This window comes from Candidatus Woesearchaeota archaeon, from assembly GCA_021735165.1.
Taxonomy (GTDB): domain Archaea; phylum Nanobdellota; class Nanobdellia; order Woesearchaeales; family 21-14-0-10-32-9; genus JAIPET01.
Genome location: JAIPHP010000003.1, coordinates 1 through 57,671 on the forward strand (window position 1 = coordinate 1; position 57,671 = coordinate 57,671).

Annotated in this window: 62 protein-coding genes and 1 tRNA gene (1 of these 63 running past the window's edge); 41 read left to right on the forward strand and 22 right to left on the reverse strand. The window is 31.3% G+C overall.

What is annotated here, in order from left to right; translation table 11 throughout:
- The first annotated feature begins 339 nt into the window (after window positions 1–339).
- Window positions 340–792 carry an NUDIX hydrolase gene (locus tag K9L97_01040; protein ID MCF7871594.1) on the forward strand — a complete coding sequence of 151 codons (453 nt, stop codon included), beginning with the start codon at window positions 340–342 and terminating at the stop codon, window positions 790–792.
- Here the strand turns inward: K9L97_01040 and K9L97_01045 are convergent.
- The 3 genes from K9L97_01045 to K9L97_01055 are packed head-to-tail and all read right to left on the reverse strand — an operon-like array spanning window position 789 to window position 2,448.
- Complete coding sequence (locus tag K9L97_01045; protein ID MCF7871595.1) at window positions 789–965, reverse strand: hypothetical protein; 177 nt, start codon at window positions 963–965, stop codon at window positions 789–791. The two genes, K9L97_01040 and K9L97_01045, sit on opposite strands and share 4 nt — an antisense overlap.
- Window positions 962–1,972 carry a hypothetical protein gene (locus K9L97_01050; protein MCF7871596.1) on the reverse strand — a complete coding sequence of 337 codons (1,011 nt, stop codon included), beginning with the start codon at window positions 1,970–1,972 and terminating at the stop codon, window positions 962–964. The genes K9L97_01045 and K9L97_01050 overlap by 4 nt, the downstream gene beginning before the upstream one ends.
- 11 nt (window positions 1,973–1,983) lie before the next feature.
- Entirely contained in the window at window positions 1,984–2,448 is a 465-nt protein-coding gene (locus K9L97_01055; protein ID MCF7871597.1) for a hypothetical protein, read from the reverse strand.
- A gap of 144 nt (window positions 2,449–2,592) precedes the next feature.
- Between K9L97_01055 and K9L97_01060 the strand changes: the two genes are divergently transcribed.
- From K9L97_01060 to K9L97_01115, 12 genes are all read left to right on the forward strand, one after another.
- Window positions 2,593–3,144 (forward strand): NUDIX domain-containing protein, encoded by a 552-nt coding sequence (locus tag K9L97_01060; protein ID MCF7871598.1) that lies wholly within the window; start codon window positions 2,593–2,595, stop codon window positions 3,142–3,144.
- 57 nt (window positions 3,145–3,201) lie between these two features.
- A complete protein-coding gene (locus K9L97_01065) occupies window positions 3,202–4,494 on the forward strand; it encodes an MBL fold metallo-hydrolase (protein MCF7871599.1) in 1,293 nt (430 codons plus the stop codon).
- 80 nt (window positions 4,495–4,574) lie between these two features.
- Window positions 4,575–5,354 (forward strand): hypothetical protein, encoded by a 780-nt coding sequence (locus tag K9L97_01070; GenBank protein MCF7871600.1) that lies wholly within the window; start codon window positions 4,575–4,577, stop codon window positions 5,352–5,354.
- A gap of 2 nt (window positions 5,355–5,356) precedes the next feature.
- Window positions 5,357–5,569 carry a hypothetical protein gene (locus tag K9L97_01075; GenBank protein MCF7871601.1) on the forward strand — a complete coding sequence of 71 codons (213 nt, stop codon included), beginning with the start codon at window positions 5,357–5,359 and terminating at the stop codon, window positions 5,567–5,569.
- A 1-nt stretch (window position 5,570) separates the two neighbouring features.
- Complete coding sequence (locus tag K9L97_01080; protein MCF7871602.1) at window positions 5,571–5,915, forward strand: hypothetical protein; 345 nt, start codon at window positions 5,571–5,573, stop codon at window positions 5,913–5,915.
- Window positions 5,916–5,966: 51 nt separating this feature from the next.
- Window positions 5,967–6,515 carry a hypothetical protein gene (locus K9L97_01085; protein MCF7871603.1) on the forward strand — a complete coding sequence of 183 codons (549 nt, stop codon included), beginning with the start codon at window positions 5,967–5,969 and terminating at the stop codon, window positions 6,513–6,515.
- 44 nt (window positions 6,516–6,559) lie between these two features.
- Entirely contained in the window at window positions 6,560–7,432 is an 873-nt protein-coding gene (locus K9L97_01090) for a mechanosensitive ion channel family protein (GenBank protein MCF7871604.1), read from the forward strand.
- A 28-nt stretch (window positions 7,433–7,460) separates the two neighbouring features.
- A complete protein-coding gene (locus K9L97_01095) occupies window positions 7,461–8,099 on the forward strand; it encodes a hypothetical protein (protein ID MCF7871605.1) in 639 nt (212 codons plus the stop codon).
- Between the two features lie 51 nt (window positions 8,100–8,150).
- Window positions 8,151–8,381: transfer RNA gene (locus K9L97_01100), tRNA-Leu, on the forward strand.
- Between the two features lie 301 nt (window positions 8,382–8,682).
- Entirely contained in the window at window positions 8,683–9,138 is a 456-nt protein-coding gene (locus tag K9L97_01105) for a hypothetical protein (protein ID MCF7871606.1), read from the forward strand.
- An 81-nt stretch (window positions 9,139–9,219) separates the two neighbouring features.
- The gene (locus K9L97_01110; GenBank protein ID MCF7871607.1) at window positions 9,220–10,926 is read left to right on the forward strand and encodes a cation:proton antiporter; all 1,707 of its coding nucleotides are present in this window, start codon (window positions 9,220–9,222) and stop codon (window positions 10,924–10,926) included.
- 66 nt (window positions 10,927–10,992) lie between these two features.
- Complete coding sequence (locus K9L97_01115; protein ID MCF7871608.1) at window positions 10,993–12,303, forward strand: MBL fold metallo-hydrolase; 1,311 nt, start codon at window positions 10,993–10,995, stop codon at window positions 12,301–12,303.
- Here K9L97_01115 and K9L97_01120 read toward each other — a convergent pair.
- Window positions 12,296–14,845, reverse strand: coding sequence for a hypothetical protein (locus K9L97_01120; GenBank protein MCF7871609.1), 2,550 nt, complete (start codon window positions 14,843–14,845; stop codon window positions 12,296–12,298). The two genes, K9L97_01115 and K9L97_01120, sit on opposite strands and share 8 nt — an antisense overlap.
- A 55-nt stretch (window positions 14,846–14,900) precedes the next feature.
- Here K9L97_01120 and K9L97_01125 point away from each other — a divergent pair, with 55 nt between their 5' ends.
- The 20 genes from K9L97_01125 (at window position 14,901) to K9L97_01220 (ending at window position 38,330) form a co-directional block, all read left to right on the forward strand.
- Window positions 14,901–17,597 carry a hypothetical protein gene (locus tag K9L97_01125; protein ID MCF7871610.1) on the forward strand — a complete coding sequence of 899 codons (2,697 nt, stop codon included), beginning with the start codon at window positions 14,901–14,903 and terminating at the stop codon, window positions 17,595–17,597.
- Between the two features lie 132 nt (window positions 17,598–17,729).
- Window positions 17,730–18,473, forward strand: a complete 744-nt coding sequence (gene pcn / locus K9L97_01130; GenBank protein MCF7871611.1) for a proliferating cell nuclear antigen (pcna) — start codon at window positions 17,730–17,732, stop codon at window positions 18,471–18,473.
- 424 nt (window positions 18,474–18,897) lie between these two features.
- On the forward strand, window positions 18,898–19,332 hold the full coding sequence (locus tag K9L97_01135) for a hypothetical protein (GenBank protein ID MCF7871612.1): 435 nt from the start codon (window positions 18,898–18,900) through the stop codon (window positions 19,330–19,332).
- Window positions 19,333–19,428: 96 nt separating this feature from the next.
- Window positions 19,429–21,492: a hypothetical protein gene (locus K9L97_01140; protein ID MCF7871613.1), complete on the forward strand. Its 2,064-nt coding sequence runs from the start codon at window positions 19,429–19,431 to the stop codon at window positions 21,490–21,492.
- Window positions 21,464–21,781, forward strand: a complete 318-nt coding sequence (locus tag K9L97_01145; protein MCF7871614.1) for a hypothetical protein — start codon at window positions 21,464–21,466, stop codon at window positions 21,779–21,781. The genes K9L97_01140 and K9L97_01145 overlap by 29 nt, the downstream gene beginning before the upstream one ends.
- Window positions 21,781–22,185, forward strand: a complete 405-nt coding sequence (locus tag K9L97_01150) for a hypothetical protein (protein ID MCF7871615.1) — start codon at window positions 21,781–21,783, stop codon at window positions 22,183–22,185. Before K9L97_01145 ends, K9L97_01150 begins: the two co-directional genes overlap by 1 nt.
- Window positions 22,169–22,549 carry a hypothetical protein gene (locus K9L97_01155; GenBank protein ID MCF7871616.1) on the forward strand — a complete coding sequence of 127 codons (381 nt, stop codon included), beginning with the start codon at window positions 22,169–22,171 and terminating at the stop codon, window positions 22,547–22,549. The genes K9L97_01150 and K9L97_01155 overlap by 17 nt, the downstream gene beginning before the upstream one ends.
- A 39-nt stretch (window positions 22,550–22,588) precedes the next feature.
- Window positions 22,589–22,882: a winged helix-turn-helix domain-containing protein gene (locus tag K9L97_01160; GenBank protein ID MCF7871617.1), complete on the forward strand. Its 294-nt coding sequence runs from the start codon at window positions 22,589–22,591 to the stop codon at window positions 22,880–22,882.
- A gap of 243 nt (window positions 22,883–23,125) precedes the next feature.
- On the forward strand, window positions 23,126–23,725 hold the full coding sequence (locus K9L97_01165; GenBank protein ID MCF7871618.1) for a CRISPR locus-related DNA-binding protein: 600 nt from the start codon (window positions 23,126–23,128) through the stop codon (window positions 23,723–23,725).
- 1 nt (window position 23,726) lies between these two features.
- Window positions 23,727–24,575, forward strand: coding sequence for a phage antirepressor protein (locus K9L97_01170; GenBank protein ID MCF7871619.1), 849 nt, complete (start codon window positions 23,727–23,729; stop codon window positions 24,573–24,575).
- Window positions 24,572–25,741 carry a PD-(D/E)XK nuclease family protein gene (locus tag K9L97_01175; protein MCF7871620.1) on the forward strand — a complete coding sequence of 390 codons (1,170 nt, stop codon included), beginning with the start codon at window positions 24,572–24,574 and terminating at the stop codon, window positions 25,739–25,741. Before K9L97_01170 ends, K9L97_01175 begins: the two co-directional genes overlap by 4 nt.
- Before the next feature lie 2 nt (window positions 25,742–25,743).
- On the forward strand, window positions 25,744–26,766 hold the full coding sequence (locus tag K9L97_01180) for a virulence RhuM family protein (protein MCF7871621.1): 1,023 nt from the start codon (window positions 25,744–25,746) through the stop codon (window positions 26,764–26,766).
- A 42-nt stretch (window positions 26,767–26,808) separates the two neighbouring features.
- A complete protein-coding gene (locus K9L97_01185; protein ID MCF7871622.1) occupies window positions 26,809–28,518 on the forward strand; it encodes a type I restriction-modification system subunit M in 1,710 nt (569 codons plus the stop codon).
- Window positions 28,515–29,780 carry a restriction endonuclease subunit S gene (locus K9L97_01190; protein ID MCF7871623.1) on the forward strand — a complete coding sequence of 422 codons (1,266 nt, stop codon included), beginning with the start codon at window positions 28,515–28,517 and terminating at the stop codon, window positions 29,778–29,780. Before K9L97_01185 ends, K9L97_01190 begins: the two co-directional genes overlap by 4 nt.
- Window positions 29,773–29,943 (forward strand): hypothetical protein, encoded by a 171-nt coding sequence (locus K9L97_01195; protein ID MCF7871624.1) that lies wholly within the window; start codon window positions 29,773–29,775, stop codon window positions 29,941–29,943. The genes K9L97_01190 and K9L97_01195 overlap by 8 nt, the downstream gene beginning before the upstream one ends.
- Window positions 29,940–30,263 (forward strand): hypothetical protein, encoded by a 324-nt coding sequence (locus K9L97_01200; GenBank protein ID MCF7871625.1) that lies wholly within the window; start codon window positions 29,940–29,942, stop codon window positions 30,261–30,263. Before K9L97_01195 ends, K9L97_01200 begins: the two co-directional genes overlap by 4 nt.
- Window positions 30,260–32,599, forward strand: coding sequence for a hypothetical protein (locus K9L97_01205; GenBank protein MCF7871626.1), 2,340 nt, complete (start codon window positions 30,260–30,262; stop codon window positions 32,597–32,599). Before K9L97_01200 ends, K9L97_01205 begins: the two co-directional genes overlap by 4 nt.
- Window positions 32,600–32,618: 19 nt before the next feature.
- A complete protein-coding gene (locus K9L97_01210) occupies window positions 32,619–35,684 on the forward strand; it encodes a DEAD/DEAH box helicase family protein (GenBank protein ID MCF7871627.1) in 3,066 nt (1,021 codons plus the stop codon).
- Window position 35,685: 1 nt separating this feature from the next.
- On the forward strand, window positions 35,686–36,066 hold the full coding sequence (locus tag K9L97_01215; protein MCF7871628.1) for an ASCH domain-containing protein: 381 nt from the start codon (window positions 35,686–35,688) through the stop codon (window positions 36,064–36,066).
- On the forward strand, window positions 36,066–38,330 hold the full coding sequence (locus K9L97_01220; GenBank protein ID MCF7871629.1) for a 7-cyano-7-deazaguanine synthase: 2,265 nt from the start codon (window positions 36,066–36,068) through the stop codon (window positions 38,328–38,330). Before K9L97_01215 ends, K9L97_01220 begins: the two co-directional genes overlap by 1 nt.
- On the opposite strand, the gene radC is transcribed toward K9L97_01220, so the two are convergent.
- From radC to K9L97_01245, 5 genes are read right to left on the reverse strand one after another with little or no spacing between them, the layout of a single operon-like run.
- The gene (gene radC / locus K9L97_01225) at window positions 38,320–38,988 is read right to left on the reverse strand and encodes a DNA repair protein RadC (GenBank protein ID MCF7871630.1); all 669 of its coding nucleotides are present in this window, start codon (window positions 38,986–38,988) and stop codon (window positions 38,320–38,322) included. The genes K9L97_01220 and radC overlap by 11 nt on opposite strands.
- Window positions 38,989–39,046: 58 nt before the next feature.
- A complete protein-coding gene (locus tag K9L97_01230; GenBank protein ID MCF7871631.1) occupies window positions 39,047–39,232 on the reverse strand; it encodes a hypothetical protein in 186 nt (61 codons plus the stop codon).
- Window positions 39,229–40,038 (reverse strand): hypothetical protein, encoded by an 810-nt coding sequence (locus K9L97_01235; GenBank protein ID MCF7871632.1) that lies wholly within the window; start codon window positions 40,036–40,038, stop codon window positions 39,229–39,231. The genes K9L97_01230 and K9L97_01235 overlap by 4 nt, the downstream gene beginning before the upstream one ends.
- Window positions 40,016–40,375 (reverse strand): hypothetical protein, encoded by a 360-nt coding sequence (locus K9L97_01240; GenBank protein ID MCF7871633.1) that lies wholly within the window; start codon window positions 40,373–40,375, stop codon window positions 40,016–40,018. The genes K9L97_01235 and K9L97_01240 overlap by 23 nt, the downstream gene beginning before the upstream one ends.
- Complete coding sequence (locus K9L97_01245) at window positions 40,347–41,435, reverse strand: hypothetical protein (GenBank protein MCF7871634.1); 1,089 nt, start codon at window positions 41,433–41,435, stop codon at window positions 40,347–40,349. The genes K9L97_01240 and K9L97_01245 overlap by 29 nt, the downstream gene beginning before the upstream one ends.
- Before the next feature lie 770 nt (window positions 41,436–42,205).
- Here K9L97_01245 and K9L97_01250 point away from each other — a divergent pair.
- The 3 genes from K9L97_01250 to K9L97_01260 are packed head-to-tail and all read left to right on the forward strand — an operon-like array spanning window position 42,206 to window position 44,693.
- Complete coding sequence (locus tag K9L97_01250; protein MCF7871635.1) at window positions 42,206–43,138, forward strand: ABC transporter ATP-binding protein; 933 nt, start codon at window positions 42,206–42,208, stop codon at window positions 43,136–43,138.
- Entirely contained in the window at window positions 43,128–43,904 is a 777-nt protein-coding gene (locus K9L97_01255) for an ABC transporter permease (protein MCF7871636.1), read from the forward strand. The genes K9L97_01250 and K9L97_01255 overlap by 11 nt, the downstream gene beginning before the upstream one ends.
- Before the next feature lie 42 nt (window positions 43,905–43,946).
- The gene (locus K9L97_01260) at window positions 43,947–44,693 is read left to right on the forward strand and encodes an rRNA pseudouridine synthase (GenBank protein ID MCF7871637.1); all 747 of its coding nucleotides are present in this window, start codon (window positions 43,947–43,949) and stop codon (window positions 44,691–44,693) included.
- Here K9L97_01260 and K9L97_01265 read toward each other — a convergent pair.
- Both K9L97_01265 and K9L97_01270 read right to left on the reverse strand, forming a co-directional pair.
- Window positions 44,682–44,837 (reverse strand): hypothetical protein, encoded by a 156-nt coding sequence (locus tag K9L97_01265; protein ID MCF7871638.1) that lies wholly within the window; start codon window positions 44,835–44,837, stop codon window positions 44,682–44,684. The genes K9L97_01260 and K9L97_01265 overlap by 12 nt on opposite strands.
- A gap of 4 nt (window positions 44,838–44,841) precedes the next feature.
- Window positions 44,842–45,456: a hypothetical protein gene (locus K9L97_01270; GenBank protein ID MCF7871639.1), complete on the reverse strand. Its 615-nt coding sequence runs from the start codon at window positions 45,454–45,456 to the stop codon at window positions 44,842–44,844.
- A 64-nt stretch (window positions 45,457–45,520) separates the two neighbouring features.
- Between K9L97_01270 and K9L97_01275 the strand changes: the two genes are divergently transcribed.
- Together K9L97_01275 and K9L97_01280 are read left to right on the forward strand one after the other, a co-directional pair.
- Window positions 45,521–46,264 (forward strand): hypothetical protein, encoded by a 744-nt coding sequence (locus tag K9L97_01275; GenBank protein MCF7871640.1) that lies wholly within the window; start codon window positions 45,521–45,523, stop codon window positions 46,262–46,264.
- A gap of 338 nt (window positions 46,265–46,602) precedes the next feature.
- Window positions 46,603–46,881, forward strand: coding sequence for a ribbon-helix-helix domain-containing protein (locus K9L97_01280; protein MCF7871641.1), 279 nt, complete (start codon window positions 46,603–46,605; stop codon window positions 46,879–46,881).
- On the opposite strand, the gene K9L97_01285 is transcribed toward K9L97_01280, so the two are convergent.
- From K9L97_01285 to K9L97_01315, 7 genes are all read right to left on the reverse strand, one after another.
- Complete coding sequence (locus tag K9L97_01285) at window positions 46,862–47,281, reverse strand: type II toxin-antitoxin system VapC family toxin (protein MCF7871642.1); 420 nt, start codon at window positions 47,279–47,281, stop codon at window positions 46,862–46,864. The two genes, K9L97_01280 and K9L97_01285, sit on opposite strands and share 20 nt — an antisense overlap.
- A 453-nt stretch (window positions 47,282–47,734) precedes the next feature.
- A complete protein-coding gene (locus tag K9L97_01290; protein MCF7871643.1) occupies window positions 47,735–48,280 on the reverse strand; it encodes a MarR family transcriptional regulator in 546 nt (181 codons plus the stop codon).
- Window positions 48,281–48,338: 58 nt separating this feature from the next.
- Window positions 48,339–48,566, reverse strand: a complete 228-nt coding sequence (locus K9L97_01295) for a hypothetical protein (GenBank protein MCF7871644.1) — start codon at window positions 48,564–48,566, stop codon at window positions 48,339–48,341.
- Window positions 48,567–48,689: 123 nt separating this feature from the next.
- Complete coding sequence (locus K9L97_01300; GenBank protein ID MCF7871645.1) at window positions 48,690–50,867, reverse strand: heavy metal translocating P-type ATPase; 2,178 nt, start codon at window positions 50,865–50,867, stop codon at window positions 48,690–48,692.
- 177 nt (window positions 50,868–51,044) lie between these two features.
- Window positions 51,045–51,566: a hypothetical protein gene (locus tag K9L97_01305; protein ID MCF7871646.1), complete on the reverse strand. Its 522-nt coding sequence runs from the start codon at window positions 51,564–51,566 to the stop codon at window positions 51,045–51,047.
- A gap of 13 nt (window positions 51,567–51,579) precedes the next feature.
- Window positions 51,580–52,503, reverse strand: a complete 924-nt coding sequence (locus K9L97_01310) for a heavy metal translocating P-type ATPase (GenBank protein ID MCF7871647.1) — start codon at window positions 52,501–52,503, stop codon at window positions 51,580–51,582.
- Window positions 52,503–52,706, reverse strand: a complete 204-nt coding sequence (locus tag K9L97_01315; protein ID MCF7871648.1) for a cation transporter — start codon at window positions 52,704–52,706, stop codon at window positions 52,503–52,505. Before K9L97_01315 ends, K9L97_01310 begins: the two co-directional genes overlap by 1 nt.
- Window positions 52,707–52,814: 108 nt before the next feature.
- On the opposite strand from K9L97_01315, the gene K9L97_01320 reads away from it, so the two are divergent.
- The 3 genes from K9L97_01320 to K9L97_01330 are packed head-to-tail and all read left to right on the forward strand — an operon-like array spanning window position 52,815 to window position 55,117.
- Window positions 52,815–52,967 (forward strand): hypothetical protein, encoded by a 153-nt coding sequence (locus K9L97_01320; GenBank protein MCF7871649.1) that lies wholly within the window; start codon window positions 52,815–52,817, stop codon window positions 52,965–52,967.
- A 54-nt stretch (window positions 52,968–53,021) separates the two neighbouring features.
- Window positions 53,022–54,314 (forward strand): hypothetical protein, encoded by a 1,293-nt coding sequence (locus K9L97_01325; GenBank protein ID MCF7871650.1) that lies wholly within the window; start codon window positions 53,022–53,024, stop codon window positions 54,312–54,314.
- Between the two features lie 41 nt (window positions 54,315–54,355).
- Complete coding sequence (locus tag K9L97_01330; protein ID MCF7871651.1) at window positions 54,356–55,117, forward strand: alpha/beta fold hydrolase; 762 nt, start codon at window positions 54,356–54,358, stop codon at window positions 55,115–55,117.
- Between the two features lie 233 nt (window positions 55,118–55,350).
- Here the strand turns inward: K9L97_01330 and K9L97_01335 are convergent, their stop codons facing one another.
- The 4 genes in view from K9L97_01335 to K9L97_01350 are tightly spaced (at most 7 nt apart) and all read right to left on the reverse strand, a layout consistent with a single transcriptional unit that may run on beyond the window.
- Window positions 55,351–55,575 carry a ferredoxin gene (locus K9L97_01335; protein ID MCF7871652.1) on the reverse strand — a complete coding sequence of 75 codons (225 nt, stop codon included), beginning with the start codon at window positions 55,573–55,575 and terminating at the stop codon, window positions 55,351–55,353.
- A gap of 7 nt (window positions 55,576–55,582) precedes the next feature.
- Entirely contained in the window at window positions 55,583–55,852 is a 270-nt protein-coding gene (locus tag K9L97_01340) for a hypothetical protein (GenBank protein MCF7871653.1), read from the reverse strand.
- On the reverse strand, window positions 55,849–56,472 hold the full coding sequence (locus K9L97_01345; GenBank protein ID MCF7871654.1) for a peptidase E: 624 nt from the start codon (window positions 56,470–56,472) through the stop codon (window positions 55,849–55,851). Before K9L97_01345 ends, K9L97_01340 begins: the two co-directional genes overlap by 4 nt.
- Window positions 56,469–57,671 carry the 3' portion of a U32 family peptidase gene (locus K9L97_01350; GenBank protein MCF7871655.1) on the reverse strand. Its footprint extends 39 nt past the window's final position, so the window shows 1,203 of its 1,242 coding nt (coding positions 40–1,242); its start codon lies beyond the right edge, outside the window; it ends in the stop codon at window positions 56,469–56,471. Before K9L97_01350 ends, K9L97_01345 begins: the two co-directional genes overlap by 4 nt.

A 57,671-nucleotide genomic window follows, 5' to 3' on the forward strand; every position in this document is an offset into this window, starting at 1 on the left:
GGAAATATATCCAACAGTCTCAACATAAAGATTTGCAAAAATCTTTACGTGAATATTGAAAGTTAAGAGCCGAGCACCGCTAGGTGCGAAGCATACCCACTTCTTCAGAGGTGGGTGCTCTTAACTTATCTTGATTTTTGTTGTGCCAGAAACTTTGTTTCTGTGCATTTAGGGCGGAGATTCGCGAAGAAATCAGTTTTGATTTCTGTGTGCAAGAAACTTTTAGTTTCTTAGCAGACTCAGAGCGGCGATTTTCTTTATTTTCTCTATGGAAAATAAATATTATCTTCCACAATTTGTATAAATGGTTTTATATTACCTTTCATAGGGGGTATGCTTTTGAGAGATGGATCTTTTTCAACAATTAGTGTAAACAATATAAGCCAAGGGCATAATGTTTATGTAGTAATACCTTATAAGGGAAAAATTCTTTCTTTAGTTAGACCTTCAGATTATAAAATAAAAAATCTTAAAGACTTGCCAGGAGGAAAAGCTGAAAGTGATGAAAAAATACTTCAAACAGCTGAAAGAGAAGTTCTTGAAGAAACAGGAAGAAAGCTAAAATCCGCAAAATACTTAGGAAGATTCTATTCTTATAGGAATGGAAAATATCACAAAAATGTTTTACTCGAAGGAAAACTCGATGTTCCTCTGAAAGAAGATGTTCTCGAAAAAAAATTAGTTCTTAGCGATGAACATCAAAGTTGGAAACTTATTGATTTGAACAACTTATCAAGGTATAAAATGAGTCACGATTTCAAGAGAGCAATTTTTGAAAATTATCTTAATTAGTGTTTCATAAGCTTAAGTCTTATTTCTGCTTCTTTCTGTTTATCTTTTAGCGTTTCTAATTCTTTTTTAAGAAGTTCATTTTCTTTCAGAACCAAATCTAATGTTGATTGTATTCTAATCATGTCTTCTTTGACTTTTCTGAATGATTCAACAACGTTTTTTTGAAAGCTCATTTATTTTCCTCTTTTTTTATCTGATTATAAAATTCATGGGTTTTTTGTGTGTTCGTAAATTTAGCAATATCATTTATAAGCTCTGTTTGATTTTGTGGAATGTGAGTGTTTGTAGACTCCACAAGGCGTTTATATGCTGCAAACTTGTCTTTACTCATCCCTTCTCCAAATTTATTAAACAGTTCCATATCTCTTTTAGCAGATATAACCTGATATGCTTCCGTTTCCATTTGTTCAAAAGCTTTTTTTCCATAACTTGTTTTTACATGAGGAATTTTTACAATTCTTTCACTTCTTTTTTTGTCGGCCCATTTACCTAAATAATAAAGGCCATATTCCGGACCTAATTTTAATACTAATAAAGGAGCAGCAAGCCCTAAAGTCATCAAACCTAAATCTTTTAGTGTGATTGCATCTTTTGCTTCGGGCATTATTTCTTTTAGATAATCATGAATAAAAGAGGGATTTTCTAAGGTTCCATTTAATTCTTGTCCATAATCTACAAGTCCATAAATAACAGTTCCGAACATAGCTGATGTTCCTATGGCTTTACCTATATTCCTTCCTTTTTCCTCATTGATAAATTTTGGGGGCCAAGATAATAATTTTTGTTCTAGGATTTCATTTGTTACGCTATTCATAATGTCTACGGCATTTCCATATATACATACAGGCAGCCCAGTCTCATTAGTACTTACTTCTTGACTATTATAATCCAGTTTTATGCTTGTGTGGTTTTTTTTGTTTGTATACATCAAAAATAAACTCGGTGGAAGAATTAATTTTTTTTCTTCGAGTGTTTCTATTTCTTTTTCTGGTCTTGTGAATACGTTCCAAACTCCTTCCATATTTAAAAAATCACCAAAATTGGGATTCCAATTTTTGTCATAGATAAAATTAAGTTTTTCTAGCAATATTCTTTCATTTTCTTCTCTTTTCTTTTTTGTAGGGACAAAATATTTGTATCTTCCTTGCCTTATTTTTTGTGGTATGTTTTTGAATTTCATTTTTACTCCTTTTATTTCATCTTTTTGAACGTTGCTGTTCTTTTAATGTATTTGTAGAAGTTTTCTCTATTGTTTTTTCCAGCAGATTTGCTTGATTTGAACTGCTTGCATAATCTTTTCATCGACTCTCTGTTTTCTTTGCTGTTTGTTTTTTCAAAGTGTTTTAGAACTTGAGCCATTTCATGATCTTGGTTGCATGCAACAAGATTTGCATCTCTTGACATACTTTTTTTATGAGTTTTTTTCTTTGCAGCTTTCTTTTTTGTTGCTTTTTTTACAGTTTTTTTCGCAACTTTTTTCTTTGCTGTTTTTTTTACTTTCTTTTCTATCGATTCATTTTTTCTTTTTATTTGAGTTAATGTCTTTTTTAGTTCAGAATTTGCTTTTTGCATTTTTGAAAGTTCTTCTTCCATTTTTTTAACATGAGCTCTTACGTTTTTGAATGATTCTTTAACGTTTTTTTTGAATTGATCCATATTATCGCCTCTTTATGTGATAATATTCTATAATATATAAAGTTTTTGAATATTTACCATTAAAAAGTAGTCAAAATAATTATTTGCTATATGGAAAATATATTCGATAAATTTATTAACTAAAAAATAAAACACAAAATAATCATGAAGCTACCTAAACAAGCAAAAAAAGTATTCTCGGGAATAATGTATACAGTTTATCAATGGGAACAAAAACTTTACGATGGAAAAACAGCAACCTACGAAGCAATAAAAAGAAAGTCATCCGTACAAATAATACCTGTATATGAAAACAAAATAATTCTGTCTGATGAAGAGCAACCACATAGGGGGAAATTCACAGGAATGATAGGCGGACAAATTGATGCAAAGGAAACTCCCAAACAAGCAGCAAAAAGAGAACTGTTAGAAGAAACAGGAATGAAACCAACAAAATTAATATTTTGGAAAAAAACAAACTTTGGGAAACAACTAAACTGGGAAACACACTACTATGTAGCAAAAAATTGCAATAAAATACAAGAACCAAAACCAGGAAATGGAGAAAAAATAAAATTAAAATTCCTAACATTTAATGAATTATTCAAAGAAACAGAAAAACCAGGATTTAGAAACAAATCATTTAAAGAAATGTTATTTAGAATAAATCATACAAAAGGAGAAAAAGAAAAACTAAGAAAATTTCTTTTTGACTAATCTCTTCCCAAAGTATTTTATCACAAATTTTAAAAACTAACGCACTAACAAGTAAATATGGAACTAGAATTTCACGGAGCAGCACAAGAAGTAGGAAGATCATGCATCGAACTAAGACTAAAAGATGGTGATAGATTTCTATTTGACGTAGGCGTAAAATTTTCTGAAGGAGGACTGCTATTTCCAGAAAAAGTTTTAGAAATAAAAGAATTAGACGGAGTTTTCCTAAGTCACGCACACTTAGACCACTCAGGGGGATTGCCTTTATTTGAAAATAAAGATCTAAAAGGGCCAATATTTTCCACAAAACAAACGCTTGCAATATCTAGAATATTGCTAAAAGACTCGTATAAAATAGCAAGAATAAGAAATCTTCATCCAGCATACGACAGAGATGACATAAAAGAAGTATACAGAGATTCTTTATTCGTAAATTATGACACCTGGTATAAACACAGAAATATAAAATTCAAATTCCTAAATGCAGGACACATACCAGGATCTGCAATGATTCTAGTTGAAGCAGAAGGAAAAAGAATATTATATACAGGAGACATAAATACGACGGACTCATATCTTATGTGGAAAGCACACATATCAAAAGAACTAATAGACGAAGAAGTAGACGTTCTAATAACAGAATCAACGTATGGCCATAGAGAACTCCCTAATAGAGAAGAACTAAGAACAAAATTCATACAAAGCATAAAACAAACAATAAACAATGGCGGCTCTGTACTAATACCAACATTCGCCTTAGGAAGAGCACAAGAAATACTTTTAATGCTAGCAGACGAAGAATTCAAAGTACCAATATATACAGAAGGAATGTGCAACAAAATAACAAGAAAAATACTCCAAACACCAAGCAAATATGTAAGAAACAAAAAAAAATTATCAGAAATGTTCTATGAAAAAGTGCACTGGATAAGCAGCCCAAGAAAAAGAAAATCAGTTCTAAAAAAACAAGGAATTTTCATAACAACAAGCGGGATGGTACAAGGAGGGCCTGTACTGAGTTACATAAAAGAATTATGGCACGACCCAAAAAATAAAATTTGCTTAATGGGATTTCAATGCAAAAACACAAATGGCCGCCACCTATATGAAGATCACTATATATACTTAGACGGATGGAAAACAAAAATAAAATGCCAAATAGAAAAATATGATTTTTCAGGACACGCAGACTCGCAAGGCATAATGCAACTAATAAAAGAACTAAATCCAAAAAAAATATTCTTTCAACACGGAGATAAAGAAGCAATAAGTACATTAGCAGAATGGGCCAAAAAAAACACGAAAGCAAAAATATATTCTCCACAAGTTGGTTCAACACAAAAAATATAATTAATCATTACAAAATGAAAACAAAACTTTTAATACTTGCCTAAGAAATTATTTATAAATACAAAAAAGGGGTTTAAAACATGGGATTTTTTGGCTTTGGAAAGAAAAAAGAAGAAAACAAAACAACTTCTGAAAATACGCAACAACCAAAACTATCACCACTAAATACGCCTCTAAACCCACAAAAAACAACGACTGTAAATGACGAAAACGCATCATTTCAAGTACCTGACTTCTCTGAAGATGACCTTGACTTTGACTTGGATGTAAATGAATTTTTACCAGAAATGGACAAAGAGACACAAATAGACTCAAACCAAATAAAAGAACAACAAGATCTAAATAAAATACTAAATCAACCAACAGAAGAAACAAAACCAGAATCATCAAAAATAATAGAAAAAAAAGAAATACAAAAAGAAACACCAACACAAAAAACAAACAAACAAGAACAAGATGAGTTCAACCAAACAAATCCAGAAGATCAACAACTAAATACTTCAGAATACAAAAACCAGAAACAAAATAAAAATAAATTTGACAATCTAAACACATCACCAAACCTAAACACATCAAATGCTCCAAATACAACACAAAACAAGGAACTACCAAAATTCAAAACACCCAAACCAGACAAAAACAAAGAATACATAGAAAAAGAAAACTACAAAAACTTTCTAAAATCAGAAGAAGAAATAAAAGAAGAATCAAATGCGCATAAAGAAATACTTTCAAAAATAAACAAACACCAAGAACAACAAGACCAACTATACAAAGAAACAGAAAAAATAATAGAAACCATAAAATCAAAACTAATGGACTTAGACGAAAGAATATTTGAAATAAACCAACAGGTGTAAATATGGACAACAAACCAATCTACATAAAAATAGAAGAATACGAAAAAGTAGAAATAATAGTTAACGAAATAAAAAAACTCATATTCCAAGCAAAAGAAAAAATAGAAACCCTAAAACAAATAAGAAAAGAAGAAGAACAAAGCGTAACTGAATGGCAAGACAAAATAGATATGATGGAACAACAAGTATCAGAAATGCAAAAATACCTGAACTAAAATGTACTTCTCAAAAATAAAAAACCCAAAAGCAATAAGAAAACAAATACTCTTAACAGCAAGAGAATCAATACTAGCTCTATCAAATCAAAAGAAAACCGAAAACATAAAATTAAAAAAACAAGAAACAATAACAGAAATAACAGAAAAAATGAATCAGATACAAAAACAAATAGACAAATTAAACAAAATCTTGCCTAATCAAGAACTAAAAAAAGAAACTGAAACACTAAAAAGAATAAAAAAAATCCCGCAAACAACACAACAAACACCAAGAATGACCGACCTTGACAGATTAGACTACACACTAAAAAAAATAGAAGAAAAACTAGCCAAAATAGAATAATACTTTCTAAAAAAAGATAAATTAATAAACATCTAAGCAAATTTTATGTAAATGGATAATAATATAAGAAAATCAATAGAAAATTTATCAACTAATCTGATCGACATTCATTTTATAATAGTTGGAAATGGAAACAACATAAAAGCACAATATCCTTCTTTGAAATCATCAATACTAAAATTATCTGATTTAGCAGAAAGCACATCAAATATTAATGAAGAATTAGACGCTTTAATAGAAAAACACGAAAAAATATTCTTAATATTAATAGACAAAGAAAACTCTTTGAAAAAACTTTTGGACATTTTAGAAAATATATCTTCTGACAACTCAGCTAAAGACTTAATAGATGCTAAAACCCAGCTAAAACTTGTACGGGAAGAAATAAGCTTATTTTCTAAAGAATACAATAGAATAACAAAAATCTTAAAAGAAAGCTATGAAAGTATAAAAAATAAACAAGGAATAAATCCCTCAAATCACAAAAAAACAGTGGAAATACTAGAACAAGATTATAACAAATCAGCAAAAAAATTAACTCTATCTGCAGCCAACGCACACGAATATATTTCAAGATTTCTAAGAAATGCTAAAAATTAATTCTGAAATAAAAATATATAAAGGGGAACACAATAATGGTAATTATGTTTGAAAATATAACTTTTTTCGGAGTGAGCATGGGACGAATAATCCTAATACTTCTAACGGCACTAATAACTTTCATTCTTGAAAAAATCATCAGAGCAGCAATAAACAAAAGCTTAAAACAAAACCACGAAATAAAAAAAGACGACAAAACAGGACTTGCAGTATCAAAATACTTAATCTCCGTAATAATATATATGATAGGCCTAACAATAATAATAACCCTGATTCCGGGACTGCAAACATTAGCAGTAAGCATGCTAGCAGGCGCAGGAATACTGGCAGTAGTTATTGGTTTTGCAAGCCAAGCCGCATTCTCAAATATAATAAGCGGAATTTTCATAGCAATATTCAAACCATTCAGAGTAGGAGACATAGTGAAATTTCAAACATTCACAGGTACAGTAGAAGACATAACATTAAGACACACAATAGTTAGAAACTTTGAAAATAAAAGATATGTTGTCCCAAACTCAGTAATAAGCAATGAAATAATAGAAAACTTCAACATAGAAGATGAAAAAGTCTGCTCTCACATAGAAATAGGAATAAGTTACAGTTCGAACATCGACAAAGCGATGCAAATAATGAGAAAAGAGATAAACAAACACCCAAAACTCATAGACAATAGATCAGAACAAGATAAAAAGGATCAAAAAGACAAAATACCAATAAGAGTGATGCAACTTGGAGATTCTTCAGTATTATTAAGAGCGTGGGCATGGTCAGCAAATCCTGGAGACGCATTCGAGCTAAAAACAGATATGTACAAAAAAATAAAACAGGAGTTTGATAAAGCAGAAATAGAAATACCTTTCCCCCACAGAACAGTTTATTTAAGACAAGATAAGCAAAAAAGAAAAAGAAAATAAAAAAATAGATTCCAAAAATATATAAAAAATGAAAGATGTGAAAAATGCGTTTATATTCTTAATTCTTTTAATAACAATCACAATAATATTAACTTCTTGCTCTCAAAATGTAACTTATGATTTTCCTTCTGCCCCAGAAAATTGCACTAAAACCGTACTGGAAAGAAAATCTGATTTATTATCAGAAGGAGAAACTATGGAATCAAATAAACAATTCGCATTAAGAATGTATGATTGTCTTCAAGAAGAAAATCAAAAAGGATTTATAAGAATAACTTATTTTGTGTCACAATCCTTTGCTGATCAATTAACTCAAAACATGTTTCCTCCAAAAGAATTTCTTGAAAAAAATGCTTTTAGTTCTGACGAGTTCAAATATGCAAAAAAAGAATTTTTAGATTATAAAGACGTAAACTGTGATGATGGAGGAACTTTAAAGTACTATAAAATTAAAATGATTTTTGAAAAAATAAACCCGTCTCTTGACACAAATTACCCGAAATACAGCATAAATATTTCAAAAGTAAAAGCTGGAGATTACGTAATTTATGAACAACTCAAATACAAAAAAGACAAATTATACGTTGAAATAGACAAACAAACGAAAAATAAAGATTCAGGAACAATACTTAACACGCTAAACGAACTAGGATATTTCTGTCAATAAGCAAATAAATTTAAAAAACCAAACAAATTCTTATTCACATTGCTCATAAATGAGGGGGTAGCGAAGTCTGGTCAAACGTGACAGACTCAAGCAATGATTGCGCTCATTGAACGCATTGTCAAGCGCGGTACAAGACCGCACGAACAGTTTGTTTGAGTGATGAGCCAAGAGGCGATGAATAAACAAAAGCTATTCCGCTAAGAAAACTTTGCTAAAAGCAAGGAAACATTTGAGGAATCTGTTCCCTTAGTGGGTTCGGGGGTTCGAATCCCTCCCCCCTCATGAGTAAATTGAATGAGGGTGAGGCACAGAACGAAAGTGATGATGTCTCCCTCTCCATCTTCTCAAAATTAGAAATTTTTGGATGCGTAAAAAGGGTTTTTTAGTACACGGAAATTATTGATTTCCTTTGTGCAGAATGCTTATTTTCCTTGTATGGACCAAAAAAGCAGGCATAAAGTCTACTGAATTTTAAGTCTGGTAACGTGAAGAGAGGGGGAAGGCACAGAACAAAAGTGATGATTTATTCTTTAATCACCACAAAATAGTAATATTTATATATTTCATTCGGCTCTCTGTTTACATGATTGATGAATTGAATGCTCTAAGAATAATTAGAGACTTGTATGATATGATCCCCTTCAAAGATTCTGTCTATGAAATTGATAGTGCAGGGGATATTGTTAGCGGCTCAGATTTTTCATTTGAATTGACGTATAAAATAAACAATATTGACAAAATAGCTCTTCAGGATGTAATAAAAAACAATAAAGAAGTTTATTTAACTAAGGTGGATCATTGTCCTGAAGACAATGTTTCCTACGAAGGAACTTTAGGTAACATTAAGTGGGGCATAAGTCTTGAACTTTTTAATGTAGACGACAGAAAAGATAAACAAGGATCTAAGCTCGAAGTTGCTGTAGGAACTGAGTTTCCAGAAGATCAAAAAAACATGGATGATTATAAAGTTGATTTTACACCTGTTTTTAATATAGTTTCTCAATACGTAGAAAGAGTATTGAACACAAAGAAGGAGTAATTCTATTTGCTCATTTCTGTTTTTTCTTATATTCGAGTTATTAAAAAACTTTAAAAAGCATCAATTTCACTTTTTAATAATATGGATCCATTCTTAGAACTAGGAACAATAATACTACTAACACTAATAATCTCATTTATAATAAGAGCACTAAAACAACCAAGTATAATAGGCTACATAATCGCAGGAATAATTGCAGGACCATACTTCTTGAACTTAATAGAAAATACAGAAACAATACATTTACTCTCACAAATAGGAATTGCTCTTCTACTATTCATAGTAGGTATAAGTCTAAACCCAAAACACATAAAAGATACAGGAAAAATATCTATAATAACAGGTTTAGGACAAGTTCTATTTACAAGTATCGCAGGACTTATTATTTGCCTAACAATAGGCTTTAATCTAACAGAAAGCATATACATAGCTATCGCAATAACTTTTAGTAGCACCATAATAATAATGAAACTACTATCTGACAAAGGGGCATTAGAAACACTTTACGGAAGAATATCTATGGGCTTTTTAATAGTTCAAGACATAATTGCTGCACTAATACTCATGATTGTTCCAGCACTTGCCAGCCAATCAGGCAACATATTGATGAATGTAACAGAAACAATACTAAAAGGAGTCGGAATAATTGCGATAATACTATTGTTTGGATTCACATTTTTACAAAAAATAGTAGAAAAAACCGCCAAAAACCAAGAACTTCTATTATTACTATCAATCTCTTGGGTATTAATAGTTGCAAGCATATTTCACTTAGTAGAATTTTCAATAGAAATAGGAGCACTAGTAGCAGGAATGACTCTTAGTATATCCAAATACAGACACGAGATTTCTTCAAAACTAAGGAGTATGAGAGATTTTTTCCTAATACTATTTTTCATATTGTTAGGATCACAACTAATAATACAAGACGTAATAGGACACTTACCAACAATCCTAATACTTTCAGCATTCATCTTAATAGGAAACCCAATAATTGTTATGATACTAATGGGGATATCAGGATACACTAAGAAAAACGGTTTTATGGCAGGACTTACAGTTGCACAAATAAGTGAATTCTCCTTAATTTTAGTCGCATTAGGACTAAATCTAGGCCAACTAACAGAAACAATAGTATCTATAGTGACAATGGTTGGCTTAATAACAATAGCAGGCTCAACATATATGATAATGTACTCAGAAAAAATATATGGAAAAATCAAAAATTTACTAAATATCTTTGAAATAAAAGGAAAAAAGAAAGATCAATACGATACACATATCGGAAAAGAATACGCGGTATTCATGATAGGTTGTAACAGAACAGGATTTGAAATACTGCACATGCTAAAAAAACAAAAACAAAAAACCTTAGTTATGGATTACAATCCAGAAACAATAAAAAAACTAACAACCGAAGGCACAGATGTTGTGTATGGGGATGCTTCAGACATAGAAACCATAAATGAAATAGACCTTAAAAACACGAAACTTCTAATATCAACGATAACAGACTTTGACTCAAATGCCATGCTAATAAATTTAGTAAAAGAAAAAAACAAAAACATAATGATATTTATGATGGCAAATGAAGCCGAAGAAGCCTTAGAACTATATGAAAAAGGAGCAACTTACGTGATAGTGCCTCATATGGTTGGTGGATTTCATGCCTCTGCAATTCTAGAAAAACACGGGTTTGACATAAAAAAAATTTTGAAAGAAAAACTAAAACACAAAAACAGACTAGAAAAAATAAGAAAAGAAAATCAAAGTGATAAAACCATTTAACTTCTTAAAAAATAAAAACACTACACAAAAGATTAACTATATAAAATAAAAGGAAGTACAAATAACATGATAGAAATAATTCCTGTAGGGGGATACAGCGAAATAGGAAGAAACTGCACAATCGTTAAATGGAAAGACGAAGCAGTAATGCTCGATTTAGGGTTGATGATGGAAAATTATGTTCCAATACAAGAAGAAAATGAAAAAATGCCATTAGACCTCTTAATAAGGGAGCAAGCAGTTCCAGATCTTGACGCAGTACGCGAAGAATTAAAGTACATAAAAGGAATAATAATAAGCCATGCACACCTAGATCATATAGGCGCAATACCGCACTTCATAAACAAAATAAAAGCACCCATATACGGAACAAAATTCACCATCGAAATAATAAAAGCAATCCTTGATGATAAAAAAACAAAAACAGGCACTAAACTAATAACAAAAAAAACAAACAGCCAATTTAAAGTCTCTAAAAACCTCAAAATACAATTTATACACGTAACACACTCAACACCACAATCAGTTATAATTGCAGTACACACACCAGAAGGCACAGTAGTATACGCTAACGATTTTAAATTTGATGAAGACCCAGTCTTAGGAGAAAAAACCAACTTTCAAGCACTTAGTAAGCTAAAAAATGTGAAAGCACTAATAATAGATTCATTATATTCTCAAAGTCAAGGAAAAGCGACTTCAGAAGCAGAGGCAAAAAAACAACTAGAAATAGTTATGCAAGAAAACAATCACAAAAACAAAAACTTAGTAATAACAACATTTTCATCACAAATAGCAAGACTTAAAACAATAACAGAAATAACAAAAAAAATAGGTCGGACTCCAGTATTTGTTGGAAGAAGTATGAACAAATATATAACTGCAGCAAAAAAAGCAAACTTAACAGACTTGACAAAAAAAGCAGAAATAATAAAATACGGATCAGCAATAGAAAAATACTTCAAACAAAACAAAATCACAACAGACAAAGTCTTCATAGTAACAGGTCATCAGGGAGAACCAAGGTCTGTATTAAGCAGAATGAGCAAAGGAAAATTTTTCCCCTTCAATGACCAAGATACAATAATATTTTCTTGCAAAATAATACCCACAGAAGAATGCTTTCAAAATAGAGAAAAATTAGAAATCGAACTTAAAGCAAGAAATTTAGAAATAATAAAAGACATACACGCATCAGGACACGCATACCAAGAAGATCACCAGCAATTAATAAAAACAATAAAACCAGAAAACATAATACCAACTCACGGAGACTTAGAAATGTTACAAGCACAAAAACAAAACTGCAAAAAATTAGGATACAAAGACGAAAACATACACATACTTCAAAATTTCTCAAAAATATATCTTAAATAAGATGTTCCACATCATTTAATGTAGCTTTATTGCTAAGCGCGGGCTTAATATCAATTCCCGCAACAGCTTTCCTGTTTAAATAATCGCATACAAACTTATGTTCATCATAACATTTAGTACAAGAATGACATACATCATGTTGATAAGTCTTATATTCAATAAATTCCTTAATATCAGTTCTTAACATTTCTTTTTCTTCCATAATTTGACCAACAAGATGCTGAATGCCCTTATGGAAAATGTGATCCTTATCAAACCTAATTATCGGGGAAGTTTGCATAGGTCTGTGTTCATTATGAGGAATAACAAAGCTCCCCTTTCCCTGAAAACCATAATAAAAAGCATTTTTATCAAGACTTGCATACAAATTCTCTATTTTTATTCCCATATTTTTTTCAACAACAGATTTGATAGTAAAATGATAAAAAAATAATTGAGCCATATATTTATGTTCAGGATAATGAGTAACTCTGTTTGTCTTAGTATCATTAATAAATAAATCAAAAGTATTCTCTCCTTTCTTAAGGAAAAGATAAACATCAGGATGCAATGAAACAGAAAACTCTTGCATGCTATGCTTTCCAGGAAACTTAAATTTAGTTGCAAATGTCGTCTCAGAATAATTATCAGAGCTAACAGGTTCAATTCCTGCTTTCTCTAAAGTTTGATAATGAACTAAATCAGGATAAGGCTCAGTTGTCAATGCATGAATAGCAGTTCCTCTCATAGCAAAAATACTGTTAAAACTATCTGAATCTCTATATTTTAAAAAATTATCTTTAGTAAAGTCTCCTATGTAATTCAATGCCTTTTTTATCAAGGCATTTCGTGTCTCAATCGGAATAGTTCCTATAATTTTCTCTAAAGTGCAACCAACATATGCATTTCCTTCAAACAATTCATCAAAATATTGATTAGAGAACTTAGGAGATGTCGGGAGTGAAAGTTCAGAGCCTCTGAAATCAGAAATAACGCTGATGTCTCTTCCTGGAACTTCGTCTAATTCAAAGATATCTATGCCACTTGTAATATTATCTTTTAACTTATCAGGCGTTAATATCTTTTTATCCTTAAATTCAGGAAACCACCTAACATTTTCTTTATTATCTTTTCTGAAACCATCATATATGCTCTTATTATTTCCAAAAATAATTGCAAGTCTTGGTTCTTTTCTGCTCCAACCAATTCTATGAGTATAAGAAAATCTGTCAATAAGCTCAAGATGAATCTTTCCCAAATCATAATCATTAGGTTTCTTAAACAAATAATCAATAAGAGCGTGTCCATTAGGCCATTTATTTTCGGTTCCCTTTTCAAGAAGCATCCAGGGATACTTAGGAAGCGAAACGAATTCAATTAAATTATCCGGCTTTTTAATTGATATCTGTAAACTTTTTCTCTTAAACTTTTTAGTGTATTGCATATGCATATTATCAATCATGCCAAAAAGACGTCCCATTGCTCTCGGTTCACATATGCCAAGTTTTGGCATGTCAAGACCATTAAGAGGGCCATATTCTCCTCCTGTATTTTTCAAACGAGGCTTGCCATTCACAGGATTAAGCAATTTTGAAGAAGCTTTATTAACAGCTCTTTGCATAATCTCAAAACTTGAACTTGTCTTTTCCATATGAATTGGTATGCCATTAAAACCAAGTCTTGAAAAATTATCAAAACAATAATCATGCACATTATCAATAATATTTCCGAAAGTTAAAGACATAACTTCAAGACTCGCCTCAACTTCCAATTTCATACGTTCTAAAGCAAATTCAGGATTAAACTTCACAGGATCATAATTTTCTGCAAACATATCCGGAGCTAGAGAATACTTCTTTTCTAATTCTTTCTTAGATAAAAGCTCAGGTTTAAACCAAGAATTTCCAACTTTAGGAGAAACATCATCGAATTTTTCCATCGACCCATACTTAACATTTCCAGAAGCATCATCATTTATTTTTTCTATTTGAGACTTAAGAACTTCTTGCAAACCAAAACCCTTGTCTGTAAAAATAGGTTTTTGAATCCACACTTCAGGCTGAACATAAACAAGACGAAGCTTTTCAACAAATTCCCTATCAAAACCCAATGAATTCATAGATTCAATAAATATTGTGCTAAAAAGATGCAAATTACTATATGGATCAAGACCTAATTTTTCATTACTATAAGGGGTAGCAATAGAAGTTCCAGCAATAAAAATGGGATAAGTATCATAAAAAATATTTTCTTTGTCTTGATTTTTATTAGAAAAATAATAAAACTGCTCCATATGTCTTATTTGACGCCCCATTTTTTTTATTGAAGAATGTCCAAATTCATTATCTTTCAAATACAATTTATTTTCTATTTGGTCAATAACTATATTTTCAAGAGTTAGTTTAGGATATTTTTTACTTTTTAACTTCGCCTTATTTTTGCTTATTTTGCTAAGAAATGTTTGAGGACTCAATTCTTTACTGGAAGGATCAATAAACAAATGCTGAATAGCTGCAAGCGTATAAAACCTTTTAACCACAAAACTAGTATCTATTTCCCCCATTTTTAAAAGAAAAACAACACAATATATAAAAGTTATCAAGTGTTTCTATTAATAAATGGTCACAAATTTCGTTACGTATTTCGAATCAGACAAATCCCTTGAAGGAAGATTAAATTCCTTAGTAGATATAGCGGTATGGGATTATGATGAAAAAACTGAAAAATTTTCAGAAAATGACTGGTATAAAATAAAAATACCAAACAAAATATCAACTCCTTTTCTAAAAAATCAAAACAGAAAAGAACTTCTAACAGCAGTAAATAGTTTTCGAGAAAAAATAGAAGACAAATATGTTCAAGAAATTTCTAATATCCAAAAATCACTCGAAAAAAAAATGCCAAAAAAACAAAAAGATGCAAAACAAGAAAAAATGTTCTTAATAGAAAGATTTCTAGAGAACATAAACGAAGAAATAAAATTACTAGGACCCTTTGGAAATGGAAACTATGAATCATACAACGTCATAATGCCTCCGATAGAGAAAATGATGGCGAAAACGTATCTATCAAAATACTTCCAATTTTTCAACTCAACAAATTACACTTTGCAAATAATGATGGAACTAAACTTTCCATTCAACATAGTAGAATTTCATGATGGAAAAATAAAATTTACTAAAAAAAGAATGGAAATTGATACTTTGTTAAAAGCGCCAATATATTATTTAGATTACGAAGCAACAGATTACAAAAAATATTCCATGACAGAAAAATTAACAGGAATGAACAGAGATGAACTAGAAAATACTTTCATAAAATTTGCTAAAGTCTACAATTACAAGTTAGTACATAACGATTTTTCAAGTATGAATAGAAAAGACTTCATACAAGGAATAAATAGCATACTAGACTCGAAAAGAAACGAAAGGCTTACAGGAGCAGTATTTGGAAGTCTTGATACAGGAGAACAAAAACTAATAACTTCAATAAAATCAGGAAAAGATAAAATAATTATTGATAATCCTTGGAATGAAGAAAAACATGAATTTGAAATAATAACTGTAAAAGACCAATTTGAACAAACAAAATATTTAAATAAAAACTTTAAAGGATTATTCATCGCCGGATTCTACCATTTATTCTATGATTATTTAGCCGGAGAAAAATTTACAGGAATACAGAATTTTGGTATGCGAGGAAAAAAAGCAAAATTCAAAGGACAAATAATAGATTACCGGCAAACAAGAATGCTACCAGGACGAATAGATGTAGACCCTTCGTCATGCAGTCAAAAAATAATGAAGAATCCAAGCAATAAAATGGATGCAGTTGGAGAAGATGTATCAGGAATAAAAACAAAAAAGAAACACAACCACGAAGAACTTGAAATAATAACTCACAGAGCACTAAATGGAGATTTAAAAGCAGCAATCGAATTTCTTAAATATACAGCAATCGACGGATTAAAAACAGGAAAAATAGTTCGAGATTTATTACCAGAACACTTGCACTTATTTAGAATCTTTAACTCGATAGGATATAGGATAGACGCAACAGGAATAAACTCTTTAACAGAAGAATTCTGGTACATGAACCATTTTAAAAGAAACAAAGCATATCCTTTTGAATCTATAAAAAGTTTCAAAGCACCAATATTTGAAGAAGAAATAAAATACAAAGATTATAAAATACAAAATTTAACAGCAGATTATTTTAAATTTCAAAATCATAAAATAGAAACAAAAAAGGGTTTAAAAAACGCATACTTAGTAGACTTTTTTCCTTTAACAAGTTCATTTAAAAGTCTGCTTCGTAAAGATAAGGATGTTGAAAACTTCTATAAGTTTGCAAGCACATCAAAAGATGAAAAACTAAAAGCAAGGGCATACAGATGGATAGAACAATTAGCAAAATACCCTTACTTTTACAGTCAAAAACACAAGGAAGCATGGAAATTTAACAAGCACTTTGGAATACATAGAAACGAAAAGGAAATAGAAGAAATAAACACGGAATTAATGAGTTACTTTAACAAAGTACAAGCACTATTTGAAGACTGTCCTCCCATAAATTATAACGGAGAAAGCATTTTATTATCAGAAAATATTTCAGAAGAAGAATTAAAAGAGCGTATGAAACCACTTGGAATAATAAAAGGAAAAGGACCATTTATTTCAGGAACAAAAGGTAGATTTGCAGGAAACATAAATGGACAATTAATTATGCAAGGAATAGCAGATTTTAACTCAAAAAAAGGAGAAAGAAATATATTTGAAAAAGATATATATAATAAATTCTTTGAAACAATATTGTTTGAAAATAATCTTGAAGAAGCTTTGAAATATGTTTTTAACAGAATAGAACAATTTCACAAAGGAAATTTAACTAAAGAAGAATTAATCTATGAAAAAATAGCAAAAAAAGACCATACAGACTACGCAATTAGTGCAACCGCTCCATTTATAGACGCATTTATAGAACGCCAAGTAATGAAAGGAGATGAAGTTAGATATGAGTATAATTATGAAAGACTATTAAAAAAATTTTTTGGAATGGAAGAAGTTGAATTTTCAAACAAAACTCAGTCTTCATTATCAATTGAAAATACTCCCCAAAAAATATGTGATTATAATTCTTCTTGTGAATGTAAACATTACAAGTTTCATCCTGAACAAGGAACTATAAGTAGAATAATAAACTGGGTCTTTCCAGTACACGAAAACACCCTGGAAAAAAATGTAGTTGCTAGTGCTTATCTTAATGGAGAATCAAATGAGTTGGTCAAAAAAATAATTTGTTCTCACAAAAATTGATAAACATATATAATAACAAGAAAATACGACTTTTTTACTATACTGAAGATAAATATTTTATGTCAATCAACAAAAAGCAAAAAAGTATATAAAGAACAACAAATTATTAGCACTAATGAGGAGGATAAAATAATGAAATTCACACTCGCAGAACCAAAACTACTAAAAGAAAGTATTGCAATCATATCAGAATTAGTAACTGAAACCAGACTGCATGCAACTAAAGACATGCTACAAATAATAGCAATGGACCCTGCAAACGTAGCAATGGTAATCTTCAAAATGCCATCAAGCTCATTTGTAGAATACAAGCTAGAAGAAGACACAACAATCGCAATAAACATGGCAAGCTTAAAACAAATACTAAGAAGAGCAAAACCAAAAGACGTGCTAAGCATAGAAACAACAGAAAATAAACTAAAATTAACACTAAAAGAAAAAAACACAAGAACCTTTGAATTACCACTAATAGACATAGACGAAAAAGATCAAAAAATACCAAAACTAAGTGCAAAGGCAACTATAACAATGAAAAGCACGATATTTAATGATGCAATAGAAGACGTAGACATAGTATCAGAATCAGTAACTCTAATAGCACAAAAAGACAAACTATCAATATCCGCGTCAGGAGACCTAACAAAAGCAGAAGTAGAAATAAATCCTAATGATGATGTAAAAATACAAATAGACGAAGAAGAACCACAAAGAAGCAAATACTCTGTAGAATACTTAAAAAAAATGATGCAAGGATCAAAACTATCAGAAACAGTAACCATAAAATTCTCAAAAGATTATCCAATAACAATAGAATACAAAGAAATAGACAAACTAGAACTAAGCTTTATACTAGCACCTAGAGTTGACAATGATTAATAGGTACAGTTCAGGACTATAGAGCCAGGGTATAAAACTGGCTAATTCCTTTGTTTTTCGTCTATAGAGTACGCCTAATTGTTTATGAAGTTCTCCCATTGTTCTTTAAAGGGAGCGTTTTTCTATATAAAACTTGTCGCTCAGGACTAGTTTCCATTACAAACTTATACTTTCGGATAACATCTGGATGAAGTATAATAATGTCTAGTGATGAATAAGTTTTAACTCTGTTTTCTTTAGTAACATTTACGCTAATAAAATAATATAAAGAAAGAAAGTTCTATTCTAGTTATCAGAAAATAATAACTTCAAGATGTAAGTTTCTTTATTTATTTTTTGATGTGATTAAGTTTTGCCTCACAGAAGGCTTTGGAGCACAGACTCTTTTCTAAGATAGAAAACATACTGCAAAGGAGGTAAAACTATGAAACAGATAAAAAGAAAGGACTTTACACAAGAGTTCATAATTAAAATAGTAAATCCACGAAAGATTGGAAATCAATGGACAGGTTATATTTCAACAATTCATGCAGCTAATTTCTTTGGTAAAGATCTAGAAGTATTTCCAATGAGGTACAGAGATGAAGATGAGAACCTTGGTCTTGCATATTATACAGAGATGCCATCTGATTATTATTACAGACCATACAAAGTCTACAAGCTAAAGAAAAATTACAAGTTAGCAAATGGCGAGACAAAAACAACCTGGAGTTATTGTATTCCCATTCCTGCAAAGATGATGGTAGATGTAGGAATATCTAAGCATGATCCAAGAAAACATCTTACTATAACTGGAGGTATCCTTGAGGATGGTTCAAGAGTAATACTTGTGCAAAAGTATAAGCTAGAGGCTAAGTGATAATTTCGCTAATAAATCGCGGGAATCATGTATGTCTTACCCTGAAAAAGTCCAATGTTTCCCGCAGATGATTCGAATTTATGGAAGTTATAGAAGATGAAGAATAATATTGAAGATATAAGGTCTAAATTATTGAATCTTATGATGAATTGTCCTATTGTTGGGACTTCTGATGAAATTCATATGGAGATGAATAAATTTATTTATAGATTAATTCCTAATGATGCTGATAATAATTTAAAAGTTCTATCAGATATTAAACAACACATTCTTTCAATTAGAGAAAAACATAAGGATGAAGATATTCTTCTTGAAACTTTTAATTTTATTGATAGTTATTTAGGTTGTAAAAATTCTTTTTCTGATTTTGATAAAACTTCTAATGTTCCTAATTCTTTTTTAGATGCTTTAACTATGGTTGAGGGAGATAGAATAATTAGATCAGATAAACAATTTAATCAGTCTCAACTTAAAACAATTGCATTACATTGTTATAATGAAATTAAAAGTTTATGTTTTACAATTTCTAGAGGGACAATATTAAAAGGTAAAATGGTTGGTGTATTAAGGAATGGAACTAAAGTAAAAATTCCTGTTATGACTTTGTATCAAGTTTCTGGAGGAGATAATCCTCAATACGCTCCTTATCTTTTTACAGATGCTCCGTCGAGAAAAAGAGTGTCAAGAGAATTGGCAGGGTATTTTTATATCTATAAATTTGTGAGTGAATCAGATGAACTTTTTATTGTTCTAAGTCAAAAGAAATTAGATCTTAGAAGATATGAAATTGAAGGTAATGTCTTTGAAGTTAAAGATTCTAGTTTGATTGCTGAGACAAGTAAGATTCCTGTTAAGTCTAAAGTATTCTTCTTACATACTGCAAAGTCTGTTGTTACAAAACTAAAGAACCATGATGAGTTATTTTCTTTCTGTAAAGATAAGGGTGTAACTGCAGACAGAATGCTAAATTATATTGTTTCAATTAATGATGATGGAAAAATTAAGATGTTTCTTCATCCTTTATGGTTTTTGCAATTATTATTCATATTTCTTATTCATGCTAAAAAAGGAGAAACCGATAAGTTTCCTCTTCATCTGCTTTGGATAGCTGATAGGGGTACTGGTAAAACCACTTGTCTTGAGGCAATAGTTCAAAAGTTTGGAGAGAAGATTATTGATGGATCTACATCAACTCTCAAATATCTAATTCCAAGTTTTAAGGAAAGAAATAATCCTGAAATTGGTGCTTTAGCTGTTGCTGTTTTTATTGTTGGACTTGATGAATTTCTTAGAATGTTTTTCAAAGGAAAAAATGATGAAAGAAATATTGATGCTGCAAGAATGAATATTCTTCTTGAACATAAAGAACGTGCAGCAGGTTCAGGTCATGGAGCAACTATTGTTAAAATGACGGCAAGATTAATTGCTACAACTAATCCAGTTGCAGGAACAAATAATATCTATAATCTCTTAGATAAAGTTGATGATAGTTTTCTTAGTAGAATGCTTATTTATTATCAGTTGCCTGAACATCAAGAGTTTATCAATGAGTCAAAAAAGAAGAGATATACTAAATCTGATTTTTGGCTTGATGAAGATGATTTTATTTCAATTATTGAATATCTGTCATGTTTTGAGGCTAGTTATGATTGGGATGAGTTGATTAAGTTATATGAATTGTTTAGTCTGCCATTAAGTGAAGAAGTTAAAGGGATGTATGAAGCTAGATATCTTCATCATCTTGAATGTATGCTTGATGGTGTTGTGAAAATGAGATGTCTTTTTGAGGGGGATAATAGTTTTACTGCTAAACCTGAAGATTATAAACTTCTTGAGTTTATCTTTGGAAAGATTATTTCTTCTTGGTTTGGAGACACAAGAGATTTAGTTTTGAATTTGAGTATTCCTGCAGAGAATAGAGTTAATTATCTTCCTGAACAGGCAAAGGTAATTTTGGATGTGTTAGGTCGTATTGGTTTTAAGACTAAGATTGAAGAGCTGAAAAAGGCGTGCCGATCAGAGATGAAAGAAAGTGCATTTGCAAGTATGTTGAGTTTGTTAAAGACTGGACATTTCATTTTTGAGACAGGTTCTGAAGTAGAGCATTATGCTTATCATACGGAGGAACAAAATGAAAGAAGATCATTACGAAAAACTTAATCTTTATGAAAGAAATAAAGAGGCAAGGCAAGCAAATCCCTGTATCAATCCAAACTGTGAAAATTTTGTTGATATTGGAAATCAATACAATATTTGTATTAGATGTTTTGAAATGTTAGTTGATTATTATGGGTCAGAACATTTTATTTTTGATTATGTGACTAAACCTGCATTAAGAAGAATGCCTGTTGAACAATTAAAGAAAGTATTAGAGAAAGCAGAAAAAGAAAAACGAACTCTCAAAAATAAGAGATGGGGCATTTCTAACAGTCAAAAGAGGTGGGAATAGTGTCAAATAAGATAGATAATTTTAAAGGGAAAAGGCACACTTTTTCGCCAGAAGAGAGGGCGAAAGGTGGAAGAAAAAGAACAGATAAGAAAATTTACAATTGTCAGACTAACGCAATCAAAAAAGGTAAAACTGAGAATGTTTTGAAAGATTGTAATTCTTGCAATATTCCTCTTTGTCCTTTTTTCAAAGAAGATGAGCAATGTAGTATGTTTAATACAAAGTTTGTAAGATTAGTTTCGTTTAAGAAAAACCTTTCTTCAATAAAAGATTTTGATGCATTTATGTTTAATTTTTTTCAAAGGGGTGCAAGGGCTCAAACATCGGATTCTTTTGAAGAAATGAAAATATTTCTTGATGACCTTTTAGAATATAGAGAGTGGAAATATGAATCGCTTAGATAATTTCAAAGGAAAGATTCACAAACTTACTAAAGATGATTGTATTAGAGGAGGCAAGGTTTCCAGTGAACGTAAAAGAAAAGCAAATGGTATTAAAAATCTTCTTCATGGAAGAAATTCAGATAAACTATTTTTTCTTTTGAGTTGTATTGATTGTCCCGCTATTGGCAGATGTGAAAAAAGTCATGATGGATATTGTACTTATCTTCTAGAAGAGATGAAACTCAATAGGGATTTTTCTAAGCAGGTTGCCAGATGTCTTCATGTTGATAAAGAAGGACTTGATCCAACTACTTTTCTGATGAAGAAATATGAATTAAATAAAGAGTATATTGCTATGTTGTTTCCTAGCGACTCCAATGGATAGTTTGCTTCTCGACGGTGTTTATATATGTCTTAGAGCATCATGGATGACAATAATAACACGAGGTATAATAATATGGCAAACAAAAAAACAAAGAAAGATTCTTTTTACCAAATGGCTAAGAAAGTACTCAATACAGAAAAGAAACCTATGCACTATGCAGACATTACAAGGGAGATCTTAAAGACAAAAGAAAGTAAAGGTAAGAGTCCTGAAAGAACTGTAATGGCTGTAATCATTAGAGATTCTCATGATGTGTTTATGAAAATGGGTGATGGTGTTTTTGGACTTACTAAATTAAAAGAACTTTATTCCGCTGAAAGTTCAAAGGTTTAAATAAGATTCTTGTTTTAGCGGAAAATATTCTCATTTTTATGAGATTTATTTGCCATTGTATAATTAAAACCCTTAAACTAATGATTTAAGTGCTATTTTTGTGATTTTATCACAAAATTCAACTGTAAATCTCTGAAAACAGGGTTTTTATGTTTAGATATTATTTGATATTAAGTCTAGTTTTAGTGAGATAATTCCGTTAATTGAGTAATATTTATAAACTAGCATAACTTTACCACATCCATGACAAAGATACTCATTGCTACGCTCTATGTATTTGAACCTGTAATAGCTTCTGCAACGAAAATGAGTGCTGACAGACTCATTCTACTTATTGATAAGAAACCCGATAAGAAGCAAGTAGAATCGCTAGAAATACTAAAGAAATCACTTGGTTCAGTCATGGAAATAACTACTGTTGAGACTGAAGTGTATGACATTGTTGAAGTAGCAAAAGAGACTGTTAAGATAATTGATCTTCTTTCTGATAAAGATGAAATCTATGTTGATATAACTGCTGGTCGTAAGACTAAAGCTTTAGGATTATTATTTGGTGCATATGCTCGAACTGACAGAGTAAAAAAGATAATGTATGTAAAAGAAGAGGATAAGTCCATTGTAAGTCTCCCTAAATTATCTTATGCTATTACTCCAGGACAATATAAAATAGTTCATTATTTGCACAAGAATTCTATTGTTTCAATGATTGACCTTGCAAAGGAGATAGATATAAGCCGAGCCATGCTCTACAAACATATCAAAGAACTTAAGGATATGGATGTTATTGAGAACACTAAAGAAGGTCTCCAATTGACTGATTATGGGAGGATAGTGGTGCTTTAAAATGGATAAAGAAAACAAGATTGTAGTATTCCAGGATAAAAAGATTAGAAGAACTTGGTTTAATGATGAATGGTGGTTTTCTATACTTGATATTATAGGTGTTCTAACTAATCAATCTGATTATCAAAAGGTTCGTAATTACTGGAAATGGCTTAAAAATAAGCTAAAGGAAGAAGGAAGCGAGTTGGTTAGTGATACTAACCAACTGAAATTAGAAGCAGCAGATGGGAAAAAGTACAAAACTGATGTTGCTAATACTGAGCAAATATTTAGGTTGATCCAGTCAATCCCTTCTCCAAAAGCTGAACCTTTCAAACAGTGGCTTGCAAAAGTAGGTTATGAAAGAATTCAAGAAATAGAGAATCCTGAACTTGCTCAAGATAGAGCTAAAGAGTATTATGAACTTAAAGGATATCCTAAAGATTGGATTGACAAAAGACTTCGAGGGATTGCAGTTCGTCAAGCATTGACTGAAGAATGGAGCAACAGAGGAATTGAAGAAAAAAGAGAATATGCCATCCTTACTAATGAAATATCTAAAGCAACTTTTGGTGTTGGAATTAAAGATCATAAGAAAGTCAAAGGTCTTGATCCAAAATTCAAGAATCAGAACCTTCGTGATCATATGACTGATCTTGAGCTTATCTTTAACATGCTTGGAGAAGCATCAACTACTGAGATTGCAAAGAAGAAAGATGCTCAAGGTTTTGTAGAAAATAAACTTGCAGCTAAAGAAGGTGGAAAGATAGCTGGAGATGCAAGAAAGAATCTTGAACTAAAGACAGGAGATAAAGTAGTTAGTGAAAAGAACTATCTTGATCTAAAGAAGAAGAGGAAAGAGTTGAAATGACTTGCTATTCCCACTCTCGGATTTCAACTTTTGAACAATGTAAATACAAGTACAAACTCCAATATATTGATAAGGTCAAAGTAGATGTTCCGACAACTGTTGAATGCTTTATGGGAGATCTTGTTCATCGTAGTTTGGAGAAGTTGTATAATGATCTGAAGTTTGAGAAACAGAACAGTAAAGAAGATCTAATCTCTTTTTTTAATGATCTTTGGTCTAAAGAGTGGACTGATGAAATCCTAATTGTTAAGGAGGAGTTGAGTTCAGAGAATTATCGTTTGATGGGAGAGAAGTATATCTCTATGTATTATGATCATTATCAACCTTTTAATCAAATGACTGTTCTTGGTTTAGAGACTCAAGACAGAATGACTTTATCTGATGGAAACCAGTATCATGTAAGAATAGATAAGTTGGCTTGTGTGAGAGATACCTATTATGTCTGTGACTATAAAACTAATTCACGAATGAAAGATCAAGAAGAAGCAGACGAAGATAGACAACTTGCAATGTATTCAATCTGGGTAAAAGATAAATACAAAGATGCAAAGAAAGTGGTTTTGCTTTGGCATATGCTTGCTTTTGATAAAGAAGCTATTTCTTCAAGGACTGACGAACAGTTGGAGAAATTACATTCCGAAGTTGTTTCTCAAATTAAAGATATTGAATCCTGTACTGAGTATCCTACTAATGTGACTGCACTATGCAATTATTGCGTGTATAAATCAATGTGTCCTTCTTTTAAGCATGAAGCAGAACTTGAGTTTAAATCTGCTGAAGAATTTACTGATGACTTCGGTGTGCAATTGGTTAATGATTATGCTGAAGCGGACTTTACTGAGAAAGAAGCTAAAAAGAAAAAAGAAGAATTGAAGATTAAGCTTATTGAGTTTGCAAAACAGAAAGAAGTTGATGTAGTCTATGGTTCTAATAAGAAAGCATCTGTTAAATCATATGACAAAGTTGTTTATCCAGAAGACAAAGCAGAGTTTATAAAACTCATAAAAGATAAAGGATTATATGATGAAATCAGCATGATTTCGTATCCTAGATTAAACTCACTTATCCTAAAAAAACAAGTTGATCAGGAAGTAATTGACAAGACTTCAACTGAAACTGATTATAGGATTTCACTATCTAAGAAGAGAACTGAGGGGGAAGAATAATAATGGCACGGAATACAGATAATAATAAAATTGTCATCTATGAAACTGAAAAAGGGTTACCTAATATTGCAGTAAAGATCGAAGATGAAACTGTATGGCTCACACAAGCCCAATTAGCTGATCTTTTTAGAACAACTAGACCTAATATAACAATGCATATTAGAAATCTTTTTGATGAAGGTGAATTGGATGAAAATTCAGTATGTAAGGATTTCTTACATACTGCTAATGATGGAAAAAAGTATAAAACTAAGCATTACAATCTTGATCTTATTATTTCTTTAGGTTACAGAATTAAATCTAAAATTGCAACTAAATTTCGTCAATGGGCAACAGCAAGATTGCATGAATTCATAGTAAAAGGTTTTACTATGGATGATGAGCGTCTAAAAAAGCTTGGTGGAGGTAATTATTGGAAAGAATTACTTGACCGTATCAAAGATATTCGTTCAAGTGAGAAAGTATTATATCGCCAAGTTCTTGACTTATATGCAACAAGCACAGATTATGATCCAAAATCAGCAGAATCAATTGATTTCTTTAAAGTTGTGCAAAATAAACTTCACTATGCAAGTCATGGAAATACTGCTCCTGAGACAATCTATAATCGTGCAGATGCAGAAAAAGAATTTATGGGTTTGACTTCTTTTAAAGGAGACTTTCCTATCAAATCTGATGTGGTTATTGCAAAGAACTACCTTTCAAAAAAAGAATTGAAAGTGCTTAATAATATAGTATCTGCATTCTTTGATCTGGCAGAAGTCAAAGCAATGAATCAAGAACCAATGCATATGAAAGATTGGATTATACAATTAGATCGTCTAATTCAGACATTTGACAAAGACGTCTTAACTGATGCAGGGAAGATCACTCATAAGAAAGCAGTGGAAAAAGCAGAAAAAGAATACAAAAAATACCAAGTAAAAACATTATCCCCAGTTGAAAAAGCATATCTAGAAAGCATAAAAGACGTTCAGAAGAAAGTCAAGAAAAGTGTAAATAAAGGAGCAAATAAAAATGAATGAAGTTTCACTATCTAAGAAGAGAACAGAGGGGGAAGAATAATAATGGCAAATATTACAGAATTAGCAAACTTCATATGGAGTGTAGCAGATCTCTTAAGAGGAGATTATAAACAATCAGATTACGGAAAAGTAGTCTTACCTTTCACGGTTTTAAGAAGACTTGATTGTGTTATAGAACCAACAAAAAAGAAAGTGCTTGATTATCTTCCAAAAATAAAAGGAATGAATATTAAAAATGCAGATCCAATTCTCAACAAAATTGCAGGATTAAATTTTCATAACAAAAGTAAGTTTGATTTTGAAAAACTAGTAGCAGATCCTGATAATATTGCTTCAAATCTAAGAAATTATATCAACGGATTTTCTGAAGATGCAAGAAGTATAATGGAGTATTTTGACTTTGACAAAGAAATAGGTAAGCTCGATGATGCGAATTTGCTTTATATGATTGTTAAAAGATTCTCAGAAGTTGATTTACATCCTAACAAAATAAGTAATATTGAAATGGGGTATGCTTTCGAAGAACTTATCAGAAAATTCTCAGAGATATCTAATGAAACTGCTGGAGAGCACTTTACACCCAGAGAAGTAATTAGACTAATGGTAAATATTCTTTTCTTGAACGACAGAGATATTCTGACTAAGAAAGGAGTTACCAAAACCCTTTACGATCCTGCTTGTGGTACTGGAGGAATGCTTTCAGTTTCAGAAGAACATTTAAGAGAATTAAACCCAGATGCTCGTTTGGAAGTCTTTGGTCAAGAAATTAATCCTGAGTCTTATGCTATCTGTAAATCTGATATGGTTATTAAAGGTCAAAATACTGCAAATATAAAATATGGAAATACATTTACGCATGATGGATTAGAGTTTAGCAAATTTGATTATATGCTTTCAAATCCTCCATTCGGAGTTGATTGGAAGAAATATGCTAAGCATGTAAAAGATGAACATGGAAACAGAGGTCATGCAGGAAGATTTGGTGCTGGGTTGCCTCGTATTTCTGATGGTTCATTGTTATTTTTACAACACATGATTTCAAAGATGAAACCGACTGGTTCTCGAATTGCTATTGTGTTTAATGGGTCTCCCCTATTTACTGGAAGTGCAGGTTCAGGAGAAACAGAAATAAGACGTTGGATTATTGAAAATGATTGGCTTGAAGCAGTTATAGCTTTACCTGATCAACTATTCTATAACACAGGAATTAATACATATATTTGGATTATTTCAAATAAAAAATCTATTTATAGAAAGGGGAAAGTTCAATTAATTAATGCTACATCAGACAAATTTTATTCTAAGATGAAAAAGAGTCTTGGAAGTAAAAGACATGAAGTTGACAAAGTTTCAGAAATTACTTCCCTTTATGGTGATTTTAAGAATGGGAAATTCTGTAAACTTTTTGATAATGATGATCTTGGTTATTGGCAAGTTACTGTAGAAAGACCATTAATGAAAGATGGAAAACCAGTTACTGATAAGAATGGCAATCCAAAACCTGACAGCTCATTAAGAGATACTGAAATAATACCATTGACGCAAGACATTAATGAATATATTGAGAAAGAAGTAAAGCCTCATGTTCCTGATGCTTGGGTTGACGAATCAAAAACCAAGAAAGGGTATGAGATTAATTTTACTAAATATTTCTATGAATACAAACCTCTTCGAAGTTTGGCAGAAATCAAGAAAGATATTCTTGCTTTAGAAGAAGAAACAAAAGACATGATCGAGGAGGTTGTTGAATGAACACCTACTCTGAATACAAAGACAGTGGTATTGACTGGATTGGAAAAATTCCAAAGAGTTGGCAAGTTAAGAAATTAAAGTATATTGCAGACATTAAAACAGGCGATAAAGATACAGTTGATCGTGAAGATGATGGAAAATATCCTTTTTTTGTTAGGTCACAGACTGTGGAGAAAATTAGTTCATATTCATTTGACGGTGAGGCAGTATTAACTGCAGGAGATGGGGTAGGCGTAGGTAAAGTATTTCATTATATTAATGGCAAATTTGATTATCATCAAAGAGTATATGGAATAAAAAATTTCAAAGATGTAAATGGAAGATATTTTTATTATTTCCTTAAAGAAAATCTGCGTAAAGAAATTGCAAGAAATAACGCTAAATCAACTGTTGATTCTTTAAGATTGCCAATGTTTAAGGATTTCCATGTTACTTTTGGAAACATAGATGAGCAGAAAAAAATTGTTGATTTCTTAGATTCGAAATCAGAAAGAATTAAAGAATTTGTACATAAGAAAAAAGAACTTATAGAACTTCTTAAAGCACAGCGAATATCTCTTATCAATCAAGTTATTACTAAAGGTTTGAATAGAACTGTTGAATTAAAAGAGTCTAATATAACTTGGATTGGAAAATTTCCGAAGCATTGGATTATTAAGAAACTTAAATATAATACCTATATTAAAGGCAGAATAGGTTGGCAAGCATTAAAAACTGATGAGTTTGTTGATGAAGGTCCTTATTGTGTTACAGGAACCGACTTTAAAGAGGGGGAAATCAATTGGAATAGTTGTTATCATGTTGGTGAAGAAAGATGGGCGATGGATAAATTCATCCAATTGAAAGAAAAAGATCTTGTAATTACTAAAGATGGAACAATTGGTAAAATTGCAATTGTAAAAAATTTAAATGGTAAAGCTTGTTTGAATAGTGGCGTTTTTGTTACAAGACCAAAGAATGAAGATTATATTACTGAGTATATGTATTGGGTTTTAAATTCAACTATATTTACTGAATTTATTAATTTTGAAAAGAAAGGCACTACTATTTCCCATTTATATCAAAATGTATTCGAGAATATGCCTTATACTCAACCTCCTATCTCTGAACAGAAAGAGATTGTTAAATTTTTAGATCAAGAAACATCACAAATAGATAAATCCATAGAAAAGATTCAGAAAGAGATTGGGCTTTTAGAGGAGTACAAGGAAGCTCTTATTTCTGAGGCTGTGACTGGAAAAATAAAGGTGACGCATGAATAAAGAAGATAAAAATATACTTCTGGCGATAGGAGGCATGGCATTACTTGGATGGCTTTTAAGTAAAGACAAATATAAATGTCCTAGATGCAATTATCCCGTTACTAAAGAAATGTATTCTTGTCCTAATTGCGGTCAACCTTTGGCTTGGGAGGGTAAAAAATGACTGATAAAGTTAAACCTCTGCCACCAGTAAAAGTAAAAATCAATCTTTGGAATTATTTAAAGTTAGGATTTTTAATTTTAATATCTTGCATACTTTGGATTACATTAATTATTACAGGCATTAATTTGTTAGGGTATTATATTAAATCAATTATAGTTAATGGATTTTTTGATCCTGAAACCTTAAAATATGCCGTCATGCTTGTTGTTGGAGCTTATTTCTTTTTAATACTCGATAAAAATAAGATCTATGAAGCACTTAATGTAAAGAGGGGTTTGCCATTCATTACAGTTGAACAAATAGAGGAGAAAAAGAAATGAATTTGATAATTAAAGTAATTACGGATTTAGGATATTTAATTTCTCCTGAAAATAGTCTTCTACTTTATTTCACAATATTGGGTATTTTAGTTACTTTAATTTCTATTTCAAGCAGTTTAACTAAAGAAGTACGTCAAGATTTATTTTATAATTATTATATTAAATCAAAATTTCTGATTAGTTATCTAATATTTTATTTGATTTCATTTATTATTACATTTAGTTTTTATGTGTTTGAATGGGAATATTTGGATGTGTTATTAGGAACTCTTTTCATCATATTATTTGCTTGGTCGGTCTTTGTAATCTTTTTGTTTGTTAAAAATCTCAGTAGAAACTGGTTTTATGGACAACTTATTAGAAAGTTTAAATCAGAATTAAAAAAGACCAAACGGTCAGAAACCAAATATCAAACTCACACTCGAACAGAATTCAAATCATTAGATGATTTTCTAAAGAACCTAACTTATATTGAAACTACAAGTAGTGATTTTATCGAAGAAATAGAATTTGTAAAAGAGGTTGGTAGAATTACTCTAAAATCCAGTAATAATTATATCTTTGATGATTTTTTTAGGCAACTTAAAAAAATAGAGAATCCTAAATTCTTTAGAAAATTAAGAAATTCTCTTTATGATTTAATGTGGGACAATTTCAATGAGCTAAGGGTTGTTATAAATCTTCAAAATATATATTCATCTTTATCAATTCATAGTTTTGAGAAAGTAAAAGAATTTGATAAAAATATTAATTCTGATGGTCTTAGAATTAAATCATTTAATGATATAAGATATATTGATTTATATGAAAAATCAACAGACCTAGATTGGATTAAGAGTTATGAAAGTCTAATTGTTAATACTATCAACAACTTATTTTCTTTAAGCAAGCAAACTATTTATTTGGATCTTGCTATAAAATCAAAGAAAAGATATCTTCTAGAACAATTGGGATCGATGGTTAAAGTTTTAGAGCATTATAATCACATACATGGACAAGATTTCCTAGATAATTATTATAATTTAAAATATAAAAAAGACATATCTGGAGATGAAAAGAAAAATTTGGATTTAGCAGATAGAAAATTGAATGCAATATCAGAACTAAAATCATTTCTTTGGAATAAACTGTCTGAATTATTCTATTTAATTTTATATGAAATTAATAGAAATGAACTTTCAAAAGATTTTTTTGAAGTGGCATTAAAGATATTTAATATTAAAAGTTTTAAAGACCAATTTTACTCTTATGAGAGATTTGATAAATTAGATTTTTTAAATTACGACTGGTTTGAAGGCGGGGCTCAAGCTATTGCATCATTTAATTTTAACAAGTATAAATCATTGCTTTCATTCTATCAATATAAACTCGATGAGACTCTAGATTTAAATCAATATGGTGATGAACATTTCTCCAAACATAATGTTAATGATCTTAAAAATGCATTAAATGATTTGTCTGCAGAATATATAAATAAATATTTTGAATATGATTCTAAGCAGTTAAATGATTTTAAAAAGAAAGCCATTAAGGAAATTGACAATAAAATTAAAATTTTAAAGAAGAATAAGAAAAAATATATTGCTGAAACTCCTTTAGTGAAAAAGTATGTGAATAATTTTATTTCAGACTGTAAATCTAATTGGGATAAAAATCAAGAGATTCTCAAAAAGATCTTTAATTATGTTGAATTAGACAATGGTTATAAAGTTAAAAATTTCTTTGGTCAATACAAATTATTTGATAAAGATTGGTTTTTAGAATCTTTTGACAAAACTGTCGCTTTAGATAGAAGTTCAGGTCAGCACTTTGGAAGAGATCAAGTTATCAGTAAACGAAAAAATATATTAACAAAAATAAATGAAACTTTTAATGCCAAAATTGATAAAGAAATTATTGTAAAAGATCTATATTCTGATTTGAAGAAAATAATAAAGAAAAATAAAGAATACGTGTTGTTTTATAATTCTGATATTGGTAGAGAAATATATAGGATTCCTGATATTCAATGGGATAGACAAGAATGGCTTACAGCTTCGTTTAAAATTAATGATTCTAAAATTTTCTTGTATGCAACAAATATCGAGGAAAGTTTATTGTTTGAAAAGGAAAGCTTCACATTAGAGCAATATAAAGAAGGCTATGAGAAAATAAAACAACCTTTAGTAGTGCAAGTTGAAGAAATAAAGAATAAGGATGAAATTAAAAAAATCAAAGAATCAAATGATAGATTCAAAAATACTCAAGATGTTCAGCAAAACGTAAAAATAAGAATTGCGGAAAAGTTCGAGATTAAACGTAATAAAGGTTCAAAATTTATTAGACTAAAAAGATAATATTTAAGGAGGCATCATAATGGCAAAAACTAAAGAAAGTGATTTTGAGGAGGCAATCGTTGACTCTCTTGTAAACTCAGGAGGGTATGAAGAAGGAGATCCTAAGGATTTTGATTCAGAGACAGCAATATTCAAGAATGATTTATTCAATTTTTTACAAAAAACTCAACCTAATGAGTGGAAGAAATCTCTTGAGGTTCATGGTAATGATGTTGAAGAGAAAGTTCTATTTAGATTAACGCAAGAATTACAGTCTAGAGATATTTTAGATGTACTCCGAAATGGGTTTACCGATTATGGAGTAAAATACAAATTAGCTTTTTTTAAGCCTGAGACTAAATTAAATCTTGATGATGCTAAAAGATATAAGAATAATCTCTTAAAAGTTACACGACAAGTTCATCACTCTCCTAATAATCCTGATCTTTCCTTAGATTTAGTTTTATCTATTAATGGTATTCCTGTTGCTACAGCTGAACTTAAAAATCAGTTCACAGGTCAGAATGTATCTAATGCTGAAAGGCAATATATTGAAGATAGAGATCCTAATGAATTAATTTTTCAATTTAAGAGAAGAACCTTAGTTCATTTTGCTATTGATACTGATGAAGTGTTTATGACAACTAAACTTGAAGGTAAGAGAACTAGATATTTGCCTTTTAATCAAGGAGATAATAATGGTGCAGGTAATCCCTTAAATCCTGATGGATACAAAACTGCTTATCTTTGGGAGTATGTTTGGTCTAAAGATAGTTGGATGGATATATTACAGAAATTTGTTCATTTACAAACTGAAACCTACAAGATAGAAGGTAAAACTATAAAAAAAGAAAAGATGATTTTTCCTAGATACCATCAATTAGATTCTGTAAGAAAACTAACTCAAGATGTAAAGTCAAAAGGTGCAGGTATTAATTATTTAATTCAACATTCTGCAGGAAGTGGTAAATCTAATTCTATTGCCTGGTTAGCTTATAGGTTAGCAAGTCTTCATAATAAAGAAGATAAGGCTGTATTCAATAGTGTTATTGTTGTTACTGATAGAACTGTTCTTGATAAACAATTACAAGATACAATTTATCAGTTTGAACATAAACAAGGAGTTGTTCAAAAGATTGATAAGAATTCAACTCAATTAGCTGAATCGCTTACAAAAGGTATTCCAATTATCATTACAACATTGCAAAAGTTTCCATTTGTTCTTGATAAAATTGGTAAATTACCTAAGAGAAAATATGCTGTTATTGTAGATGAAGCTCATTCTTCTCAAGGTGGAGAATCTTCTAAAAAGATGAAAGAAGTTCTTTCTATAAAAGACTCTGAAAAAGCATTGAATACTTTAACTGAAGAAGCTGAAGATCTTGCAGAAGATGAAATCAGGAAATCTATGGAAGCGAGAGGAAAGCAAGATAATCTAAGTTTCTTTGCATTTACTGCCACTCCTAAAAATAAAACATTAGAAGTATTTGGTCATAAGAAAAATAAGAAACCATATCCTTTCCATCTTTACTCTATGCGACAAGCAATTGAAGAGGGATTTATTATTGATATATTAAAGAATTTTACAACATACAAAACTTATTTCAAATTATCTAAAGAAATTGAAGATGATCCTAAGATAAATAAAAAGAAAGCTGCACGAGCAATAGCAAGGTTCTTAACTTTACACCCTCATAATTTATCACAAAAAACCGAAGTTATGGTGGAACATTTTAGACAAGTTGTAATGCATAAAATTGGAGGTAAAGCAAAAGCAATGGTTGTAACAGCCTCTAGACTTCATGCAGTAAGATACTATCAAGAGTTCAATAAATATATCAAAGAAAAAGGATATAGCAATATTAAAACACTTGTCGCATTTTCAGGGATTGTTAAAGATGAATTCGGTAACGAGTTTAAAGAAACTATTATGAATGGTTTTAAAGAAAAAGAATTGCCTGATAAGTTTAATACTAGTGAATATCAAATTCTTTTAGTTGCAGAAAAATATCAGACTGGATTTGATCAACCATTACTCCATACTATGTATGTTGATAAAAAATTATCTGGTGTGAAAGCTGTTCAAACATTATCTAGATTAAATAGAGTTTGTTCAGGAAAAGAAGATACTTTCATCCTCGATTTTGCAAATACAGAAGAGGAAATTATTGAATCATTCCAACCTTACTATGAAATTACAACTATTGATGAACCAACAAATCCTAATAGGTTATATGATCTTAAGACAAAACTAGATCAAACAAGAGTTTATACAAATTCAGAAATAGATAGTTTTGCTAAGTTCTTCTTTAAACCAAAAGAGCGATATACTGTAAGAGATAATGCTCAATTAAATAGATTTATTGATCCTGCAGTTGATAGATATAAAGGAATTAGCGGTGAAGATGATAAAGAAGATTTCAAACACACACTTACTGTGTTTATTAGAACTTATGCCTTCTTGGCTCAGATAATGCCTTTTAATGATGCTGAACTTGAAAAACTATTTGCATACGGTAAACTTCTTTTGAACAAACTTCCAAAAAGACAACTAGGAGAACAATTCAAACTAAATGATGAAGTTGCCTTGGAATATTATAGACTACAAAAAATCAAAGAAAGTCATATTAAACTTGAAAAAGGAAAAGTTGGAGAGTTAAACTCTGCAAAAGAAGCAGGAATAAGAAAAGACAAAGAAGAGAAAGCCAAACTATCCGAATTAATCGAAGTATTAAACGATAGGTTTGGAACTGACTTTACTGAAGCAGATAAATTGTTCTTTGATCAAATTGAAGCTGAGCTAGTTGAAGATCAAAAGCTAAAAAGTAGTGCCGAAGTAAATAATATTGAAAACTTCAAGTTTGGATTTGATGACCAATTCATGAATAAGTTAATTGATAGGATGGAACAAAATGAAGACATCTTTAGAAAAATAAATGATGATAAAGTATTTGCTTCTGTAGTTAAAGACTATATGCTAAAGAAAGTTTACAATAGACTAAAAGAAGAAGAGAAAACTCTTTCAAAGTATCTAACTCAAGACGGTTCTGCTATGGCTGTTGCTGATAAAAAAGAAAAGTACGGTAAGAAGAAGGTGAAGAAATAAGATGGCTTTTGCATTATCATTAAAACAACCATGGGCTGAATTGATTTTACAAGGTAAGAAAACAATTGAGACTAGGAGATGGAATACTGAGTTTCGAGGAGAGTTCTATATTCATGCTTCCAAAACCATTGATAAAGAAGCTTGTGAAGAGTTAGGGATTGATCCTTCTTCTTTGGTTACTGGTGTTATTGTTGGGAAGGCAACAATAGTTGATGTTAAGGAGTATTATTCTGAAGACCAATTTATGAAAGATAATTCTAAACACCGAGCAGGATTTTATGGGTTTGGACATCCTCTTTTTGGATTCATATTGGAAGATGTAGAGCGAATCGAACCAATTCCTCAGAAAGGTGCTCTGAAGTTTTTTGAGGTGAATGTATAATGGGATCACGTACTGGCTCTACATTTAAGTCATTGGCTGGACGAAAGAGAGGCAGTAAATTAAAGAGTATTGGTGCTTCTATCTCTGCAGGCATGCAAGCAGGAGAAACAGCTATTGTTTCATCTGGAGGTGCTGTTAGTGCAGGATCTGGAGCAATTGTTAGTGGAGGGGGTAGTGGTGCAGGAGTTGCTTTTGTAGCACCAATTGCAGGAGCAGCTGCTTTAGTTGCAAGTAGTAAGCCTTCTATGGATGTAGTGTATCATACTACCAAGTTAGCTGATTCTGTTTTAAAAAATCTGAATGACCTAACTAACAAATATCAAACTGCAAGTCAGAATCAGCCTGTTTATTCTTATTTTGCTAAAAGTCCAGTTGAGTTTCCAGTTAATATGGTTCAGAGCATGGTTGTTGATGAAGTTTCTGATCTTGCATGGGCTAATGTAAAGAGTGAACTTGGATTAAAGACAACTGCACACCAGGATAGAATTGCGAAATTTATCATTTCACAATTAATTGGTCTTACATTGAACATGATTAAACAGAAAATAAAAGGAGAGAAAATAGACAAGCACTTTTTCTATAAAGAAGTTATGGGTGCAGCTATTGAATATTGCCTTGATGGGTTTATGCAATCAAATGCAGAAAATGAAGTCTTATCATCAAACCCTTCTGTTGCTTATTGCCAAATGGAGACTGGCTCACAAAAAGTTTTTCAAACAGCTACAAAAGAGATTGCCAAAGAACTGGCAGAATTAATCTATGATGATATCTCTTCTCAAAACGAGTTTCCAGAACAAAAGCAATTCAATAGGATACTAAAGAAAAGAGTCACTGAAAAACTAAAGGTAGAAGTGGAAGCCACAGAATATGAAGGGGATTCTGATTTCAAAAAGCAACGTCTTCTCGCCTCTGATCAAAAAAAAGTCCCAGATAAATTAGATAAGAAAGATGTTGTGATCTCTACTCAAACCACTGTCAATAAAAGAAAGATTGATGATTCTTTGAGAATACGATTTACCGCACCAGAGAATGATTATGTAAGGGGAAGGATAACTCCTGCACATAGGGATTTGCTTTCTATAACATCTACTATTTCAAAAATAGAGTATCTAATGAGAAGTGGTGATGTCACGAATATTTTACCTACTGACACAATCATTTACTCCAACACAGACATTTCTAAGAAAACCAGAAGCCTTGTTAATACACTTGCTTCTTTTTTGCTAACCTTTAACCCAAATATATCTATAAAGAAAAATAGTGCCTCTTCGGAAAAAAAAGAACAAAAGGAAAATACAGAAAAATCTGATGTTATTGTTCTATTCTCTGGAGGATTAGATAGTTTAGCAGGATTAGAATATGCAAAGAAAAAATACAAAAACCCTAAGTTTGTATATGTGAATAATCAAGTCAATAGAACAAGTGCTGTTGTAAGATATCTTCAACATAAACTCCATTTAGGAGATGACCTTATTATTTTCCAAAGTCAGAAAGGAGGACAATTTCTACAACAGACAAGAGGATTTTTATTTCTCTCTGCCGCGGCTGTCACCGCAGATGTGTTTGGAGCTAAAGAAATAATTGTTGCAGAATGCGGGGTAACAAAATATCAACCCAGTACAACCATTTCTGATGAGATTACAAAAACAACCCACCGATTAATGATTGAATTGGCAGAACATATTTTCTCTGAGTTCAATATAAATGTAAAAATCAAGTTCCCATTTGATATGAAAACTAAAGCTGAGATCATAGCAGGATATCCAGACAAAAAGCTTCTTATTGATTCTCATTCGTGTAGATCATCAAGATTTTCAGATAAAGATAAGGATGAATGTGGATATTGTTTTGCTTGTCTACTAAAAAATATAAGTTTATCTTATGTGTTGGGCAAAAAACAAGACCAGTTTTTAATTGATCCAATTACAAATTCACAATCCTTTACAACTCAGAATTTAGGAAGAACCAGATCGTTAAAGAATAAGTGCTATGAATCAATTTTCTCACTTATTAATTTCTCCAAATCAATGCTTGCAGGCAATCTTCCAGAGCCAATACAAAAGTACATGCAGGACTATGGAACAACTAAATTATTCAAGAATCATGCAGAAGATATGATTTATGGGCTTATGTTCATGAAGAATAAAGGATGGGTAAAAAATGAGAAAGTTCTCGAATTGCTTAACAAAATTGAGAAGGAATCTTGGTTTGATAAAAAACAAATACTTGAACGAAGAAAAGAATTACTAAATGTTAAGACTTAGTTTGCTCATTAAAACTATAATATCCTTCATTACCAATAATTACATGATCCAACACTTTAATAGATAATAATTCTCCTGACTTAAACAATATGTCTGTAATTTTAATATCTTCTTCTGAAGGTTCTGCTTCTCCTGATGGGTGATTGTGAACAAGAATAACAGAATTTGCACTTTCTTTTATTGCAGATTTGAAGACTTCACGAGGATGAATCAAAGAACTATTCAAAGTACCTACAGAAATAATTTCATCCTTGATAACTCTGTTTCTTGTATCTAGATGTAAGATCATGAAGTGTTCTTTATCCGCTCCATTAAGTTTTGGGTGTGCATAATCAAATACATCTTTTGCTGATTTTATTGGTTTTCCATTTTGTTTAGATAAACTGTGTCTTTTATTGAATTCAAATAGTGCAATTATTTGAGAAGCTTTAGCTTTTCCTATGCCTTTAATCTCTTGTAATTCTTTTAATGAACAAGAAGACAATTTATTAACTCCATATTTAGAAATAAGTCTATTGGACATATCAATTACGTTTTCTTCTTTTGTTCCTTTTTGTAGAATCACAGCTAATAGTTCTGAGTCTGAAAGTACAGAAACTCCTTGTTTTTCCATTCTTTCTCTAGGTCTATTCTCTAAAGAGATGTCTTTAATACGCATTAATACATGATATCTTATGGTGTTTGATAAAGGTTTCTAAGAATTATCCGAAAGATTTTCACTTTTTCTGAACAATTATTTCATGTATTTCTCTAATTCTTTTTTCATTTATCATCTCATCACTTAGCAATAAATCTCTAATAAATTGAGAAAGAGAAATGTATCCTTTGCATTCTTTTCTTAATTGTATTAATTCGTATTGTTTTGTAGTTACTCTAAAGTTGATGAATCTAGTTCTTTTCATTTATCTTCTCTCACTCTTAAGATTTTTGGAAATCTCAACTTATAGCTGTCTTCTTTTTTATACATCATGTCATACCCAACCTCGACTGTTTGTCCATTCTCTATATATAGTTTTGAGCTTGCTGTTCCTATCTGTTTTTCTCCTTCATTTAATGTGTATATCCATCCAAGATTATCTTTTCTTTCTCTTCTACTAATTACTTGCAAGTCTACTGTTCTAAGTGGTTTTTTCTTTAGCCAATTATATCGAGAGCCTGGATGATAAGGACTGCAGTTCTTTACTACTATTCCTTCCATTCCTTTTTTTATCATCTTTGTATAAAACTCTTGTATGTCAACGATAGTATTGGTGCAAAAGAATGGAACGTGAGAAAGATGTTTATTTTCCTCAATCATCAAACCTAGATGTTGTTTTCGGGATAATAATGGATCTTTATAGAGGAAATGTTCTCCTATCTGTAAAACATCAAAAACAAAATATACAAACTTTTGTCCAGGAGGAAGTTTCTTTAGCAGTACCGAATTTGAACTTAATATTTTTCCATTATCGACTACTGCTATTTCTCCATCCAGTATCATATTGATTCCATGAATTCCTTTTATTACTTCTTCTCCAAGATTTCCAAATCTTTTAGTCCAGTCTGCTCCACTTCTTGTAAAGAACTTGATATCATCTCCTTGTTTCAAACATAGAATACGAACTCCATCTATCTTTGGCTCTACAAATACTCCCTCGTTATTGTAGAGAAAGATTCCTAAATCGCCTTCTCCTACTAATTGTGGCTTAAATTTCGTCAGATCTATCATTATTCGTTACCTCCTTAACCTCTTTATCAAGTAGCTTCAAAACCCACTTTCCACTACCTTGTGACGAGTGTGAACTCTTGAAATAAACTGCGAGTAAAGAACCAACATTAAACTCGCTGGCTTTCTCAATTATTCCATGCAGTCCTCTCATCTTGAACTTCTCTTCAGCTGTACTTTTTACTTCCACAAGGAAAGTCTTTGTTTTACTAAACAAAACAACATCACAGACAGAATATTTTCTTCTGCCTGATGCAGCTACTCTTTCTGTATGGAAACCTTGTTCCTTCATGAGATTACAAAAATCTCTTTCATATTGCAGATGGCTTTTTAGTCTCATCTTCTAATCGTACCTCCACTTGTTTTTTTACTAGATGATGGGCTTTGCATTTGCCCACTATCACATCTTCGTGATTCTCATATCTTTCAAGCAAAATAGTTTCTTCATGTAAGTCTTTGATTTGTTTGTCCTTATCGTACTTGATTCCCATTTCATTACAATAAGCGATGATCCTCTCCACTTTCTTCGCATATAATAACAAACATCCTGTCTGTCTTGCCCAATCAAATAATTTGATTCCCATAGGATTATTCATAATCAAAACGGGCTTTAGAGAATTGAATTGAGGAATCTTTCTCATATCATATGAGAAACCTTGAGACATACAACCAATCATGGAAGTGATGTATTTTTTTCCAGCCATACCAAGATATTTTCCTTTCTTATCTCGCTTAATAGAAACAGCATAACCCATAATCGGAACATCCATGATATCATCATAGACATAAATTAGATAATCTATTGGATCATTATCAAACTTCCAAACATCAACTAAACGTTTTCCTTTCTCGTCAGTATATTTGTGAATACTATCTTTGTTAAACCACGAAGGAATCTTCTTAGGAAAATCAGCATTAAGACGAACCTGTAATTTATACCTCTTAATCAGATACATTACAAAATAGAATATTGCCTGTTCTTCAAACGCAAAACCAAGAGAACTATTATCAAGAATGCTTTTGACTACCTCTTTTTGATGAATCTTAGGAACAAGTTCTGCAATTAAATCTTCTGGTCTTGAAGGATTGTAATAATAACGTCTTTGCTTATAGGAAAAGACTTTCAACCAACTCACGCTGACCAATCGATAAATTATCCAAGATTTGATGACTTCCTCATCAAGCTTATACCTATCCTTAAGAATGTCTACTGGAAAGATCTCATTAGAATGTATTATATCAAGATACGCAGTCCTAATTCCCTTAGGCATCAAATTCAATATTTTAAGCTTGACAGCATCATCATCCCTGCCATAGACATATCCTGGTTTTCTACCATGAATCATCTCAGTAGCAGGAATAGTGAACTCACTTCTGCTAATCTTTCCAGCAGTAAACAACTCCCTAATACACTGATAAGTATAATCCCAATTACCATAATCCTCAAGAGATGGATAATCCTTAAGCTGATAGAAGACCTCTGCTAAAGTAAGCCCTGCCTTATTATTCTGAAAGATCTCAAAGACTTTAGCCTTGATACCAACCAAGAGCTCATCAGTATCAACTGTCTTGTTAAAAGACTCAATCTTCCTATTGACATCATCCTCACTAATACCATACACAAAAGAACGAGAACACATCCTTTTCTCAGACTGGACTCTAACCTTACTCTTAACAATCAAATCCTTAAGCAATAATTGCTTTAAATAACTAGAAACATGATGCTTCTGAAGAGAAGTACCCTTAAACTCATCAGCAATCTCACTGGAAATCACAGCCCTCTTACGCACTATGAATTTATAGATCTTGTAAGTGTAAGATCCAGTATTGAACATAATATTCTTTTCCGCCATTTATCATACCTTATTACAATAAATGACAGAATTAGAGTGCATAAATAGTTAGTTCGCTTAATTAGTATTATTTATCTCCCAATTCGATATATTTTTATACATTAATCATATTAAACGGTTAAGACGTTGAATATGACTAGTTGGCAATGAAAGGTCCCGAGCAAAGTGAGTGCACCTAGAGTTGACAATGATTAATTGTTAAACTCCTTAATGTCATTCGTGACATTTGAGTAATTATAAGCTAAGCTTAATTGCTCAGTCTGAGTTTTTTGTTTTATACACAACTTTTTTAAAATAACTTTTTTTCTTATAATTATATGAATTCTGTAGAGATAAAAGGACTTGTAAAAGAATACAAAGAAAAGAAAAAAGAAACAATCATAGCGGTAGATAATATTTCATTCAACGTAAAAAAAGGAGAAATATTTGGATTTTTAGGTCCGAACGGTGCTGGAAAAACAACTACAATAAACTGCGTAACACAACTATCAAACAAAACAAGTGGAAAAATTTTTGTAAATGGTTTTGATACAGAAAAACAATATTTAGAAGCAAGAAGACAAATAGGACTAAGTCCTCAGGACTTGTTATTTGATCCTTACTTCACAGTCATGGAACTTCTTACTTATCAAGGTGGATATTTTGGAATGCCAAAAAAACAAGCGCAAAAAAGAGCAGAAAAACTTCTTAAACAATTCAATTTATGGGATAAAAGAAAAGTAAATATGCGCCAATTGAGCGGCGGTATGAAAAGAAAATTTAGTATAATAAAAGCACTTATGCACGAGCCATCAATACTAATACTTGACGAGCCAACAGCAGCATTAGACGTTGATTCAAGATACGAGCTCTGGGAATTTATAAAAAAACTGAACAATGAAGGGATAACAATAATCCTCACAACACATTACATAGAAGAAGCAGAAAAACTTGCAGATAGAATATGCATAATAAACAAAGGAAAAATAATAAAATTGGAAGAAAAAGAAAAAATAATAGATGAACTAAGCCAAAACATAATAACAATCTACCTAAAAAAAAATGAGGCGCTACCAAAAGAATTTCCTCAATTAAATTACACTTATTATGACAAAAAATTAATAATAACAACGCCCAAAAAAGACCAAAACAAGAACTTGAGATTTGCCTTGAAAACATTAGAAGAAAATAAAATAGAAACAGAAAACTTCTCCGTAGATCAAGATAACTTAGAAAATATATTCAGGAGGCTAATAAAAAATGAAAAATAAGCTTAGCAACTGGATATCATTTTATACTTTATTCAAAAGAGAATTTTTACGTTTTTTTAAAGTGCCTAACAATACAATATTTCCCCAATTAATAACTGTATTGTTCTACTTCATAATATTTGGAATAGCAATAGGAGCAAGGATAAAAGAAGTAGCAGGAGTATCGTACTTCCTGTTTATACTTCCAGGATTATTCGTACAAGTGCTCATAAATGGTTCCTATAGCAATCCTTCAGGTTCATTATTCATGTCAAGAATGTGGGGAAGTATAACAGATGTTCTCATAGCACCAATATCATATACACAATTCACGTTCGCATACATATTTGCAGCAATGCTTCGAGGATTGACTTTAGGAATAGGCGCAATACTCATAGCGATGATATTCATACAAGTAAACATATACAGCATATGGATATTAGGGTTATACATTCTATTAATATCTTTTGTCTTCGCATTAATGGGAATAATAATAGGTCTTTGGTGCAAAACGCACGAGCAGCTTAACATATTCATAAATTTTATAGTAACCCCGTTAACATTTCTTGGGGGCGTATTCTATACATTAAATATGGTTCCAAAAACAATAGCAACAATAACACAACTAAATCCGATATTTTACATGATAAACGGAGTAAGATATGGAATGATAGGTGTGCAAGATGGAAATATATATCTTGGACTGTTATTTTTAACAATTTTAGCAATATCTCTATTCACAATAGTTTACTTATTAATAAAAAGAGGATATAATTTAAGGACGTAAGTTCCCAAAGTATATAAACAAAGCTTCATTCTACATATTAATATGGAAAAAATGCCTAAGTTAAAATCTGACGAACCTCCTGCAGAAGCAGAAAGAGTACAAAAATTGCTTGCAAATGGAGGCTTGTGTTCAAGAAGAAGAGCAGAAGAGCTAATAGAACAAGGAAAAGTAACAGTAAATGGCAAAATAATAAAACTAGGAGATAAAGCAAGACCTGGCACAGACGAAATAGTTGTAGAAGGCAAAATGCTTAAAAAAATAAAAAAAATATATTTATTACTTAATAAACCTCCAGGATACGAAACAACGCTATTTAGTCCTCAAAACAGAAAAAAAGTAACTGACCTAATAAAAATTAAGGAAAGAATAATACCTGTGGGAAGACTGGATTTGAACAGTCGCGGACTATTAATTCTTACAAATGATGGAAACTTCGCAAATAAAATAATGCACCCGAGATTTGAAAAAGAAAAAACATATGAAGCAACAGTAAAAGGAATAATACCTGAAAGCAAACTAAAAATGATAGAAAATGGGCTGGACATAGGAATAGCAAAAGCAAGTCCTTGTGAAGTAAAAATTCTAAAAGAAGGGAAAAAATTCATGCGAGTAGCAGTAACAATTAAAGAAGGAAAGAACAGGCAGATAAGAAGGATGTTTCACAGAATAGGCTACAACGTAGAAGACTTAGTAAGAACCAAAATAGGCAATATAGGTATAGGAAAATTAAAAGAAGGAAAGTATAGGCATCTAACGACAAAAGAAGTACAAACATTATTAGAAAAATAAATTAGTTGAATTATTCAGCATAAAATTCTGCATCTGAACTATCAAAAAATAATATTTCTTCATTGAATCAACAGGATCAAGTTCGTATTTAAAATTACTAAACCCTATTTTTTTATCCTCATAATGTTCGTTCATTTTAACCATTTTTTTATTGATCTAAATAATCACTGTAAAAGAGTTTTTGAAATGCTTTAGAAAATTCGTTTGACGTGAGAATTTCCTCGAGTTTGTCATATCTCTCCACATATTTTTCTTTAACCAGTTTTAATAAGTCTTTTGAAGGCTCTTCTAAGCTGCAAAAATAATAGCACATCTTCTCAATTTTATTATTTGTTTCTTTAAGAATTGCTGACTCTTTTTCTGCCAGACTTACGTTGTACTGTATTTTTGTCAGCATTGCTTGTATTTTAAATTCCTCTTCGACTTTGTAATTTATGCTGTTGATTAAATTTCTATCTTCATTTGTCATGTCAAATTTTTCTACCTCTGCAGGGTTTATTGTGTTTACTATTTTATGTATCTTGGTGTCCACTAATCTTTTCATCGCCATAATCATAGCTGAATACCACCCATTCTCATAATTTTTAAGATAAACTTTCTGCCACGTTTCATCTTCAGGATAATATTTATTGTAAATATCCAGGCTTAGCTCTTTACTAAGGATTGGACCATGGGTTTCAAATCTTTTTTCTTCTGCCTGTTTTCTTCCTATGTCTTCTCTGAGGATATTTTCAATTCTGTTCTTGTATTCAGTGTGTATCATTTATTATCAATTAGTGGAAACTACATAAATATTTAAATATTAGTTGTCATAATTTATGACTACTATGAACTATGAAAAGTTGATTGAACTTGGCTTCAATAAAAATGAGGCAAAGGTATATCTTTCGCTTATGAAATTTACTAGCGCAGATGCGAACACAATAATAAAGGACACTAAATTTCACAAAAATATTGTATATGACAATCTAAGCAAACTCTCAGACAAAGGACTTGTAACACATATAATAAAAGAAGGAAGAACAGTATTTCAGGCAGCAGATCCGAATATGCTTCTTGAACTGTTTGTTGAAGAGCAGAAAAAACTTGATTCAAAAAAGAAAAAAGCACAAAAGGTATATGATGAACTGAAAAAAATTGTCAGAAAAGAACAGGAAAAACAGACAGCGAAAATATACACAGGGAAAAAAGGAATAAGAACTTTTTACAAAGAGCTTATAGAAATAGAGAAAGACTATGTTGTATTCGGAGCCCCGCTGCATTCTGTAGAGATTATGGGAGAAACATTCTGGAAGAACTTTCATTTAAAGTCAAGAGAAAAAGGTATGAAGATGAAAATGATAATGAACAAATCCATAAAGCATTATGCGAATATACCCAGAGGAAAAGACAGACAAGTAAGATTCTTCGACCGAAACTTTGAGCCATTAACAGAGACAAACATACAGGGAGAAAGAACTGCAATAATGGTCTGGACTCAGGAGCCGATCTTATTCCTTATAGAATCAAAAAAAGTTGCAGACTCCTACAGACTATACTTTAAAAAGATGTGGAAAGAATTAAAGGAATAAAAAATTATTCAGATCATCAATTTTTTCAGCTAATTCTTTATCTGTAATCTTATTGCGCGCTAGCGAAAGGGGTTTAATACAAATAAATGCTTTGCATTTATTGTACACAAAAGCTTTGCTTTTGTCGTATCCCGACCTGCTCAAAAATCTTTGATTTTTGGCATGCAAATAAAAACTTTGTTTTTATTGCACACAAAATTGTTCGTTCATTTTTGTTGTGCCAGAAACTTTGTTTCTGTGCATTTAGGGCGGAGATAGCTTCGGAGCAGCGATTTTCATTATTTTCCGGTAAATATTCAGAAAACTATTTAAACAACCAAGTATTACGATGTATTACAATGGACGTCTTAACTGTAAAGTTCCAGCCAAATATTATGAAAAAAATAGATAAGGCAATAAAGCAAAACAACTATAACTCAAAAACTGAATTCATAAGAGATGCGGTAAGAAATAAACTTGAAGAAATAGAAAGAGAAATAGCTCTGAAAAAATTCATGGAACTTCAGGGCAGAGCAGGAAAAATAACTACAGATGAAGAAAATGAAAAAACAAGAGAACTTGTTGGAAAACAAATACTTGCTAAATACAAGAAAAAAATCAAAAATTCTCAGGTTTAAGAGAATCACAAACATCTGTAAGATTGTTGAAAAAATGCCTGTCTCTGGTTATAGCAACAGATTTTTTGTTTCTAGTCTGCACTGCTATTAGACAATCTGCAAAAGGTATATTTCTTTCCTTTGACAAATTATCTGCTTCTTTAATTTCATAATGTTCTGGTTTTAAAATATCTAACGAAATAAACTTTCCAAGAAGATAAATTAGATCATTAATCTGGCATTCTGAGAAATCTGTTTTTAGCTCTTTTATGGAAATTTGAGAAATAAACAATTTGTTTTTATTTGAAAAGACATAAAGAAAAAATTTAGCGGCATAGTCTCCTATAGGCTCTTTTTTTCTCCCGAATCTATTTTCATAAAAATCTCTTAAAATACAAGTATCGATAAAATAGCGTTCCATAAAAAAAGAAAAATCAAATCATATTAATTCTTAAGCAGAACTTTTTCGGAAGTTTTCCGATAAAACTATGATTTAATATTTTTTTAATATTGCATAATACATAACATCAAACAATTCGCCCATTTCTTCTATTTTTGAATTCGTATTGTTAACCATTTTTTCAATATATTTTTGTCTGCATGCTTTAACATCTCCCCAGGTATCTGAACTAATTGTGTGATTTTTTTTATTGCGCGCTAGCGGAAGGGGTTTAATACAAATAAATGCTTCGCATTTATTGTACACAAAAGCTTTGCTTTTGTCGTATCCCGACCTGTTCAGAAATCTTTGATTTCTGCGCTCAAGAAACTTTTAGTTTCTTAGCAGACTCGGAGGAGCGATTTTCATTATTCATATGATAAAGAAAATGATATTATTACTTTCTTGGATATTTATCATAAAGATGATCAATGATTAGAACTTCTTCCTCAAAAATACCTTATTAGTTTTACCATCTTGACTTCTACTTACAATCTCTCGTTCTTCCAAATTCTTAAGAAGCAACGAAAGCGAGGTTTTACTCATCCCCGTTTTATACCTCAAAGTGCTTTGCTGAATTCCTTCCTGATCATGAACTGCTCTTAGAACACTTTGTTCATCTTTTCCAAAACTCGAAATAAATGCTTCAAACTTGCCTTTTTCTTCATTTTCTCGCTTCACAGATTTTAAAGCCTGACTAACCTCGAAGTTTTGCTTTTCCAGCATTTGCTGAGTCTTATCAAAAAATATCAAGTATACTCCCAAAATCAATAATGTACCTGCAGCTATCCAACCAACAATAAAAGGAGCATAATCCCTATCGCCGTGAAGACATGTTCCATCTGCTAAATAACAAGATCCGTTCTGAGTTTCTACAATTGCAGCTATATAATTATCTTCTCTAATCTTAGAAGTTTGCACAAGAAATGCAAGAACTAATGCTATGAATATGACTATAAAACCAACATGTTTATTCTTCATTCTAAACCTAAAAACACACTTTATTTTTAACATTTATGATTTAAAACAAGCAAAATCATCATTTACCCCAAGACCACTTAGCTTTCTCCCCAGTTAACATACAAATTGTGACTAATGCAACAACTGTAAGAACAAGATATATTATTCCAGCTAAAGAATCGACTTCAATTAGTTTAGAAAAAACAATTATGAGCAAAACAGCAACAATGGTAACAACCCAGCCTTCCTTAGAAACAGGATACCAACCATACCCATACAACTTTCTCTTAAACCAATGCTTTCTCATAAATTTAATTTTTAGTTCTAGACTATATAAACTCTTCTAATTTACATTTAATTCTTAAAAAGCATGGCTAAAAATTCACTTTGCTAATAAAATAAAATAAATTAATTAATTTTCAAAATAAGTCTACAATTTCTTATACTTTAATAGTAAACTATTTGTAAGCACAGAAACTGAAGACATCGCCATAGCAGCACCTGCAATAATAGGTGACAAAAGCCAACCTGTACTCGTATAAAGAACGCCAGCAGCTATCGGAATCCCAAGCACATTATAAAATAATGCCCAAAACATATTTTGTTTAATCTTATTCATTGTAAGTTTGCTTAATCGCAAAGCACTAGGAACTGCCAAAGGATCATCTTTCATTAAAACTATATCTCCAGTCTCCATCGCAACATCTGTTCCAGAACCCATAGCAATACCTATGTCTGCTTGAGCAATAGCTGGAGCATCATTAATGCCATCACCTATCATTGCAACTTTGTACTTTCCTTTTTTCTGAAGCTTTTTTACATAACTTGCTTTATCTTCAGGCAAAACCTCTGCAAAAACATTCTTTATTCCTGCCTGAGCAGCTATTGCTTTTGCAGTCCTTTTATTATCTCCTGTCATCATAAATGTCTTGATGCCCATTTTATGCAATCTAAGAATTGCTTTCTTACTCGTTTCCCTTATTGTATCTGCAACAGCAATAATTCCAAGAACCTTTTTATCAGCCAGCACCATAACTGTTTTTCCTTCACTTTCAAGCTTATTGATTTCAGATTTATATTTAGAAACATTAATTTTTTGTTTATTCATCAACTTCATATTTCCAGCAAAATATTTTTTCTTTCCAACAAAAGCTTCAACTCCATGTCCGGGCACCGCTTTAAAACCTGAAATCCTTTTGAATTTAATTTTCTTATGTTTAGCAAATCTAACTATTGATTCTGCTAAAGGATGTTCAGATTCATTTTCAATACTTCCTAAAATTGTTAAAAATTCTCCATCCTTCAATTCACTTTTAAAATCAGTAACTTCAGGAACTCCTTTAGTTATAGTTCCAGTTTTATCAAACACAACGTAATTAATTTTATGAGCAGTTTCAAGAGCATCTCCACCTTTAATTAAAATACCTCTTCTAGCGCCAAGTCCTGTACCTACCATGATGCTTGTTGGGGTGGCAAGACCTAAAGCACAAGGACACGCTATAACTAAAACAGAAACTCCTGTTAGTATTGCAAAGCTCAAGCCTTGTCCTGATAACAACCAAATAAAAAAAGTAACAATTGCAATAACAATTACTACTGGAACAAAATAAGAACTAATACTATCTGCAAATCTTTGTATTGGTGCTTTTCTTCCCTGTGCATCTTCAACCAATTTAATTATGTGCGAAAGAGTAGTATCTTTTCCTATTTTTGTCGCCTTAAACCTAAAAGAGCCATGTTTATTTATAGTGCCGCCAAATACCTTATCTCCTTTAGCTTTGTCTATAGGTACACTTTCTCCAGTAATCATAGACTCATCAACACTGGTGTTTCCTGAAATAATCTTTCCATCAACAGGAATTTTTTCTCCTGGTCTAACAAGAATGATGTCTTTGAGAACGACGTCATCAACACTCACAATAATTTCTCTATTTTTTCTTAAAACTCGTGCGGTCTTAGGACTGAGATTCATTAATTTGCTAATAGCATCACTAGTTTTGCCTTTAGCTCTAGCTTCCAAATATTTTCCAAGAATAACTAATGTTATAAGAATCGCTGACGTTTCAAAATACTGCCCTCCATCCGTTACAAACAAAACTAAATATACTGAATAAAAATATGCTGCAGATGTTCCAAGTGCAATCAAAGAATCCATATTTGCGTTTTTATTTTTCAAAGCACTCCAAGCACCCTTATAGAATTCGGCCCCAATATAAAACTGAATAGGTGTTGCCAATAGCCACAAAACATACTCCTCGAAAGGAATCATGATCTTAAGCCACATAAACACCATGCCAATAATAAATGCAGGAATTGCGAAAATCAAACTAATTAAAAGTTTATTTTTCAAACGATTCATTTCTTTAATATGTTGCTTTTTAGGATCTTCTAATCCCTTACTTAAGGAAGCATCATATCCTTTACTTTTCACAATATTAATAAGATCATTTTCATTTAATAATGAATCATCAAATTCTACTGTTGCTTTGGCAGTACTATAATTAACATTTGCTAATTTAACACCATCTTTCTTAGAGAATCCTCTTTGAATCAAAGTAGCACAACTAGCACAATGCATTCCCTTAACGTCCAAATCTATTTTTTTCATATTATCTCTCCATACCTAAAAGTATTAAAATTTAATATAACTTTTTTAATAATTATATCTAACACATATATCTAGCATGTTTATAGTTCATTATTAATATAGCGAAAACAAGCTCTTATATAATTTACAAAAGTAAAAAATATAGCTTTTGTATAAAATCACAGTAAGTCTATTAGTTTATCCGCCACAACCACATCCGCCAGAACCACCTGCGCCACAGCTACCTGCACCTCCTGAATTTTGAGTGCCAGAATTTGACTTTTCTACATAATCTGCTTTTTCTCCTGAACTATCAACCACATCAAAAGTCGTAGCGCCCATACCCATACTGCAAGCTATATTAAATGTGCCAGATTTATCAGGAGTGAATTCTATGATGTTGTTTCCTTCGCTTACATATTCACTTACACCAAACGCAGGAATTCTCACAGCTTTCATACAACCTACAACGCTCTTAAGATCAACTTCCATTCTTACAGGAACTCCAACTTTTAATTCCGAAGGTTCTAATACATAGACATAATTCTCATAAGTTAATTTAACAGTCTGAATATCTCCATTTCCTGTGTTAGCAACAACTTTACCAGTAGCACTACTTGTTTTGGCTGCGCTAGCACCATATGTCAAACTAACAACACCAAATAAGCTAACGACAAATATCGCAAGCACCAAATATAAAACATTTTTCTTAATTCTCATTTTTTTTACCTCCTTAAAAACTAACTAAAGGACTTTTAGGTCCATAAATCATTATTGCTAAAAGAATAAATGTTGCAATTATTGCTATTGAACTAAGTGTCATGAAATCAGCAGGTTTCTTTTCATGTTTTTTTCCTTCTGCTACTTCTTCATACATCATGATGCTTAAACCGCCTAATATTATCACATTAATTATTATGTAAAAAGGCATGAATATTAACAGGTTATCTGAAAACATCATGATCGAAATCATAGGCCCCATAGTTCCCCCCATAAGTCCTGCCATCATTCCTTCCATAGTTCCCATAACGCCGCAGCATTTTCCTGTAAGCCAACCGACCAAACATCCTAAAAGCATTCCAACCATTGCTCCTGCAAAGAAACCATTAGTTGCTCCTATAACTGCACCTATCATCATTCCTGTCTGCATTCCTATGGTCATTCCTATCATCATTCCTGTCATGCAAGTAATTTTATTCTTCAAATAAGCAACAACATGCCAAATAGCCACTCCTATTGTTGCTATGCTTATGTTAAGATACAATATCCACCAACCATAATTTACAAAGAAATCAGGAATGTTCTTTAGAAATACAAAATAAGCAAGAACTTCCAATATGCTAATTATAAGAAAAATTCCTATTGTATATGGTATTATCTTTGATTCAACAATATAATTTGAAGGATTCTCCTTGAAATGTCTTATTCTCTCTTTGAACGTTTTTCTTTCAAATGACTGAGTTGAAGCACGAAAACCTTTTGATTTTATTATATTGATTATGTGGTCAGGACTTGTCTTTGAATCATCAAATTCAAATGTTGCCGATTCATCGTTTATTGAATACTTTATTATTCCATCCTCTTTGTCAAAAGCTTTTTTTAGAACTCTTGAACAGGAATCACATTCTATGTCTGGTATGTAAATAGTTTCTTTCATTACTCCACCTCATAACCTTCTTTTTTTATCACTGCCCTGATTTTATTTTCAGAAACCTTGTTTTCATCAAATCCTAATTTTAATTCTCCAGAATCATGAGAAATACTTTTTACATTTACATAATCTAGTTCCTCCAATTCTTCTTTTATTAACATTTCGCACGATTTGCAATGCATTCCTTTCACTTTGAATTTCTTTTCCATGATTAATCACCCTGCAACTCTGTCTGAACAGGGTTTATTAATACCATTCGCCCATAGTTTTCATGCTCAGAAAGTTTGAAACGTCCAAATTGTTGTTCTAGAACGTTTATGGCTGAAAAAGAACAGGATTTTATATTTGTGTTGCTATTGGAGTCATTATACATAAATAAAAATATTATAATTTATGTTTATTTCTTTGAAAAAACCATGGAAGAATTTGCCTTTAAAAAATTGATTTTGATAAGTAAAACTGACTTATAAACGTTAATTCTTGAGAATTTGGAGATTTCAGCCATTTTGGTTTATGTTAAATCAATGGAAAGGTATATAAATAATTTTGATGTTTTATTTTACGAAGTGGTGCTTAAAAAAGTAAAAACGGGTTTTGATAAAGTTTTTGAAGATAAATTCAACAGGATCTTCATACCGTTACTCATATTAATAGGAATACTGTTAATTGTAAGTGGAGGAGCAAGTTCTGATGTTAATGATAATACAGAAGTAGGAAAGTTAAATGTTCACTTTTTCTATCTTCCAAGCTGTCCTCATTGTCAAGAACAAAAACCATTCAATGAGCAGTTGATGCAGGAATATCCCGAGATTAATTGGATATATCATGACACAAGTGACTCCAAAGAAAATCAAATATATGCTCAGATGGCTGTTGAGAGAGGTCTTAGTCTTAGAAATTTAGGAGTACCAGGAACATTTATTGGAGATGAAGAAATAATTGGTTTTGGGAGTGCTGAGACAACAGGCGTTCAGATAAGACAAGCACTAGAAGATTATATTGCACAAAATACTAAAGAAACAGAACAAGAGGTTAATGAAACTGTTTTACCAGAGAATGATTCTGAGGAATTCAACAGAATAGTAAACTTACCTATGTTTGGAGAAATAGATGTTCTGAATGTAAGTCTTCCTGTTCTTTCTATTTTACTCGGATTCGTAGATGGAATGAATCCCTGCGCTATGTGGGTCTTGGTATATTTAATATCTTTAATTCTTGAAGTAAGAGATAGAAAGAAAATATGGTTCTTAGTTGGATCTTTCTTATTAGCATCAGGAGTATTATATTTCTTATTCATGACTGCATGGCTAAATGTATTTTTATTGGTTGGTTACATACGGACTGTAACAATAATAGTGGGTCTTGTTGCTTTATATTTTGGAGTTACAAGTATAAAGACTTTTATAGAAACAAAAGGCGCCATTCAATGTGAAGTGGGTGATGCTGAAAGTAAGAAAAAAACTATGAGCAAGATGAAACAATTAGTTGCTTCTCCCCTAACGTGGGCAACAATGGCTGGAATGGTAGGATTGGCTTTTTTAGTAAATTCTCTAGAATTTGTATGCTCTGCAGCACTTCCGGCAATATTTACACAAGTTTTAGCAATAAGTGAAATATCAGGAGCATCATATTACTTGTATATTTTGTTATATGTGTTCTTCTTTATGCTAGACGACCTTATAATATTTGGATTAGCAGTATTTGCAGTAAATAAATTCGTAGGGGACAAATATGCTAAATGGTGCAAATTGATAGGTGGAATAATAATGTTAGTCTTAGGAATAATAATGGTCTTCTTTCCACACATATTAAGATGATTTTCTAAAAATTTATATTTGAATATGATTTATGTTATTTTATGAGAGAAAATAAAGTCTTCCTATTTAATAAATATGGCGAGAAACTTGCAGGTCTTGAAGCAATTCCTTCTGAGAAAAAAGAGAAATATCCTGCAGTCATATTAGTTCATGGATTCGGGGTTACAAAAGAAGAATACGGATTATTTGATGGATTAGCAAAAACTCTTTCAGATGCAGGTTTTATTGTGTATAGATTTGACTTTTCAGGAAGAGGAGAAAGTGAAGGAGATTACTCTGAGATGACTATAACTCGTGAATGTGATGATCTTGACGCAATAATGAGCTTTGTCGAAACTCAGGATTTTGTTGATTCCGGGATGATAGGGATGCTAGCACAATCATTTGGAACTGCCGTAGTCGCTTCCTATGTTCCTGATGTAAAAGCTCTTGTCTTCACAGGAAGCATATCTGATTTTGAAAATGTTACTGCAAATCCAAAAAAATGGGATGTTCTTGACAAAAAAGGCATATCTATAAAAACAAAAGGACCTGGCGAAGTAATAAAAATAAATTCTGCTTTTTGGGAAGACTTAGAAAAATATGATGTGCTTAAATCTATAAAAAAAATAAAGTGTCCGATACTTTTTATACACGGTTCAGAAGATGGAAGAGTTCCGCTTGAAAGCATGGAAGCATATTATGAGAATGCAAATGAGCCAAAAGAAAAAATAATAATTCAAGGAGCAGATCATGATATGGAACCAAAAAGAGAAGAACTGAACAAAATTGTTGTCAATTGGTTCAAGAAAAATTTAAATTAATTATTTACTTAAATATTTTTATTATTCTTACCTATGGTTACGGTCATAGAACCCATTCAGAACGTTGGAGGAACGTTCGCTTTGCTCAGTTCCTCAGTTAGAGTTTTACTTGAATATTTTTATTATTTTTACTGGGCAGTCTTTTGCTGCTTTTTCGTTCTAAGGTTACGGTCTTAGGTCCCATTCAGAACGTTGGAGGAACGTTCGCTTTGCTCAGTTCCTCAGTTAGAGTTTTACTTGAATATTTTTATTATTTTTACTGGGCAGTCTTTTGCTGCTTTTTCATTTTCTTCTAGAAGAGCAAGGTCAAGGTCTGTTACGTATGTGTCTCCTTTCTTTTCAGAATCTTTCAGGTCTGCTTTTCCGTCTTTTTCGTTGATTTTCCACATGCTCGGACAATTCTCAACGCATGAGTTACATCCGATGCAGTCTTTTCTGTAATGAACTATTTTCGCCACTTTGGTTTCACTCTTTTTTATTGAATATTAAGAAGTCAATATCTGTTATTGCTTTTATTTTGTGATATGTTCTTTCTGGTATTTCAAATTTTGCGGGAGCTTCAAGTATTTCTGTTTTGTCTTTAATTGTGATTTCTGCTCTTCCTCTTATTAAATATATTAATTCATATTCGTTTATTTCATTATCTCCTGAAACTGTATCTTTATATCTGTAAAGTATTTTGAATCCTTTTGCTTGGTATGTTTTTCCTTTTTCGTTTTCTTTTATTAGTTTCATTTTTCTTCTATTATTACTTCGCCGTCTCTGATGGCTTTGTATGGTTTGCTGTTTGTTTTGCAGTATTCTATTTCTTTGTTTATATCTTCTGATTCGTTATGGTCTGAATCATAGTGCGGCATGAATGCGTAATCTATGAAGCCGAGTCCTTCCCATATTATTTCTTTTTGTTCTTTGTATGGAGTTTGCGGGTTGTCTACTGTTTGATATACTTTAAGAGAAGGTGAAAGTACGCATCCAGCTGCGCTGTATCCTGCGTAGAGAAAGTTTTCTTTGTTTTCTTTGATGTTGTTTAGTATTTTATCCATTCCGCTTAGTTTCATTGCTTGTCTTAATACGTATGTGTTTCCGCCGCTTATGAAAACTGCTTTTATTTGTTTAAGTTTTTGTTTTAGTTCTTGTTCTTTATTGAAGTATTGTTTAAGATCTAAAAGTTCGCACTGAAGTCCCAATTCTTTTAATGAGTTCATGTCTTTTTCTATGTGTTTTTGTTTTCTTTTTGGGTCTGCTCCTTCAAAATCTAGTGCATTTGGAATGTATGCTATTTTTTTAATTGGCGTCATCTCTATTAATTTGTCTGTTTCTTTTCCAAGTCTGTATGATGATAAGTATAGTTTCATTTTTCTTCTATTATAATAAAAAATTTATCGCCTTTTCTAACTTTGCCTGGAACTTTGAAACTTATTTCTTGTTTCTTTTTTCCTGTTTCTACTTCTCCGTCGTCTGCGTGTATTTCTTCTATTGTTCCTTTCATAACGCCTGTTGTCGGACCAGTTATCATAAAGTTGTTGCCTTTGTTTACTTCTCTTGCTTCAAGTAATGCTGATGCAACTCCTAGTTTTTCAAAATAGTTTGTTATTTTTCCTGCTAAGTGTTTTTCAACAGTGGTCTTTGAACCTTCTACTCCTGCCCATTCATTTATTTTCTTTCCAAGGTAATATCCGCCTTCCCAGAAACCTCTGTTGTAAACTGATTTTAATCTTTTCATCCAGTTTTCTATTTTTTCTTTTGTGAATTCGTTGTTTTTTATTGCTTTAACTGCTTCTTTGTAGCATTTCACGGTTTCATCAGCATAATCAGGGCTTCTTCCTCTGCCTTCAATTTTTAATACGGAGACTCCGGAATCAAGAATTTTGTCTAAGAATGGCAGTGTGCATAAATCTGATGGAGACATTACGAATTTATTATCTATTTTTAATTCATCTCCTGTTTCTTCATCTATTACTTTGTATGCTCTTCTGCAGTTCTGAAGACATGCACCTCTATTTGCACTTGCATTGTATGTTGAAAGAGACATGTGGCATTTTCCACTTATCGCTATACACAATGCTCCGTGGACAAAGATTTCAATTTCTACAAGTTTTCCTTTTGGTCCTCTTATATCTTGTTTTTTTATTTCTTCACAAATTGTTGTTATTTGCTTTAATGTTAGTTCCCTTGCTAAGACTACTACGTCTGCGAATTGTGAATAGAATTTTACTGCTTCTATATTTGAAACGTTTATTTGTGTTGAAATATGAACTTCCAGTCCAATTGATCTTGCGTATTGTATTGCTGCAATGTCCATGCATATAACTGCTGTAAGTTCTGCTTTTTTTGCAGCATCGCATATTCTTTTAACCATGTTCATATCGTGGTCGTACACGATTGTGTTTACTGTAAGGTAGGATTTTACGTTATTGTCTTTGCAGATTTCTACTATTTTTGGTAAATCGTCGAGCATGAAGTTGGCTGAACGTGAGCGCATGTTCATCTGTTCCACACCAAAATATATTGAGTCTGCACCCGCATTAATTGCTGCTCTTAATGATTCGTATGA

Coding starts and splice junctions, on each gene's coding strand:
- K9L97_01090 (MCF7871604.1), top strand. CDS start 6,560: ATGTTTGAAAATATAACTTTTTTCGGAGTGAGCATGGGACGAATAATC.
- K9L97_01290 (MCF7871643.1), bottom strand. CDS start 48,280: ATGAAGAATAAACATGTTGGTTTTATAGTCATATTCATAGCATTAGTT.
- K9L97_01305 (MCF7871646.1), bottom strand. CDS start 51,566: ATGAGAATTAAGAAAAATGTTTTATATTTGGTGCTTGCGATATTTGTC.
- K9L97_01240 (MCF7871633.1), bottom strand. CDS start 40,375: ATGAGACTAAAAAGCCATCTGCAATATGAAAGAGATTTTTGTAATCTC.
- K9L97_01105 (MCF7871606.1), top strand. CDS start 8,683: ATGATTGATGAATTGAATGCTCTAAGAATAATTAGAGACTTGTATGAT.
- K9L97_01280 (MCF7871641.1), top strand. CDS start 46,603: ATGGACGTCTTAACTGTAAAGTTCCAGCCAAATATTATGAAAAAAATA.
- K9L97_01310 (MCF7871647.1), bottom strand. CDS start 52,503: ATGAAAGAAACTATTTACATACCAGACATAGAATGTGATTCCTGTTCA.
- K9L97_01270 (MCF7871639.1), bottom strand. CDS start 45,456: ATGATACACACTGAATACAAGAACAGAATTGAAAATATCCTCAGAGAA.
- K9L97_01300 (MCF7871645.1), bottom strand. CDS start 50,867: ATGAAAAAAATAGATTTGGACGTTAAGGGAATGCATTGTGCTAGTTGT.
- K9L97_01115 (MCF7871608.1), top strand. CDS start 10,993: ATGATAGAAATAATTCCTGTAGGGGGATACAGCGAAATAGGAAGAAAC.
- K9L97_01295 (MCF7871644.1), bottom strand. CDS start 48,566: ATGAGAAAGCATTGGTTTAAGAGAAAGTTGTATGGGTATGGTTGGTAT.
- K9L97_01125 (MCF7871610.1), top strand. CDS start 14,901: ATGGTCACAAATTTCGTTACGTATTTCGAATCAGACAAATCCCTTGAA.
- K9L97_01205 (MCF7871626.1), top strand. CDS start 30,260: ATGAATTTGATAATTAAAGTAATTACGGATTTAGGATATTTAATTTCT.
- K9L97_01285 (MCF7871642.1), bottom strand. CDS start 47,281: ATGGAACGCTATTTTATCGATACTTGTATTTTAAGAGATTTTTATGAA.
- K9L97_01165 (MCF7871618.1), top strand. CDS start 23,126: ATGACAAAGATACTCATTGCTACGCTCTATGTATTTGAACCTGTAATA.
- K9L97_01135 (MCF7871612.1), top strand. CDS start 18,898: ATGAAACAGATAAAAAGAAAGGACTTTACACAAGAGTTCATAATTAAA.
- K9L97_01220 (MCF7871629.1), top strand. CDS start 36,066: ATGGGATCACGTACTGGCTCTACATTTAAGTCATTGGCTGGACGAAAG.
- K9L97_01325 (MCF7871650.1), top strand. CDS start 53,022: ATGGAAAGGTATATAAATAATTTTGATGTTTTATTTTACGAAGTGGTG.
- K9L97_01230 (MCF7871631.1), bottom strand. CDS start 39,232: ATGAAAAGAACTAGATTCATCAACTTTAGAGTAACTACAAAACAATAC.
- K9L97_01195 (MCF7871624.1), top strand. CDS start 29,773: ATGAATAAAGAAGATAAAAATATACTTCTGGCGATAGGAGGCATGGCA.
- pcn (MCF7871611.1), top strand. CDS start 17,730: ATGAAATTCACACTCGCAGAACCAAAACTACTAAAAGAAAGTATTGCA.
- K9L97_01065 (MCF7871599.1), top strand. CDS start 3,202: ATGGAACTAGAATTTCACGGAGCAGCACAAGAAGTAGGAAGATCATGC.
- K9L97_01050 (MCF7871596.1), bottom strand. CDS start 1,972: ATGAAATTCAAAAACATACCACAAAAAATAAGGCAAGGAAGATACAAA.
- K9L97_01255 (MCF7871636.1), top strand. CDS start 43,128: ATGAAAAATAAGCTTAGCAACTGGATATCATTTTATACTTTATTCAAA.
- K9L97_01160 (MCF7871617.1), top strand. CDS start 22,589: ATGGATGACAATAATAACACGAGGTATAATAATATGGCAAACAAAAAA.
- K9L97_01315 (MCF7871648.1), bottom strand. CDS start 52,706: ATGGAAAAGAAATTCAAAGTGAAAGGAATGCATTGCAAATCGTGCGAA.
- K9L97_01060 (MCF7871598.1), top strand. CDS start 2,593: ATGAAGCTACCTAAACAAGCAAAAAAAGTATTCTCGGGAATAATGTAT.
- K9L97_01095 (MCF7871605.1), top strand. CDS start 7,461: ATGAAAGATGTGAAAAATGCGTTTATATTCTTAATTCTTTTAATAACA.
- K9L97_01190 (MCF7871623.1), top strand. CDS start 28,515: ATGAACACCTACTCTGAATACAAAGACAGTGGTATTGACTGGATTGGA.
- K9L97_01155 (MCF7871616.1), top strand. CDS start 22,169: ATGAATCGCTTAGATAATTTCAAAGGAAAGATTCACAAACTTACTAAA.
- K9L97_01200 (MCF7871625.1), top strand. CDS start 29,940: ATGACTGATAAAGTTAAACCTCTGCCACCAGTAAAAGTAAAAATCAAT.
- K9L97_01120 (MCF7871609.1), bottom strand. CDS start 14,845: ATGGGGGAAATAGATACTAGTTTTGTGGTTAAAAGGTTTTATACGCTT.
- K9L97_01215 (MCF7871628.1), top strand. CDS start 35,686: ATGGCTTTTGCATTATCATTAAAACAACCATGGGCTGAATTGATTTTA.
- K9L97_01320 (MCF7871649.1), top strand. CDS start 52,815: ATGGCTGAAAAAGAACAGGATTTTATATTTGTGTTGCTATTGGAGTCA.
- K9L97_01235 (MCF7871632.1), bottom strand. CDS start 40,038: ATGATAGATCTGACGAAATTTAAGCCACAATTAGTAGGAGAAGGCGAT.
- K9L97_01080 (MCF7871602.1), top strand. CDS start 5,571: ATGTACTTCTCAAAAATAAAAAACCCAAAAGCAATAAGAAAACAAATA.
- radC (MCF7871630.1), bottom strand. CDS start 38,988: ATGCGTATTAAAGACATCTCTTTAGAGAATAGACCTAGAGAAAGAATG.
- K9L97_01330 (MCF7871651.1), top strand. CDS start 54,356: ATGAGAGAAAATAAAGTCTTCCTATTTAATAAATATGGCGAGAAACTT.
- K9L97_01140 (MCF7871613.1), top strand. CDS start 19,429: ATGAAGAATAATATTGAAGATATAAGGTCTAAATTATTGAATCTTATG.
- K9L97_01085 (MCF7871603.1), top strand. CDS start 5,967: ATGGATAATAATATAAGAAAATCAATAGAAAATTTATCAACTAATCTG.
- K9L97_01145 (MCF7871614.1), top strand. CDS start 21,464: ATGAAAGAAGATCATTACGAAAAACTTAATCTTTATGAAAGAAATAAA.
- K9L97_01180 (MCF7871621.1), top strand. CDS start 25,744: ATGGCACGGAATACAGATAATAATAAAATTGTCATCTATGAAACTGAA.
- K9L97_01055 (MCF7871597.1), bottom strand. CDS start 2,448: ATGGATCAATTCAAAAAAAACGTTAAAGAATCATTCAAAAACGTAAGA.
- K9L97_01175 (MCF7871620.1), top strand. CDS start 24,572: ATGACTTGCTATTCCCACTCTCGGATTTCAACTTTTGAACAATGTAAA.
- K9L97_01110 (MCF7871607.1), top strand. CDS start 9,220: ATGGATCCATTCTTAGAACTAGGAACAATAATACTACTAACACTAATA.
- K9L97_01210 (MCF7871627.1), top strand. CDS start 32,619: ATGGCAAAAACTAAAGAAAGTGATTTTGAGGAGGCAATCGTTGACTCT.
- K9L97_01345 (MCF7871654.1), bottom strand. CDS start 56,472: ATGAAACTATACTTATCATCATACAGACTTGGAAAAGAAACAGACAAA.
- K9L97_01260 (MCF7871637.1), top strand. CDS start 43,947: ATGGAAAAAATGCCTAAGTTAAAATCTGACGAACCTCCTGCAGAAGCA.
- K9L97_01045 (MCF7871595.1), bottom strand. CDS start 965: ATGAGCTTTCAAAAAAACGTTGTTGAATCATTCAGAAAAGTCAAAGAA.
- K9L97_01275 (MCF7871640.1), top strand. CDS start 45,521: ATGAACTATGAAAAGTTGATTGAACTTGGCTTCAATAAAAATGAGGCA.
- K9L97_01075 (MCF7871601.1), top strand. CDS start 5,357: ATGGACAACAAACCAATCTACATAAAAATAGAAGAATACGAAAAAGTA.
- K9L97_01185 (MCF7871622.1), top strand. CDS start 26,809: ATGGCAAATATTACAGAATTAGCAAACTTCATATGGAGTGTAGCAGAT.
- K9L97_01250 (MCF7871635.1), top strand. CDS start 42,206: ATGAATTCTGTAGAGATAAAAGGACTTGTAAAAGAATACAAAGAAAAG.
- K9L97_01340 (MCF7871653.1), bottom strand. CDS start 55,852: ATGAAACTAATAAAAGAAAACGAAAAAGGAAAAACATACCAAGCAAAA.
- K9L97_01070 (MCF7871600.1), top strand. CDS start 4,575: ATGGGATTTTTTGGCTTTGGAAAGAAAAAAGAAGAAAACAAAACAACT.
- K9L97_01265 (MCF7871638.1), bottom strand. CDS start 44,837: ATGGTTAAAATGAACGAACATTATGAGGATAAAAAAATAGGGTTTAGT.
- K9L97_01170 (MCF7871619.1), top strand. CDS start 23,727: ATGGATAAAGAAAACAAGATTGTAGTATTCCAGGATAAAAAGATTAGA.